This window comes from Vibrio sp. STUT-A16, assembly GCF_026000495.1.
GTDB classification, from domain to species: domain Bacteria; phylum Pseudomonadota; class Gammaproteobacteria; order Enterobacterales; family Vibrionaceae; genus Vibrio; species Vibrio diabolicus.
This window is the reverse complement of the sequence record NZ_AP026765.1, coordinates 3402470-3460140: the sequence shown is the minus strand read 5'-3', so window position 1 is coordinate 3460140 and position 57671 is coordinate 3402470. Positions and strand designations below refer to the sequence as shown.

General features: G+C 45.9%; 49 protein-coding genes and 5 tRNA genes (2 of these 54 running past the window's edge). 30 read left to right on the top strand and 24 right to left on the bottom strand.

Annotated features, from left to right (window positions below):
* Positions 1-434: the 3' end of a DNA helicase Rep gene (gene rep / locus OO778_RS16320; RefSeq protein WP_109168649.1), read on the top strand. Its footprint begins 1582 nt before the window's first position; the window shows 434 of its 2016 coding nt (coding positions 1583-2016); its start codon lies off the left edge, out of view; the stop codon is at positions 432-434.
* A gap of 73 nt (positions 435-507) precedes the next feature.
* Here the strand turns inward: rep and OO778_RS16315 are convergent, their stop codons facing one another.
* Entirely contained in the window at positions 508-921 is a 414-nt protein-coding gene (locus tag OO778_RS16315) for a cytochrome c5 family protein (protein ID WP_012841248.1), read from the bottom strand.
* 335 nt (positions 922-1256) lie between these two features.
* Between OO778_RS16315 and OO778_RS16310 the strand changes: the two genes are divergently transcribed.
* From OO778_RS16310 to OO778_RS16290, 5 genes are all read left to right on the top strand, one after another.
* Positions 1257-1333 (top strand) — tRNA-Arg (locus OO778_RS16310).
* 34 nt (positions 1334-1367) lie between these two features.
* Positions 1368-1443 (top strand) — tRNA-His (locus OO778_RS16305).
* Positions 1444-1512: 69 nt separating this feature from the next.
* Positions 1513-1589 (top strand) — tRNA-Pro (locus OO778_RS16300).
* A gap of 46 nt (positions 1590-1635) precedes the next feature.
* Positions 1636-1711: transfer RNA gene (locus tag OO778_RS16295), tRNA-His, on the top strand.
* Between the two features lie 24 nt (positions 1712-1735).
* Positions 1736-1812, top strand: a tRNA-Pro gene (locus OO778_RS16290).
* A gap of 197 nt (positions 1813-2009) precedes the next feature.
* Here the strand turns inward: OO778_RS16290 and OO778_RS16285 are convergent.
* A complete protein-coding gene (locus OO778_RS16285) occupies positions 2010-2735 on the bottom strand; it encodes an HAD family hydrolase (RefSeq protein ID WP_005394354.1) in 726 nt (241 codons plus the stop codon).
* A gap of 662 nt (positions 2736-3397) precedes the next feature.
* On the opposite strand from OO778_RS16285, the gene OO778_RS16280 reads away from it, so the two are divergent.
* From OO778_RS16280 to OO778_RS16260, 5 genes are all read left to right on the top strand, one after another.
* Positions 3398-5113 carry an ABC transporter ATP-binding protein gene (locus tag OO778_RS16280; protein WP_005379108.1) on the top strand — a complete coding sequence of 572 codons (1716 nt, stop codon included), beginning with the start codon at positions 3398-3400 and terminating at the stop codon, positions 5111-5113.
* Between the two features lie 92 nt (positions 5114-5205).
* Complete coding sequence (locus tag OO778_RS16275; protein WP_005394355.1) at positions 5206-6759, top strand: ABC transporter substrate-binding protein; 1554 nt, start codon at positions 5206-5208, stop codon at positions 6757-6759.
* Between the two features lie 145 nt (positions 6760-6904).
* The gene (locus OO778_RS16270) at positions 6905-7882 is read left to right on the top strand and encodes an ABC transporter permease (RefSeq protein WP_031780394.1); all 978 of its coding nucleotides are present in this window, start codon (positions 6905-6907) and stop codon (positions 7880-7882) included.
* A gap of 2 nt (positions 7883-7884) precedes the next feature.
* Complete coding sequence (locus OO778_RS16265; RefSeq protein WP_005394358.1) at positions 7885-8841, top strand: ABC transporter permease; 957 nt, start codon at positions 7885-7887, stop codon at positions 8839-8841.
* 157 nt (positions 8842-8998) lie between these two features.
* A complete protein-coding gene (locus tag OO778_RS16260) occupies positions 8999-10012 on the top strand; it encodes an SPOR domain-containing protein (RefSeq protein ID WP_074191865.1) in 1014 nt (337 codons plus the stop codon).
* Positions 10013-10171: 159 nt separating this feature from the next.
* On the opposite strand, the gene tnpA is transcribed toward OO778_RS16260, so the two are convergent.
* The 6 genes from tnpA to OO778_RS16230 form a co-directional block, all read right to left on the bottom strand.
* Positions 10172-10576, bottom strand: coding sequence for an IS200/IS605 family transposase (gene tnpA, locus OO778_RS16255; RefSeq protein ID WP_242657443.1), 405 nt, complete (start codon positions 10574-10576; stop codon positions 10172-10174).
* Positions 10577-10801: 225 nt separating this feature from the next.
* Entirely contained in the window at positions 10802-13021 is a 2220-nt protein-coding gene (locus OO778_RS16250) for a putative Ig domain-containing protein (RefSeq protein WP_074191866.1), read from the bottom strand.
* Between the two features lie 257 nt (positions 13022-13278).
* Positions 13279-14856 (bottom strand): hypothetical protein, encoded by a 1578-nt coding sequence (locus OO778_RS16245; RefSeq protein WP_074192069.1) that lies wholly within the window; start codon positions 14854-14856, stop codon positions 13279-13281.
* A 2-nt stretch (positions 14857-14858) separates the two neighbouring features.
* Positions 14859-15431, bottom strand: coding sequence for a sigma-70 family RNA polymerase sigma factor (locus tag OO778_RS16240; protein WP_005394366.1), 573 nt, complete (start codon positions 15429-15431; stop codon positions 14859-14861).
* 2 nt (positions 15432-15433) lie between these two features.
* Positions 15434-16906: a chromosome partitioning protein ParA gene (locus OO778_RS16235; RefSeq protein WP_074191867.1), complete on the bottom strand. Its 1473-nt coding sequence runs from the start codon at positions 16904-16906 to the stop codon at positions 15434-15436.
* A gap of 13 nt (positions 16907-16919) precedes the next feature.
* On the bottom strand, positions 16920-18272 hold the full coding sequence (locus OO778_RS16230) for a serine/threonine-protein kinase (RefSeq protein WP_053808533.1): 1353 nt from the start codon (positions 18270-18272) through the stop codon (positions 16920-16922).
* A gap of 219 nt (positions 18273-18491) precedes the next feature.
* Here OO778_RS16230 and OO778_RS16225 point away from each other — a divergent pair, with 219 nt between their 5' ends.
* The 4 genes from OO778_RS16225 to OO778_RS16210 all read left to right on the top strand — a co-directional run bounded on the left by OO778_RS16225 (position 18492) and on the right by OO778_RS16210 (position 21481).
* On the top strand, positions 18492-19499 hold the full coding sequence (locus OO778_RS16225) for a LacI family DNA-binding transcriptional regulator (RefSeq protein ID WP_167394128.1): 1008 nt from the start codon (positions 18492-18494) through the stop codon (positions 19497-19499).
* Positions 19500-19554: 55 nt separating this feature from the next.
* A complete protein-coding gene (locus OO778_RS16220) occupies positions 19555-20490 on the top strand; it encodes a LysR family transcriptional regulator (RefSeq protein WP_006741755.1) in 936 nt (311 codons plus the stop codon).
* A gap of 260 nt (positions 20491-20750) precedes the next feature.
* On the top strand, positions 20751-21155 hold the full coding sequence (locus tag OO778_RS16215) for an SMR family transporter (protein WP_170892880.1): 405 nt from the start codon (positions 20751-20753) through the stop codon (positions 21153-21155).
* Positions 21152-21481: an SMR family transporter gene (locus OO778_RS16210; protein ID WP_053807555.1), complete on the top strand. Its 330-nt coding sequence runs from the start codon at positions 21152-21154 to the stop codon at positions 21479-21481. Before OO778_RS16215 ends, OO778_RS16210 begins: the two co-directional genes overlap by 4 nt.
* Positions 21482-21839: 358 nt before the next feature.
* Here the strand turns inward: OO778_RS16210 and edd are convergent, their stop codons facing one another.
* Together edd and OO778_RS16200 are read right to left on the bottom strand one after the other, a co-directional pair.
* Entirely contained in the window at positions 21840-23636 is a 1797-nt protein-coding gene (gene edd / locus OO778_RS16205) for a phosphogluconate dehydratase (RefSeq protein WP_264910429.1), read from the bottom strand.
* Positions 23636-24160, bottom strand: coding sequence for a gluconokinase (locus tag OO778_RS16200; protein ID WP_193448313.1), 525 nt, complete (start codon positions 24158-24160; stop codon positions 23636-23638). The genes edd and OO778_RS16200 overlap by 1 nt, the downstream gene beginning before the upstream one ends.
* Positions 24161-24313: 153 nt before the next feature.
* On the opposite strand from OO778_RS16200, the gene OO778_RS16195 reads away from it, so the two are divergent.
* Both OO778_RS16195 and OO778_RS16190 read left to right on the top strand, forming a co-directional pair.
* Positions 24314-25690, top strand: coding sequence for a GntP family permease (locus tag OO778_RS16195; protein WP_012841240.1), 1377 nt, complete (start codon positions 24314-24316; stop codon positions 25688-25690).
* Positions 25691-25699: 9 nt separating this feature from the next.
* Positions 25700-26311, top strand: coding sequence for a bifunctional 4-hydroxy-2-oxoglutarate aldolase/2-dehydro-3-deoxy-phosphogluconate aldolase (locus tag OO778_RS16190; RefSeq protein WP_005394384.1), 612 nt, complete (start codon positions 25700-25702; stop codon positions 26309-26311).
* A gap of 105 nt (positions 26312-26416) precedes the next feature.
* On the opposite strand, the gene xapA is transcribed toward OO778_RS16190, so the two are convergent.
* Positions 26417-27241 carry a xanthosine phosphorylase gene (gene xapA, locus OO778_RS16185; protein WP_005394385.1) on the bottom strand — a complete coding sequence of 275 codons (825 nt, stop codon included), beginning with the start codon at positions 27239-27241 and terminating at the stop codon, positions 26417-26419.
* Between the two features lie 121 nt (positions 27242-27362).
* Here xapA and OO778_RS16180 point away from each other — a divergent pair, with 121 nt between their 5' ends.
* Positions 27363-28268 carry a LysR family transcriptional regulator gene (locus OO778_RS16180; RefSeq protein WP_005379156.1) on the top strand — a complete coding sequence of 302 codons (906 nt, stop codon included), beginning with the start codon at positions 27363-27365 and terminating at the stop codon, positions 28266-28268.
* A gap of 235 nt (positions 28269-28503) precedes the next feature.
* On the opposite strand, the gene OO778_RS16175 is transcribed toward OO778_RS16180, so the two are convergent.
* The 7 genes from OO778_RS16175 to OO778_RS16145 form a co-directional block, all read right to left on the bottom strand.
* Entirely contained in the window at positions 28504-31170 is a 2667-nt protein-coding gene (locus OO778_RS16175) for an AAA family ATPase (RefSeq protein WP_027696367.1), read from the bottom strand.
* Between the two features lie 138 nt (positions 31171-31308).
* Positions 31309-31767: a hypothetical protein gene (locus OO778_RS16170; RefSeq protein ID WP_027696368.1), complete on the bottom strand. Its 459-nt coding sequence runs from the start codon at positions 31765-31767 to the stop codon at positions 31309-31311.
* Positions 31764-33809, bottom strand: a complete 2046-nt coding sequence (locus OO778_RS16165; RefSeq protein WP_264910423.1) for a hypothetical protein — start codon at positions 33807-33809, stop codon at positions 31764-31766. Before OO778_RS16165 ends, OO778_RS16170 begins: the two co-directional genes overlap by 4 nt.
* The gene (locus OO778_RS16160) at positions 33809-35557 is read right to left on the bottom strand and encodes a hypothetical protein (protein WP_027696370.1); all 1749 of its coding nucleotides are present in this window, start codon (positions 35555-35557) and stop codon (positions 33809-33811) included. The genes OO778_RS16165 and OO778_RS16160 overlap by 1 nt, the downstream gene beginning before the upstream one ends.
* Positions 35550-36875, bottom strand: a complete 1326-nt coding sequence (locus tag OO778_RS16155) for a site-specific integrase (protein WP_027696371.1) — start codon at positions 36873-36875, stop codon at positions 35550-35552. Before OO778_RS16155 ends, OO778_RS16160 begins: the two co-directional genes overlap by 8 nt.
* Before the next feature lie 97 nt (positions 36876-36972).
* Entirely contained in the window at positions 36973-38331 is a 1359-nt protein-coding gene (gene gorA / locus OO778_RS16150) for a glutathione-disulfide reductase (RefSeq protein WP_021486844.1), read from the bottom strand.
* Positions 38332-38590: 259 nt separating this feature from the next.
* Positions 38591-39430 carry a 23S rRNA (adenine(2030)-N(6))-methyltransferase RlmJ gene (locus OO778_RS16145; protein WP_145533283.1) on the bottom strand — a complete coding sequence of 280 codons (840 nt, stop codon included), beginning with the start codon at positions 39428-39430 and terminating at the stop codon, positions 38591-38593.
* A 395-nt stretch (positions 39431-39825) separates the two neighbouring features.
* Between OO778_RS16145 and prlC the strand changes: the two genes are divergently transcribed.
* Complete coding sequence (gene prlC, locus OO778_RS16140) at positions 39826-41868, top strand: oligopeptidase A (RefSeq protein WP_114323020.1); 2043 nt, start codon at positions 39826-39828, stop codon at positions 41866-41868.
* A 73-nt stretch (positions 41869-41941) separates the two neighbouring features.
* On the opposite strand, the gene asnC is transcribed toward prlC, so the two are convergent.
* Complete coding sequence (gene asnC, locus OO778_RS16135) at positions 41942-42406, bottom strand: transcriptional regulator AsnC (RefSeq protein WP_005394393.1); 465 nt, start codon at positions 42404-42406, stop codon at positions 41942-41944.
* Positions 42407-42519: 113 nt separating this feature from the next.
* Between asnC and OO778_RS16130 the strand changes: the two genes are divergently transcribed.
* From OO778_RS16130 to OO778_RS16120, 3 genes are all read left to right on the top strand, one after another.
* Positions 42520-45645: an EAL domain-containing protein gene (locus OO778_RS16130; protein WP_264910417.1), complete on the top strand. Its 3126-nt coding sequence runs from the start codon at positions 42520-42522 to the stop codon at positions 45643-45645.
* A gap of 90 nt (positions 45646-45735) precedes the next feature.
* On the top strand, positions 45736-46515 hold the full coding sequence (locus OO778_RS16125; RefSeq protein ID WP_047009367.1) for a class I SAM-dependent methyltransferase: 780 nt from the start codon (positions 45736-45738) through the stop codon (positions 46513-46515).
* A 186-nt stretch (positions 46516-46701) separates the two neighbouring features.
* The gene (locus OO778_RS16120; protein ID WP_065645803.1) at positions 46702-47274 is read left to right on the top strand and encodes a hypothetical protein; all 573 of its coding nucleotides are present in this window, start codon (positions 46702-46704) and stop codon (positions 47272-47274) included.
* Between the two features lie 70 nt (positions 47275-47344).
* On the opposite strand, the gene OO778_RS16115 is transcribed toward OO778_RS16120, so the two are convergent.
* Together OO778_RS16115 and uspA are read right to left on the bottom strand one after the other, a co-directional pair.
* Positions 47345-48223 (bottom strand): carboxylate/amino acid/amine transporter, encoded by an 879-nt coding sequence (locus OO778_RS16115; protein ID WP_047009369.1) that lies wholly within the window; start codon positions 48221-48223, stop codon positions 47345-47347.
* A 64-nt stretch (positions 48224-48287) separates the two neighbouring features.
* The gene (gene uspA, locus OO778_RS16110; protein WP_005379165.1) at positions 48288-48713 is read right to left on the bottom strand and encodes a universal stress protein UspA; all 426 of its coding nucleotides are present in this window, start codon (positions 48711-48713) and stop codon (positions 48288-48290) included.
* Between the two features lie 281 nt (positions 48714-48994).
* Here uspA and ftnA point away from each other — a divergent pair, with 281 nt between their 5' ends.
* The 3 genes from ftnA (at position 48995) to OO778_RS16095 (ending at position 51311) form a co-directional block, all read left to right on the top strand.
* Positions 48995-49522: a non-heme ferritin gene (ftnA, locus tag OO778_RS16105; RefSeq protein WP_005379167.1), complete on the top strand. Its 528-nt coding sequence runs from the start codon at positions 48995-48997 to the stop codon at positions 49520-49522.
* A 91-nt stretch (positions 49523-49613) separates the two neighbouring features.
* Positions 49614-49937, top strand: coding sequence for a universal stress protein UspB (gene uspB, locus OO778_RS16100; RefSeq protein WP_005394407.1), 324 nt, complete (start codon positions 49614-49616; stop codon positions 49935-49937).
* A gap of 180 nt (positions 49938-50117) precedes the next feature.
* The gene (locus OO778_RS16095) at positions 50118-51311 is read left to right on the top strand and encodes an NAD(P)/FAD-dependent oxidoreductase (RefSeq protein WP_074191873.1); all 1194 of its coding nucleotides are present in this window, start codon (positions 50118-50120) and stop codon (positions 51309-51311) included.
* 96 nt (positions 51312-51407) lie between these two features.
* Here OO778_RS16095 and OO778_RS16090 read toward each other — a convergent pair whose 3' ends face one another.
* Positions 51408-52751: a sigma-54 dependent transcriptional regulator gene (locus OO778_RS16090; protein WP_074191874.1), complete on the bottom strand. Its 1344-nt coding sequence runs from the start codon at positions 52749-52751 to the stop codon at positions 51408-51410.
* Between the two features lie 435 nt (positions 52752-53186).
* Between OO778_RS16090 and OO778_RS16085 the strand changes: the two genes are divergently transcribed.
* The 5 genes from OO778_RS16085 to OO778_RS16065 all read left to right on the top strand — a co-directional run bounded on the left by OO778_RS16085 (position 53187) and on the right by OO778_RS16065 (position 56502).
* Positions 53187-53738 carry a BON domain-containing protein gene (locus OO778_RS16085; RefSeq protein ID WP_047009372.1) on the top strand — a complete coding sequence of 184 codons (552 nt, stop codon included), beginning with the start codon at positions 53187-53189 and terminating at the stop codon, positions 53736-53738.
* Between the two features lie 45 nt (positions 53739-53783).
* Positions 53784-53960 carry a DUF1328 family protein gene (locus OO778_RS16080; protein WP_012841233.1) on the top strand — a complete coding sequence of 59 codons (177 nt, stop codon included), beginning with the start codon at positions 53784-53786 and terminating at the stop codon, positions 53958-53960.
* Between the two features lie 8 nt (positions 53961-53968).
* On the top strand, positions 53969-54166 hold the full coding sequence (locus tag OO778_RS16075; RefSeq protein ID WP_048624594.1) for a hypothetical protein: 198 nt from the start codon (positions 53969-53971) through the stop codon (positions 54164-54166).
* A gap of 103 nt (positions 54167-54269) precedes the next feature.
* The gene (locus OO778_RS16070) at positions 54270-54701 is read left to right on the top strand and encodes a hemerythrin domain-containing protein (RefSeq protein ID WP_074191875.1); all 432 of its coding nucleotides are present in this window, start codon (positions 54270-54272) and stop codon (positions 54699-54701) included.
* Between the two features lie 142 nt (positions 54702-54843).
* On the top strand, positions 54844-56502 hold the full coding sequence (locus OO778_RS16065) for a diacylglycerol kinase family protein (protein ID WP_074191876.1): 1659 nt from the start codon (positions 54844-54846) through the stop codon (positions 56500-56502).
* A 204-nt stretch (positions 56503-56706) separates the two neighbouring features.
* Here OO778_RS16065 and OO778_RS16060 read toward each other — a convergent pair whose 3' ends face one another.
* Both OO778_RS16060 and OO778_RS16055 read right to left on the bottom strand, forming a co-directional pair.
* Positions 56707-57105 (bottom strand): hypothetical protein, encoded by a 399-nt coding sequence (locus OO778_RS16060; RefSeq protein WP_005379193.1) that lies wholly within the window; start codon positions 57103-57105, stop codon positions 56707-56709.
* A gap of 155 nt (positions 57106-57260) precedes the next feature.
* On the bottom strand, positions 57261-57671 hold the 3' portion of the coding sequence (locus tag OO778_RS16055; RefSeq protein WP_005394423.1) for a DUF2383 domain-containing protein. Its footprint extends 27 nt past the window's final position; 411 of the gene's 438 nt are visible here — the last part of the coding sequence; its start codon lies off the right edge, out of view; its stop codon occupies positions 57261-57263.

The following is a 57671-nucleotide window of genomic DNA, read 5'->3' as shown; positions in this document are numbered from 1 at the left end:
CGTTAAAAGAAGTCGTTCAGCGTTTGACCTTGCGTGACATGATGGAGCGCGGTGAAGAAGATGAAGACAGTGATGCAGTACAACTGATGACGCTGCACGCATCAAAAGGCCTTGAGTTCCCATATGTATACCTAATTGGGTCTGAAGAAGGTATTTTACCGCACCAAACCAGTATTGATGAAGACAACGTCGAAGAAGAGCGTCGTCTGATGTATGTTGGCATTACCCGAGCGCAGCGTGAACTGACTTTCACTATGTGCAAAGAGCGTCGACAGTTCGGCGAGTTGATAAAACCGACTCAAAGCCGATTTTTGGATGAGTTGCCATTTGATGACGTTGAATGGGAAGCCAATAAAAAGCCAGTATCAGCAGAAGAGCGTATGGCGAAAGGTCAGGCACACATTGCCAATATTCGAGCAATGTTTAAGAAATAGAGTAACCTTGTGCTCACTGACTAAAAACAAAAAGGCTTGCCAGTTGGCAAGCCTTTTTCGTTTATGTCTTTACTTATAGACCTTCAATCATGTGGTCGATTGCTGCGATGATTTCATCGTCAGAACAGTCCATACAGGTTCCTTTGGCAGGCATCGCATTGAAGCCTTCTAACGCGTGCTTCACTAACGTCTCTTTGCCTTGTGCAATACGCGGTGCCCAGTCATCGGCATTACCCGTTTTAGGTGCGCCGTTTACACCAGATGCGTGACAAGCAATACAAAAAGTACCATAAACTGTGGCGCCATCACGTGGACCGGTTGGTTCTTCTTTCACTGGCTCAGAACCCGCTAGATAAACATCACCGACAGGTTGGATGCGTTCTGCGATCGCATCGTATTCAGTTTGGCTGATGTCAGAAGCTAAAGCTGCCGTAGAAAACGTTAAGGCAGCGAACAAAACGCTAATCATTTGTCGAGACATATCCATTAAACCCACTTCACATTCCCGAGGTAAGTGACTTACCTATTTATATAGTTAGAGTATTAATGCCGAGCAGAGAAATCACTAAATTCCACTGAATGGCATAGAATGATTAGACAACTTGGTTGCAGCTGTTAAATCAATGTAAATAATGGGTGATTATATCCCGATAACTTGTTGCAATAAACAACAAGTTATCCATGACAGGGCGTGAATCACATCAAAAATTCAGTTTAAAGGAAGATAACTGTCGAAAAAGAGACCAAACGATAAAAAAAGTAAAAAAAGTACTAGACGGCATAGTGTGATATCCGTATTATTCCACTCCGCCGATAGGGCATGCGCCCGTAGCTCAGTTGGATAGAGCGTTGGCCTCCGGAGCCAAAGGTCGAAGGTTCGAATCCTTTCGGGCGTACCATTGCCTCGGAGGATACATCGGTAAAAAATCAGTGGTGGCTATAGCTCAGTTGGTAGAGCCCCGGATTGTGATTCCGGTTGTCGCGAGTTCAAGTCTCGTTAGCCACCCCATTCTTTCTTTTTTAGATTGAATGCGGTAGCATTGCTCCCAATCTTGATTAAATCAAGATAAAACATCGTCGGTGAATAGCGCAGTTTGGTAGCGCATCTGGTTTGGGACCAGAGGGTCGGGGGTTCGAATCCCTCTTCACCGACCACTATTTAGTTTATGGCTGAGATAGCGGTAAACATGACAATTTGATGGTGGCTATAGCTCAGTTGGTAGAGCCCCGGATTGTGATTCCGGTTGTCGCGAGTTCAAGTCTCGTTAGCCACCCCATTCTTTATTTAAAGAATATATGCTCGGTGAATAGCGCAGTTTGGTAGCGCATCTGGTTTGGGACCAGAGGGTCGGGGGTTCGAATCCCTCTTCACCGACCACTATTAGAAAGCCTGCTTTTTAGCAGGCTTTCGTCGTTTTAGAGTTTATGATCTCGCTTGGACTGTATTAGTCGGCAACGTATCAATGGATTTGAACCCAAGGGGTTCGCCTGAAGTTAGAATTCGGCTCTTCACCGACCGCTATTTAGAGCCCCAGTCGAAAGACTGGGGCTTTGTGTTTTTCTAATCCGCTACTTTTATTGGGCGAGTGTTTTAAGGATTTCTCTCAGCTCTACCGTTTCTTGGATTTCAAAATTTGGCGTTATATCTGTTGAGTTACTTGCGCCTGTCGCATTTACCCACACACTCAAAATGCCCATATTGTTAGCGCCTGCTATATCTGCTGGTAAAGAGTCGCCAATGTGTAGAGCTTCTTCTGGTTTTACTTCGACCAAGTCGAGCGCTTTTTGGAAAATGCTCGCAGCGGGCTTCTCTTCAGGCTCTTCTCCCCCCACAATAATATGGTCCACCCAGTCGCTCATCTGTGTCGCGCTGAGTTTTGGGTGTTGAGAAAAAATCGGGCCGTTAGTGATCACGACGAGTTTATAATGCTGACGAAGATCGCTGAGCATTTCTTTTACACCAGGGAAGAAAGTGAACGCGCCCATACGTGCAGAGTCAAAGTAGTCTTGAGCTTGTTGAGCCTCTTCGGCATTAATGCTGACTCCGTGCTCCGCCAATATGTTTTGGATCAGGCCACAACGGAACGCGTTTTCATCAGGTAGCAGAGCCACAAGGTGAGGGAATTCCGCATTCAGCTTCTTGTACACACCCTGTAAGTAGCGCTGTAAAAAAGCTTGTGGTTCGGTAACTTGCGGGTAGGTCTTATGAATCCAAGTCGTAAACTTTTGTCCTGCAACTTTATCGGCTTGTGACGTCGCACATAAAGTCTCGTCCATATCAAAAAAAATCGCTTTAAGCACAGGGGCTCCTTTCATTTACAGCTTGGCTCTAACATTGATTATCTATTATCCCACTCTCAATTGTGTCGTAAAGGGTTAAAATCGATGTGCTTCACCTACACTGGGAGAGTGATGGTAACCGCATTTTCTTTTGTTTAGTCAACAAACCGCTTAAGCGGCGCATAATCGTCGTCGACAAAGGATTTGTGTGGTTTTGCTGTTGTGTTCACGTTTTAGCCTATCCTTTCTCTTTCTAAGTTTGGCTTTTTATATTTGCCGACTATTTTATTAATAGTTTTTTATGTTGAAAAATTGCTTTTTGCATACGATATTGTTTGTTAAATGTTAATAATCACATATGAATAATGTGGGTAATGGTTCTGGTTGGCCCATGCTTATTTTTAGAGCATTTTTCTAGTTTTATTGGTGCATGGCGCACAAAAATAGTGTGATATGAAAATGGTTAAATACTTGTTAATGCATTTTTATTCGCTCATTGTGCGTTTATTTAATGTTTTCTCGGCGGAATATACTTTAATTGTTGCTTTTTTGTGTGATTTTTGCCAAATTGTTTCCGCATTAAGATTTCAGAGTATTATTCTGAATTTGAACGGATTCATTCAGGTGATGAATGGTGCCTTTGGCGCGATTCGATACCACAGACAAGGCAGTAGAGGTCTGAAATGTCACTATTAGAAGTGAAAAACCTTCGTATTGAATACCCATCCCGACACGGCGTTCACGCTGCCGTGAAGTCACTTTCTTTTCATATTGAACGTGGTGAAATCGTGGGTGTTGTTGGCGAATCAGGTGCGGGTAAATCCACCGTTGGTAACGCCGTTATTGATTTGCTTAGCCCTCCAGGTCGCGTTGCTAGCGGCGATGTTTTCTTGGATGGAGAAAAAATTTCTGGTTTATCACCAGAAGCGATGCGTAAGGTTCGCGGATCGAAGATTGGTTTTATTTTCCAAGATCCAATGACCTCACTTAACCCACTTTTTACGGTTGAGCAGCAGCTGAAAGAGACGATCCACGCCAACATGAAAGTCTCTGATGAAGAGGCGTATCAGCGTGCGCTTTCTCTGATGCAGCAAGTTGGCATCCCGCAGCCAGAAAACCGCTTAAAACAATACCCACACCAATTCTCTGGTGGTATGCGTCAGCGTGTCGTCATTGCGATTGCTTTGGCTGGTGAGCCAGATCTGATCATTGCGGACGAACCAACTACGGCGTTAGACGTTTCTATCCAAGACCAAATCCTCAACTTGATCCGAGAATTGTGTATCAAGAACAATGTCGGCTGTATGCTGGTTACTCACGATATGGGTGTGGTCTCCAACGTCACCGACCGCGTCGCGGTAATGTATCGTGGTGACTTGGTGGAGTTTGGACCAACAGCCAAAGTGTTGGGCGATCCTGATCACTCCTATACTCGCAGCCTAATTTCAGCCGTTCCACGTTCAGACAGAAAGCTAGATCGCTTCCCTTTGGTCAGCTACATCGAAGAAGCGGCAGAAATGGAGCCTCTCGACATTAAGAATCACTGGCTAGGACAAAGTCAGGATGAGCGCGAGTACACAGGCCCGCTTTTGGACGTGAAGAACGTTAATCTACGCTTTGTCACCAAAGACTCTTTATTTGAAAGCCGTCGCGAATACGTGCAGGCATCCAATAATGTGAGCTTTGAAGTGCATGAAGGCGAAACCTTTGGTTTGGTGGGTGAGTCTGGCTCTGGTAAATCAACCATTGCGCGAGTTATTGCTGGTTTATACCAACCTAACTCTGGTCAGGTGAAGTTTGAGGGTATTGACCTGACAGCTTTAACCTCTGAGAAAGAACGCCGCCCAATGCGTCGTCAGATGCAGATGGTGTTCCAAAACCCCTATACCTCAATGAACCCTCGTATGAAGGTATTCGATATTATTGCTGAGCCAATCCGTTTTCATAAACTGACGAAAAACGAGTCGGAAACTCGCCAAATCGTGAATGACCTATTGGATCATGTTGGTTTGGGTCGCATGGCTGGGCTTAAGTATCCTCATGAATTCTCCGGTGGTCAGCGTCAGCGTATTTCTATTGCGCGTGCGTTGGCGACTCGTCCTCGACTTTTGATTTGTGATGAACCGACATCGGCACTGGACGTATCGGTACAGGCACAAATTCTAAACTTGCTGAAAGATCTGCAAAGTGAGCTGAACTTGACTATGTTGTTTATCAGCCACGATTTACCTGTTATTCGTCAGATGTGTGACCGAGTAGGTGTGATGCAAATGGGTACACTTTTAGAAGTGGCACCAACAGAACAGTTATTTACGGCACCCCAACACGAATACAGCAAAAAATTGATTTCTCTGATGCCTGAATTTACAGGCTTGCGAGAAGAGATCGAGACGGCATAAACCAAGCACCTCGCTTGGCTAACCTTTAGTCATAACAAAGACGCAAACACAACAACAAGGGATCCGTATCCCCGCATGAAGGAGTTATGCAAATGAAAACCATGAAAAGCAAATTAGCAGTGGCGCTAATGGCGGCGGGCCTAAGCTTTAATGCACTGGCAGCAGATATCAAAGTTGGCTACGCAGCTGACCCAGTATCGCTTGACCCACATGAGCAGCTATCAGGTGGCACACTGCAAATGTCACACATGGTATTTGATCCGTTAGTTCGCTTTACTCAAAAAATGGATTTCGAACCTCGTCTAGCAGAGAGCTGGGAGCGCATTAACGACACTACCGTTCGTTTTAAATTGCGTGAAGGTGTGAAATTCCACTCTGGTAATACCCTAACGGCTGACGACGTTGTATGGACGTTTGAGCGTCTACAAAGTTCTCCTGATTTTAAAAACATTTTCGACCCGTACGAGAAAATCGTCAAAGTGGACGACAACACGTTCGATCTTGTAACCAAAGGTCCTTACCCACTAGTGCTGCAAACTGCAACGTACATTTTCCCTATGGACAGCAAGTTCTATACGGGTAAAACCGCAGACGGCAAAGACAAGTCTGAACTAGTGAAGCACGGTAACTCATTCGCATCGACTAACGTTTCTGGCACGGGTCCGTTCATCGTGACATCACGTGAGCAGGGCGTAAAAGTGGAATTTGAACGCTTTAAAGATTACTGGGACAAAGAGTCGAAAGGTAACGTTGATAAGCTAACGCTTGTTCCAATCAAAGAAGATGCGACTCGTGTAGCTGCGCTACTTTCTGGCGGCGTTGACATGATTCACCCGGTAGCACCAAACGATCACAAACGTGTGAAAGACGCAGACGGCATCGATCTAGTCACGCTACCAGGTACTCGTATCATCACGTTCCAACTAAACCAAAACAGCAACGAAGCACTGAAAGACGTTCGCGTTCGCCAAGCGATTGTTCACGCAATCAACAACGAAGGCATCGTTAAGAAAATCATGAAAGGCTTCGCTACTGCAGCTGGTCAGCAGAGTCCAACTGGTTACGTTGGTCACGATGACAAGCTAGTACCTCGCTACGATCTGAAGAAAGCAAAACAACTGATGAAAGAAGCGGGTTATGAGAACGGCCTGACGCTAACTATGATTGCGCCAAACAACCGCTACGTAAACGATGCGAAAGTAGCGCAAGCGGCAGCGGCAATGTTGTCTAAGATTGGCATCAAGGTTGATCTGAAAACCATGCCAAAAGCGCAATACTGGCCTGAGTTTGATAAGTGTGCGGCAGACATGCTGATGATCGGTTGGCACTCGGATACAGAGGACTCGGCAAACTTCAACGAGTTCCTAACTATGACTCGTAACGAAGAAACTGGTCGTGGTCAGTACAACTGTGGTCACTACTCAAACCCAGAAATGGACAAAGTGGTTGAAGCTGCAAACGTAGAGACGGACCCTGCGAAACGTGCAGCAATGCTGAAAGGTGTCGAAGCGACGCTATACAACGATGCTGCATTTGTACCGCTACACTGGCAAAGTGAAGCGTGGGGTGCGAAGTCTAACGTGAAAGCCGCAGACATCGTGAACCCAATGGTAATGCCTTACTTTGGCGACCTAGTTGTCGAGTAATCATACTTAGTCATGACAGAGAGGGGCGCCAGTCCTTCTCTGTTTTCGACACTTGGCTCGGTTTATTTCAGTCGGATTGAGCCAGTTTTACAGACTGAATTTTCTCTCTAAGTTTAGAGATCTATGGATAGTTAAGGGGCAAGGAATGTTTTCGTTTCTGGTCAAGCGCCTGTTTCAGGCACTGATAGTGATGTTTGTGATCAGTTTGGTGGCGTTTGCCATTCAGGACAACCTGGGTGATCCGCTGCGTGAGCTTGTAGGTCAGTCGGTTTCGGAGTCGGAGCGCCAAGCGCTACGTGACGAATTGGGCCTGAACGATCCCTTTATCACAAAGTACACGCGCTTTGTGGGTAATGCACTGCAAGGTGATTTGGGTACATCATACTTTTTCAAGCGACCTGCGGTTGAGGTGATCCTCGATAAGCTGGTGGCAACATTAGAGCTCGTGTTTGGTGCGACGCTCATCATTATCGTTTTCTCTATACCACTCGGGGTGTATTCCGCGATTCACCCGAAGAGTGTCTTTACCAAATTTGTTATGGCGATGAGTAGTGTCGGCATCTCGATTCCGGTGTTCCTAACCGCAATCATGCTGATGTACGTCTTCTCCATCGAACTCGGCTGGCTGCCTTCCTACGGGCGAGGTGAAACCGCTAACGTGCTCGGTTGGGAATCTGGCTTCTTTACCATTGATGGTATTAAGCACCTTATCCTGCCGTGTATTGCGCTAGCGTCTATCATGCTGCCGTTGTTCATCCGTCTGGTACGTTCAGAAATGCTGGAAGTACTGAGCTCGGAATACATTAAGTTCGCCAAAGCAAAAGGTTTGAACTTACAAAAAATTTACTACCAACATGCACTTAAGAACACCATGCTGCCAGTACTGACGGTAGGTGGCGTGCAGATTGGTACCATGGTGGCTTACACCATCCTAACCGAAACCGTATTCCAGTGGCCGGGTACAGGCTTTCTTTTCCTAGAGGCAATCAACCGTGTCGATACACCGTTGATTACAGCTTACGTTATCTTTGTTGGTCTGATTTTCGTGGTAACCAATACCATCGTTGATTTGCTGTACGGCATCATCAACCCAACTGTGAACTTAACTGGAAAAGGAGCTTAATCATGAGCCAATCAAATGTAACACCAGCTCCTGAAGCCGCTCCATCAGCATGGCAGCGTTTTAAAGAGTCGGACTTCTTGTATTACTTCAAGCGCGACAAAGTGGCGATGGCAAGTTTTACGGTCTTTATGATGTTCTTAGTGTTGGCATTAGCTGCGCCAATTCTAGCTCCGACTGACCCGTATGATCTGACGTCTATCGACATCATGGATTCAGAGCTACCACCGTCTTGGATGGAAGAGGGCGATGAGCGTTTTGTTCTTGGTACTGATGAGCAAGGCCGTGATATTTTATCGACCATTCTTTACGGTTCTCGTCTGTCTTTGACTATCGGCTTTTTAGCCGTCGGTCTTCAGTTGATTTTGGGTATCATCATTGGTTTGTCGGCGGGTTACTTCGGTGGTCGTATCGATAGCTTCTTGATGCGTTTTGCAGACGTACAGTTGTCATTCTCGACCATGATGGTCGCGATCATCGTGTCGGCCATTTTCAAAGCCAGCTTTGGCAGCGATTTTTACAGCCAATACGCGGTGGTGATGCTGGTGGTGATCATCGGTGTGGCTGAATGGCCGCAATACGCACGTACCATTCGTGCTTCAGTACTGGCTGAGAAGAAGAAAGAATACGTAGAAGCGGCACGCGTGATGGGCTTTAAAGCGCCACGCATCATGTTCCGTCACATCCTGCCGAACTGTCTATCACCAATCTTGGTTATCTCGACGGTACAGGTAGCGAATGCGATCATGTCGGAAGCGGCACTGTCATTCCTAGGTTTGGGTCTTCCTGTTGATCAGCCGTCACTAGGTGCGCTGATCAGCATCGGCTTTAACTACATCTTCTCAGGTGCGTGGTGGATTACTGCCTTCCCAGGCATCGTGTTGGTTACACTGGTTCTGGTTATCAACTTATTGGGTGACTGGTTACGAGATGTATTCAACCCGAAACTGTACAAAGGTTAAGAATTTTCCCGCCAAGCGTTGTAAATTCGCTTAATTCCTTCCTAAACTGAGAGCCGGATGCAAATTCCGGCTCTTTTTTTGCTAGTTATTCTTTGTTCACATTTTTTTGGCGCTTTGCCGCCATAATGACCTTACCCACTAATTTAGAGTGAAGTGTATGGAAATGAAGAAGGCACAACACCCATCTCGTATCTTCCGAGCAAGCCTAGCTTTCGGCTTGCTGCTGGTATGCGCCCAGTTTTCTAGCCCAGTATCGGCTGAGGAGTTCCTTTGCCAAGCTACTCAAGCCAGCGAGAAAGAACTGCCGATGCTTGAGAAAACGTGCCCAATTGGTAACGGAGTATGGGGAAAGAAAGTGCCGCAAGGAGGCAACTACCTCTACTGGATTCAATGCGGATTACTACCAAAGCCAATGTCACTCGCGAAAGCAAAGCCGCTTTACAGCAAGATTACGACCGACGTGTGGATGAAGCCGGAGTCCCAAGGTTATCGCTGTTTGATTGGGCCTTACAAAGATCTGTCTGATGCGAGGGGGGATTTGCGGGGAGTCAAAACCTTGTCGAATTACAAAGAGGCTTTCATCCGCGTGGTTGGAAAAGAGAATAAACAGTCTACGACACCATCTAAACCCGCTGTGCCGTCGAAATCAGTCGCATCTTCGGTTAAGCCAACACCGACGGTGACCCCGAAACCCGCGCCAGTTCCTGCCGTGCGAGCTGATACCGACGCCTTTACAGCGCCAGCAGAGAAGTCAAAGACCAAGGCAAAAAATACACGTGATAATTCTTCTTCCAAGCCTGTTGCTAAGACCAAAGCGAAGCCAGTTGTGAGCGGGAATGATGACATTGAAGTTCGGTTGAGAACCTCCTTACAAGGCAAAATGTACGTGGTGCCATATTTACTCGACCACCACAATCAGTTTTACATGGAATACGGCAAGCCGTGGAATCGTCTCAACTACGAAAACTCGCAAAAAGTATGTCAGCAACTGGGTATGAGCTTAGCCAGCCCTGCAGAATTCAAAGTGTTGAGGGCGTCTGGGGTGATGGAAAAAAATCAATGGCCACTGCAACTGCCGTATTGGGGCAAAGATAAGAAAGGTTTGTTCGCAGATCGTGAGCCAAACCAGCTCACCGGAACCTCACTATTGAACGTGGTGTGCGTGAAATAACCGTTATTCATCCTTAATACTTCAAGACATTTCAGGACGAAATACGATTTTCAAAAAGAAAAAAGTATCCGCCGGCATAGCTGGTGGTTTTTCATATACGCCTATAAGGTTCTCCTATCGGCAGCTCCCTAGCAGGCGCTTAGTGCCATTTGCATATGACTATTTCCGGCGACCCGTAAACGGGCTACCTGAATACGGGATCGACAATTGTTGCTCTCCCATTTTATCCTGCTCTAGTTGGTGCTTTATGTAACTTTGTATCTTGCCGGTGTTTTTTCCTACCGTATCTGCATAAGACCCTCGACACCAAAATTCTGATTCCTGTATTTGAACTTCAAATCGCTCATATAGCATCAGGTTACTTTTTCCTTTCAAATACCCTATAAATGATGAAAAACTCATCTTCGGTGGTATTTCTAAAAGCATATGAATATGATCTGCGCAGCATTCCGCTTCAACAATATTTACACTTTTCCATTCGCATAGTTTTCTAAGTATCTGGCCTACTGCCCTTCGTTTCTCACCATAGAGCACCTGCCTTTGGTACTTTGGTGCAAAAACCACATGATATTTACAATTCCATCACATGTGCGCTAAGCTCTTTTCGTCCCCCACTGGGACCTCCTTCAATTCTTAGTTAACTCTTGCAGTTGCCAGACCACAAGACGTTTTTATTAAATTGAAAGGGGTATATAACTGATTTATAGCTGTAAGCTTTATGGAATCCCCAGCCTAGCAGGGGGGCTCTGTACAATAAGAGAGCCCCGCGATACGGGGCTTTTTACAATGTTACTTCTTAAAGCTGAAGATCACTCGCTCACCTTCGTCAAGGCGTTTAGGTTTTGCTTCGATAGTGTAAAGCCCAGCAGGAATAGCTTCTTCTTGATTGAACGGAAGCATGTTCAAATAACAACCGTTGTCGATTTTGAACTCTCGGTTCACAAAGTGAGAGCCTGCTGCATCGTTGGAGCCCATTACACGAATTGTGTAATCGTTTTTCAGTACATCACACGCATGGGCATCCTCTGCGTACAGAGATGCTGCGGTGTAGGTATGAACTTGGCCGTCCGTACCTTCATAATCAAATTGCTGAACGATGCCGCTCACATCAAATTCTTGGACCTTACCATCAATCACAGTGTGTGTAAGACCAACCACCCATGGTGCATTATCCATTGAACGACCGATTGGTTGATAAATCTCTTTTTCAACTTCACGTTTGTCAGTGTAGTAACCGTAAACTTCAGTCACAGATTCAAGCTCTTCACTCTCATCGTCAATGTAGTTGAACTTGACGAGGTAATGGTTTGACATGTCATCATCATAAATCGAGCTTTCAACCAGTTCGAAACTAATGCCATCTTGAGCGAAGTTAGTTGATTTAATCAGACCATCTTCAATTGTGTAAGTGATCTCTGAAGTGAAGTTGTTTAAGTCCTCGTCGACACAAGACTGCTTGTTAGCGTCTGTTCGATTGCTCCAGTAGAGCTTGTTTGATGCTGAATCAAAGTAAATCGAGTCACACCAAGCATTTGTGTAGTTTGTGCCGTTGCTGCCCACTTCAACAAAGTGAAGGAATTTATTTTGTAGGTCGGCAACTGAAACGACAGGTGGCTCTGGTACAACAGGTGTGCCTTCGATGATCTCTGGCAGTGCAAATACTACTAGAGGCTCGTCAGCGTTAATGCTGTCTTTAGCATAAACATACAGGCTTTCTGTGCCAGCGGCTGCTTTGAACGGCAGTGGACCGTCAAATGAGATGTTGCCGTTGCCATCAACATGAACTTGGAAGCCTGTCTCTAAACCACCATTTTTGCTTATGGAGGTCTCTACTGTGTATGTCAGAAGGTCTGAGTCTGCATCGTCAAATAGCGTTGAGATGTTCAATGTATCAACAGGTTGCTCACCCTCGACCCAGTACCAAGCATCGACTTCGGCTTGTAGTTGAGCTTTTACATCTTCGTTGACCACTGGTGCTGTGTTTGGCGCTTCAACCGTTACTGTGAAGGTTAGTGGGTAAGAGCGCGCTTTATGCTCATCAGTCGCAAACACTTGGTAGGTAAATACGCCTGCAGATTCTGGAGTGCCGCTGATCGCGCCAGTTGTCGAGTTAATCGACAAACCATTTAGTCCATTCGCTAGTTTTAGCGCTTTTAGCTCGTATGTTAGCGTATCATCGTCAATATCGGTAAATGATGCAGTGAACGATGTGATAGCCTCACCTAGTACGACTTTGATTGGCTCGACCGCCTGAGAACTTGTTGGGCGATGGTTTTTCTCAACCACAATAGGGCTGTCATCTTTTGGTACAGTAATAACAGGTGCAAAATCGGTCATATCACCGTTGTTTTCGATAATATTGTTCGCTTCTTTCGCAACAAGATCGGCAACTTCAAGCTGCTTTTCAACATCGATATCAGCGTTATCAACCAGCGCTTCACCGATTGCATTTAGCGCTTGAGCTTCTTTCGATTCGTCTGCTTTTGCGATGTAGTCGCCAAAAATCATCGAAGCGTCTACGTTAAGGCCTGATTGAGTTAACTTGGCAACCACTTCTTCTTTTGCCGCTTTCTTCGCCGCTACAACGTCCAATGTTGGATCGCTGGCTAGCTGCTTAGCAACCTTGCTAACCACCATGTTGGTCATTGGGTTCACAACGCTTGAACCTGACGTAGACGCCAGCGAGAAGGTCTCTGTTACGATACCGCGAGTCGTATCTTCCGTTTGACCTGCGAAAGCTTGAATAAAGACCGTTTGCGATTTGTACTCTTCAGGAAGGGTAAACTTGCCGTATTCGTTGGTCACCACATCCAGTTTCGTATCTTCACCGGTGTCTAGAACCAAGTTCTCGTTGGTATCTACCCATACAGCGGCATTTTTCAAGTAACCATCAATGGCAGTGATCTCTAGGCCACTTTGTGCTGTTGATGTGTTGTCGCTACCTGAACCACCGCCACAACCAGTAAGTGCTATAGCCACTGACGCTGCTAGCAAACTCATTTTTTTCATTCTGAATGTTCCTTTTTCAAAGGTTAGTGATCTGTTGTTTTGAATCGCCAAAACTAAAGCGAAAGTTTAGTTATCTGATAAATGAGTCACTTTGTAGGACTTTAACGAGGAGAAAACAAGACACGAAAAACCGCATAAAACCCGTAAAATTTATTTGAGTTTTTTGTCGATGAGGAAGGAAATGAGACTTTGATCACGGTTCCACTTTTTGTTTTTAGTGATTTAATGGTCAAAATAACATTATGTATTTTAAGTGGTTATTTTTTGTTGCTTGAGCGTAACGGCTTTGGGCTGTGATAAATCATATTGATTTTAAATTCTTCAACGCGATCAGCCAGTTCAGGCTTTGGACGCAAAATGTAGCTGTACACCTCGCCATCAAGTAGTTCGTCGTAAGGCGAGTAGCTCAGATCAAATGCTAACGATTGTTGTCTGGTCGTGGGGTTACTAATGTATTCGTAGCAGTCTATTAGGTAAGTCGGATCGTAGGGGTTAGGATCGGAGATGATGTCGACCTGATAGTCTCCTTGACCAGCAATGACATGGCTGCCATACCAGATGGCGACATCAGCACAATACAAGTTTGGATTGTAAGTGCGTAAGTTGAGATCGGAATCGATGCTTTCACCATGAGGCCCAATGACTTGAGTTCCATGGTGATAAATATAATTGCCAATTTCAGCCACGAGATAATCGCCGTTTGGGCGAGGTAGCAAATAGTCAAAAAAGGATATCTGGTATAAATATCGTCCTGTCGGTGCGTTGATGCGTTTTTCCATCGATTGCTTGTTTTTTTGCATGGTGTAGCTTTCGAATTGTTTGCCATCAAACACGGTGGTGAAATAGTTCTGAGTCTCTTTATGAACCTGAGATGCGTATACCTTTTTAGTGGTCCAAATTTGGCGTACGCCGTGGACATAAACAATCAACGAGTCATCACTGATTTTGTACTCACCCACCTTTTTTAAGTCTCCCTTTTCAGGACACTGGTGTTTGTTGTTTGAGGCGGCATAACGTACCTCGTCATCCTCAAACTGAAACGCTTCGCAATACACCACTTCATACGCGTACGCGGTACCGCCAAGGTTTTGCGTCGTCTCCAAGCGATAGACAATGCCGCCAATTAACGGGTGTTCCGTGTCATTGTGACCTGGAGTGACAACAGGCAACTCAAAACGTGTTGTGACCCACGCATGGTCGCTGTCGCCGTGGTAATCATCACGCGCCGCTACCGCCAGGTATGTGGTGGTTTTAATGTTCTCTGGTGCACCTAGCACCATCATTTGTCCTTGGTTTAGCACCCTTAATCCATTGGCGTTTTCGAGCCAAATCCGAGTGGTGAGGAGATCACCATCCGGGTCTTCAAACAGTTGGTTAAGATTGAGCGAATAGCTAATCGGAGAGTTTTGGTTGAGCTCCCAAGCATAAATAATGGTTTGTAGCTGTTGTTCCACCGTGAGGTTGATGATGGGTTTATTGTTCTCTGATGGGTCCTCTTTTGAGCGGCTGTCTTCATAACCCACAGACGAGTCGTAAAAAGAGCCGTCTTCTGTAGTATGAAATGGGTTCGTAACTGGCCCTGGTTGTCCTAAAATGGCAGAGTTGAAGGCGTCATCACCGTCTTTTTTGTGGGCGTTCTCCAACGCAGAACCTGTCAACGCTTGCTTTACTTCAACTAAAGATGTGCGCTCATATTGACGATGTGTTCGCGTGGTTGATTGGCTCGTGCTGTCTGATGAGTCCGCCGCGGATGCTAAGCTGGATTCGTCTGACATGCAGTATACGCCGAGCAAACCGACGCAGATTGCGCCGATTATCCAAAACTTTTTGCTTATCATTACGCGTGCGCCATTCGTGATTGCAACCAACTGCGAGAGAATTTTAGGTCTTTCTCTATTAAGCTCGCGCTGCACTCGAGTAGTTCACTGATTTCTTGGTTTTTCATTCCCATTAAATACTTGAGTTTGAGTGCACTTGATTGGCGTGGGTAACGGCTACTAAAGTTATCCAGAGCTTTATCCATGATGATCAATTGTTCGAAGCGATCTTCTTCATCTCTCATCAACGTAATGTGTTGGCGCTTTTGCGCTTGGTGTGAGCGTGCGTTATCGATCAAGATTTGACGCATCACTTTGGCGGCCATCAAAAAGAAATCACGTTTTGTTTCAATTTCACTCATGTCGCAGTTGGACATCTTCAGGTAAGCATCATGAATTAATGCCGTGGTGCTGTTGACGCTATCGGCCAATACCTTGTTGTCGGTGCCGTACTTTTCCGCGTTTCGTTCACGCTCGTGTTGGGCGATCTTACGTAACTGCAAATACGCAAATTGGTAAAGCTCACTCTCGGCTTGTTTATCACCAGATTGCCATTGTTGAATGATTTGTGTCAGTGCTACTGCTGTTGCCATGGTTATACATCCTCGCTCACTTTGACAAATTCAGAAATGGTGTGGGTTTCAATGCGATCAGAGCCGTCTCGGTTGCGGAGAACATCTTGTTGATAGCGATATAAAATGCCTTGTTCCCAAGTTGCGCCAGCGGGCAGATATTCCCAAGTGGTGTAATTGATTTCGGCAGGGGTCGTTGACCAACGTACCATGACATTCATTTGCGCAAGCTCGGCTTTGGGTTCGTCATTGTTGACCCACCACATGTCCGCATACTCTTGGGTGACATCTTGGGTGTATAGGCTTGCGTCGGTTGGACAGGTGTCTGCATTGTGCGGCAGTCGCATGACTTGTTGGTGGCGCATCAATAGGCACGATTGTGTCATGGACTGCTGGTGGTATTGGGTCTGCTGCCATACCCCGAGGTAGTCGATGTCGTGTTCGTTCGTGTTGGGGTAGGTAAACCACAGCATTTCTGTACGATTGTGGTGGTGGATGTTTTTTTTACGCCCAAGGCCTTGTACTTTTTCCATCAGTAGCTCAGTACTTGGATCAAAGTTGAGTGCAACGGAGCGGTATTTCCAGTCGCCTTCATCATCAAAGTCTTCGAGAGAGAAACCATTCAAGTCGTTGCGGGTGCACCCAGTGATTGAGCAACCGACGATATTAAACCAATCCGCAAATTTGCTTATCGGCTCGACAATGTCTTCCGTGATAGGGCGCTTCATCGAGAGGAAGCAACCTTGAAAATGATCGCCAATGCTTGGATGCTCAATCAATGAATCTTTGGTGATGGTGAATCGAGTTTCACCAAACGGAGGGCGATATTTAGGATGATGTTGATAACGTAAGTCGTAAGCACAAGCTCGGCCTTGCCAATCTTTCTTTTTGATCACGATGTTTTTGAACGTCATGCCGCGAGGTTCAAAGATGATCTCATCTGAGGCAAAGTTTTTTTCAATGTACTGCTGGCTTTCGTTTAGGTGCTCGATTGCCTCATCGACAGATACCCAGTCGAGATTGAGGTGACGTTTGGCGTCATCCAGATAATTGAGGTCAAAGCCCTTGAGCTGGTTTTGAAAGCGAGCATCAGACAACACGCGGTTGGCTAAGACAATTTCCTTACGATTCTCAGGCGTGCTGTCGAGAGAGAGCAGCAGGCGCGTCATATTGATGCTACGACTGGGTTTGGTTGTTGCCATCGTCGGTGTAAGCACTTCTTGGCTCGATAAGGTTGTCAGCAGATAACCTTTATCATCGTTGCCAAGGAAGAAGCTAATCACATCACCAGGTTGGTAGTGAAATGCTCCTTGTTGGGTAACGCCAGTGATATTGGAACTGGTTTTGTAATACAAGCCAGTCACTGGCGCATCGATAAAGTAGCCTTGCCTCAAGGTTGAAGTGGGCGGGTGTGAAGTAGCAGCAGAAGTGTCTGCTGCTAACGTGGAGGTAGCCGTCAGTGCAGACAGCCAAAATACCACTGAACGTGTATACATCTTGTTTTAAGCCTTATTGGTTGGTGCTGTCCTCAGACGCACAATTTGGCTGACAACTCATTGGAGTAGTTAGGTGCTTCTTTGGCACCGGTGTCATCATCGCCAACAACATTTTTTGTTTTATGTGTTTGGGGATATCTGGATTAGAGAGTATCCGCCTTCGTGTTAACTCCATCATGGAGCTCACTGAGAGGTGTTCGACATTCTGCCCCTTCGCGTGGAAGATAAGGCGAGTCATTTCGTACATCATATCTTCTGCAATCTTCTTCTCTTGTTGCAGTTGGATATTCTTTTGCATCATGGCGCTGCCAAATAGCACACCTGATAGCACGATGATGCCTGACAATGCAGAAGCAAGAGGGCGCCGTTGCACCAAGCGAAAGGCGCTATACAAAGGCCAGTGTTTTTTCTGCTCGATAGGGCGACGTTCGATAATTCGCTCGATATCAATGCGTAGCGCTCGCACATCTGGGTATCGCACTTGGGTGGCTGGACGCGTCGCCCGTCTTATCACCCAATACACATCAGACCAAACCGCTGGTGACGGAAACATTAACGCGAGGATTTTGCCCAATGAATAAACATCGCTTTGTTCTGTCAGTACTTGTCCTGCCTGCTGCTCAGGGCTGGCAAAGTTTTGGCTAAACGCAATCAGTGCCGAGGGTGAGCCCTCTCGGGTGGAGTGCGCTTTTTGAGTTAAGTTGAAGTCGAGCAGTTTGGGTCGTTTGCTACGATCAATCAGTATATTTTCTGGTTTTAGATCGGCATGCAAAACATGATGCTGGTGGGCGTGCTCCATCGCCTGACAAATCTGCTTAAACAGCAGCAGTTTTTCTGTCTTTTCCAGCTTATTTTCTGACAGGTATTCATCTAAGGTTTGACCAAATACCCGCTCCATCACGATGTAAACCGAATCTTGATGAAGACCGCCATCAAACACTTTCGCTATGTACGGATGGTTTAGACGCGCGAGCAGTTGTGCCTCATCGAAGAGTGCACGTTGTCCCAGCACATTACTCAAATTGCTTTGAATAAACTTGATGGCCAGATCTTGTTCGAACGTTTCATCTGCACGTAGGGCGGCGTAAACGACACCCATGCCACCGCGACCCAACTCATGAGTTAGGCGATACTTACTGATGACTTCTCCGCTTAGATCGACGTCTCGGTTCGTAGCCTGGTGAGCACCAAAGTAAAGTAACTGCGTTAGTTGTTCTTCAGGTGTCTCGTGGGCTAAAAGAGGAACGAGTTGTTGATACAGCTCAGGTTGACTTTGTTGCAATGCTTGGAGGTATTGCTGCTTTTGGGAGTCGTCCAGATCAAGCAAGTGATAGTAAATCTGGGTTTCGCTAGAGCCTAACTGCACTGTGCCTAATGTCTTATTCTTTTAGGTACGGCATTTTATAAGAACTTTGATATAAATGTCATTTATTTATTCGGCTTTGACTCACAATGTATGAAACGCAATTTGGTGGCTAATAGAATAATAACGTCATGATTTTGCGAATTATTTTCACTGAGCTTGTCGGCAGAGAGTCTATTCGTCATAATGTTACTTGTAACATTACTGATAAATCACATATTTATGGCTCAACAGAATAAGAAAACTCGCACGACATTGCAGGATGTCGCAGACCAAGTTGGCGTCACGAAGATGACGGTTTCACGTTATATGCGTAACCCTGAATCGGTGGCAGAAAAGACTCGGGCCAAGATTGCGACTGCGATTGAAGAGATGGGATACATCGAAAACCGCGCCCCCGCTATGCTGTCAAAGTCGTCCAGTAAAGCCATTGGTATTTTACTGCCCTCATTATCCAACCAAATTTTTGCTTCCTTTGTTCAGGGCATCGAGATGGTAACCAAAGCCAATGGCTATGAGACGCTTTTAGCGCATTTTAGCTACGATGAGCTTGAAGAAGAACGCAAGATCGCGTCATTACTCTCTTATCAGGTCGATGGACTTATTCTAACTGAAAGCCATCACACGCCGCGTACATTGCAAATGATAAAAAATGCAGGGATCCCTGTGGTGGAAACCATGGAGCTGCCACCAAAGCCGATTGATATGGCGGTTGGGCTAGATCATGAAGATGCCTCGTACACGGCGGTTAAGCAGATGCTAGATACAGGTAAGCGCACAATCGTTTATTTTGGGGCGCGTTTGGATACGCGAACCAAGCTGCGTATGCAAGGTTATGATCGCGCGATGACGGAAGCAGGGCTAGAACCTAAGCACGTATTAACGGGTGATCACTCTAGCTTCTCTTTAGCGCATGATTTGCTTGAACGCGCGCTAGAAACTCACCCAACGCTTGATGGCGTATTCTGTACCAACGACGACATCGCGATAGGGACCATGCTGAGCGCGCAACAACGTGGCATTCAAGTTCCGCAGCAGTTGGCGGTTGTGGGCTATAACGCGCTGGATATTGGTCAAACCATCAGCCCGAAACTGACTAGCGTCGATACACCGCGTTTCAAAATCGGTGAAAAGAGCGCAGAGCTTTTGATCGCGCGTCTGAAAGGTGAAGCGCAAGAAGAAAAAGTGGTTGATATGGGGTATCAAATTACCTCAGGAGAGAGTGTTTAACTCGCAGTTAACCGCTCTCTGTATTCGCTCATCAATGGTATTGGCAGGTTAGGGTATGGCACATCAGCTGGATGCATTGGATCTCAACTTAATGCGTTTATTAAAGGCAGTGGTGGAAAACCGCAGCATCAAGCTGGCCGCGATGCAGCTGGGCATTTCTCAACCGAGCGCCAGTCGCGGCGTGATGAAGCTCAAACAAGTGTTTGATGACCCGCTGTTTGTGCGTAAAGCGCATGGGGTTGAGCCGTCACCGATGGCGATACGCCTCGCCGCCGAGTTCGACAACATGATTGCACCACTGGAAAAAGTGGTGCAAGAGTTTGAAGTGTTCGACCCACTGCAATACCAAGGGCAGATCGCGATTGTGACTGACCCTTATTTGATGGATGAGCAAGGGCAGCGATTGCTAACTGGCTGCCATCGAGCCTTTCCCAAAGCGCACTTTGCCTTTTCCAGTTGGAACAGTTACTCGCACGATGAAATGTTAGAGGGCGAGCACGATTACTGCATTCTCGACCAAGAGACCGAGCTGTCGAAAGACATTTATATGCGTCCGTTGTTTGTTGAAAAACGGGTGATTTTGGCACGTAAAAACCACCCGACTTTGTCGAAAGTCAGCAATGATTGGGACACGGTGTCCAAGCTGCCTCTGGTGTCTCTGCCTGCGCCCGCCTCGTATAAACCACTTTGTACCGTGGAGTCCGAATATCGTCGTATGGGCTATGAGCCTGTGGTGTTACTTAAATCCTATAATTTGCGTGTGGCGTGCCAAATGTTGCAAGAAACCGACGCGATTATGTATGCCAGCCAAAGCTCAGCAGTATTGATGCCGGAGCTGGACTCTTACGCGATGCCTTTGGTCAACCGTGAGTTTAGCCAGTTTGTCGTCTCTGGCGGTTTCTTACAAACCAATCGCAACCATCCTTTGCACCGACACTTACATAAAGTGGTACGCCAAACTCTGAAGATGCCATTAATTTTCGCACAGTGACGACGGATTATTGTCTCGCGTCACCGAGATTCTCTGCATAAGATAACCATGAAGAAAATGTGTGATTACATAGACAACTCGATCCTATAGATATTCAAAAATGAATATCTCAATTACCTGTCTCTTTTTCCTGCTCAGCGCTAACCTTAGCTCAAATAGTCAGGAGAAGTGGCTCATTTTTATCTTTTTAGTCGATACAGATGCGTGACATTCACCATTCTCCGTTATGCAGTTTTTTAATTTCTGATGGAGGATTCATCATGCTAGTTGCACGTCTATTTTTATTGCTCGCCATCGTTGCCGAAGTAGCAGGCACCAGCACCATGTCTTTTATCGGACAAGGTCATGGATGGTTGGGCTACATCGTGATGTACGTATTGATTGCGGTGTCGTACTACTTCCTCTCGATTGCAGCGAAAAAGATTTCTATCGGCGTGGCATACGCTGTTTGGGAAGGGTTGGGTATCTCATTGATCACGGTCGTTTCAATCGTGTTGTTTGATTCTGACTTAAATACCCAAGAGCTGCTTGGTTTGATGTTATCTGTCATCGGCATCGTTTGTGTGACTTTAGGGGAGTCACACGGTCAATCTAACACCAAGAAAAACGCCGATAAACTGGCAAAAGAACGTTCATTTTCTACAAGTGTAAGGTGTGAATCATGAGTCAATTTTTTACGATGTCATTTGGATTTGTCGTGATGGCTGCCTTGGTCGACATCGTGGCCAATATGGCGCTCACACGTTCTCACGGCTTTAAATACAAAGGCTGGGGCATTACCGCGATTGTGTTGGTACTGGCTGCGTTCACGCTATTGGCGCAAGCGGTGAAAGAGATCGACTTAGCCATTGCTTACGCCTCTTGGGGCGCGATCGGTATCTTAGGTACCGCAGTTGGTGGTGCCTTGCTGTTTAAACAGAAACTCAAGCCAATCGGCTGGTTTGGTATCTTTGTGGTGATTGCTGCAGTCGTGGTGATGAAAACCGCTTAATGCAATCCTCTGAACCCCAGATATCTTCATTCTGAACAGCGAGGGACGCGCGTGATTCAGAATCTACCGACAACAAAGTGCAGTGGCAGAGGGGGTTTCTCTGGCTTCACAACACGTTGATAGTAGATCCCTGATCTCGCCTAGGCTCGTCGGAATGACGGACTAATTCGTTTATTGAAAAAGAAAAATGACCAATCCCACATCTCGTCATTCTGAACAGCGAGGGACGAGCGTGATTCAGAATCTACCAACAAAAAAGTGCTGTGGCAGAGGTGTTTTCTCTGGCTTCACAGCACGTTGATATTAAATTCCTGATCTTGCTTAGGCTTGTCGAAATGACGAGGTTTTTCTTCTCGCCTTAAACAATGAAGCTTGCGCCTTCTTCTGCGCTAGAGACGTTTTGGCGGATCACGCTAAACAAGCCTCGTCCCCATGTTTGTTGGGTAGATTCGGTGTCGAAATGAATCAACTCGCGACCAGTGGTATCGCTTAAGTTGTTCAGTTCGCCCGTTTGGCAATCAAGGCGAATCAAATCACCGTTGCGCACCAAACCAATCGCGCCACCACGAATGGCTTCTGGAGAAACATGAATCGCAGACGGAATTTTACCTGACGCGCCAGATAAACGACCGTCAGTAACCAGCGCCACTTTAAAGCCCGCTTTTTGCACGTTACCTAAAATTGGCATCAGCTTGTGCAGTTCAGGCATGCCGTTTGCTGCTGGGCCGTTGTGTGTGACTACAACGATGCAATCTTTGTTCAGCTCACCACGTTTGTACGCGGCTTCCACTTCGTGTTGGCATTGGAATACGATCGCAGGTGCAACAATCACGCGTTGCTCTTCTTTCACCGCAGACACTTTCACCACGGCTTTGCCCAAGTTGCCAGTCAATACGCGAGTGCCGCCAGTATTTTGGAAAGTGGCGTCTGGTTTGGCGATCACGTCACCGTCTTGGCTGCCTTGGCACGGTGTCCAAGTCAGTTGTCCATCGACAAGGCTCGGCAGCGTCATTTGGCCTTCAAATTTACCAAACACGGGTTTCACATCGCGATGCAAAAGTTCGGATTCGTTCAAGCGGTGCAATAACGCTGGCACGCCACCCGCGTCTTGGAACGCGTTCATATCGGCTGGGCCGTTCGGGTAAACGCGAGCTAACAAAGGAACCACATCCGACAGATCGCTGATGTCTTGCCACGTGAGCAAGATGCCAGCAGCACGCGCCACGGCGATCATATGAATGGTGTGATTGGTGCTGCCGCCAGATGCAAGTAGAGCGATGATGCCGTTGACCAAGCTCTTTTCTGTGACCACCTCGGCCAGCGGACGGAAGTGTGCAGAACCCGCCGTCATTGAGGCGATTTTCAGAGCCGCGTGATCGGTTAACGCTTTACGCAGTTGGGTATGGGGATGAATGAATGCCGAACCTGGCAGCATCAAGCCCATGGCTTCGAACACCAACTGGTTGGTGTTGGCGGTGCCGTAAAACGTGCACGTACCGGCAGAGTGGTAAGCGCGACACTCCATATCCAGCAGAGCGTCTTTGCCGACTTCACCCGCTGCGTATTTTTGGCGCACGTCGACTTTCTCTTCGTTGCTGATGCCCGTTGCCATCAGACCCGCTGGTACAAACGCAGTCGGTAGATGCGCGTAAGACAGTGCGCCCATCAGTTGCCCCGGGGCGATCTTGTCACAGATGCCAAGCAGTAATGTGGCATCAAAGACATTGTGGCTCAAAGACAACGCCGTTGATTGCGCAATTAAGTCACGCGAAAACAGCGACATATCCATGCCTGCTTGACCTTGAGTCACCCCATCGCACATCGCTGGCACACAACCTGCGACTTGCGCTGTATGGCCGTAGTCCGCCAGCACTTGTTTGATTTGCGCTGGGTAGTCTTGGTACGGCTGGTGGGCGCTCAACATGTCGTTGTAGGCGCTGATCAGCGCGACATTGGCATGAGTAAAATCGAGAATATTTTTCTTTTCAGAAGAGCAAGAAGCGGCGACTGCATGGGCTAAGTTACCACAAGATAAACCAACACGGCCTTTGCCCGCTTCGGCTTGCACTTCGGTGCGAGCAAGAAACGCAGCGCGCGCTTCACGGCTGCGCTCGGTCAAACGTTGTGTGACCTCAAGAACAACAGAGTGAGTCATTACGCCACCTCGATCGCTTGCACTTTGATTAGCTCAGCGGCAGAGCGTTCCACCACGTCGCTGATGTCTCCGTCGATACTGACGATCAGAGTTTGAGGCTCGTTGTCTGGGCGCTCTAGCGTCTCGAATTGGCTCTTCACCATGTTTTCTTTCATGAAGTGGCCTTTGCGCATACGCATGCGATTAAGGATCAACTCCATATCGCCATCAAGGAACAGGAAGGTCACGTTGTCGTTGCCTTCGCGGATCTGATCGCGGTAAATCTTTTTCAGTGCTGAACAAACAATAATGCCGTGTTCGTTTTTGCTTTCTAGGCTGTACGCCGCATCACGAATGCGTTCTAGCCATGGCTTGCGATCATCATCGTTCAGAGGCTGGCCCGATGCCATTTTCTGAATGTTCGCTCGTGGATGAAGATCATCACCATCAATGAATTTACGCCCTAGCTTTTTCGCTAGATGCTCACCAATTGTGCTTTTACCACTAGCACAAACGCCCATAACGATGACACTACTACCAGCCATAACTTATCCTCATAACCAAATTTGCGCGTGATCTCAATTTTTGAATTCACTTTAAAATATGGGTTTATCTTATTCATGTTATCGGTAACATGTTACCGGTAACTGAAATAAATGTGAACCATAACACAAACAATAATTCTTAAAGGTGAACCTATGGAGCAATTAACCCAAGCCCCAGATCCTACGTTCCTACTGACGATTGCAGGCCTTGCCATTGCAGCGTTACTCGTTCTGATCATTAAACTGAAAGTCCATGCTTTTGCTTCCCTTACTATGGTGAGTTTAGGCACAGCAATAGCCACTGGCGTTCCTTCTGAGAAAGTCGTATCGACCATGATGGGCGGCTTCGGCGGCACACTGGCTTCCGTGGCATTACTGGTTGGTCTTGGTGCGATGATCGGTAAAATTCTTGAAGTGACTGGCGGTGCGAAAGTGCTGGCAGACACTTTGATTGGTCGCTTTGGTAAAGAGCGCGCACCATTTGCTTTGGGCGTCGCTTCATTACTGTTTGGCTTCCCAATCTTCTTTGATGCTGGCCTTGTAGTGATGATGCCAATCATCCTAAGTGTGGCGGCTCGTTTTGGTGGCTCACCAATTAAATACGCGTTGCCTGCTGCCGGTGCTTTTGCGGTTATGCACGCGTTTGTTCCACCACACCCAGGTCCGGTTGCAGCGGCAGAATTCCTTGGCGCAAACATCGGTCTGCTATTGGTGGTGGGTATTTTGGTTGCTATTCCCACTTGGTACCTTGGCGCTTACCTATTTGGCTTGTACGCGGGCAAAAAATTCGATATTCCACTATCTAAAGCCTTCTTTAATGGCGAAGCGATGGTGGATGAGCGCAACGCACCAAAATTTGGCACGGTTATGACCATCCTTGTGCTGCCAGTCCTGCTAATCTGTTTGGATACGGTATTGAACACACTGGCGGTTGCAGGTGTGATTGATGGCAAAACGGCACTGGTTGAGTTCCTACGTATGTTAGGTAAAACCCCAGTCGCGTTGCTGATTACTTTGATTGTCTGTCTGGCTGTGTTTGCCAAAGACTACGGCATGGCAAAACTAGAAAAATTGTGTGGTGAGTCATTGGCTCCTATCTGTGGTGTTATCCTAGTAACGGGTGCAGGTGGCATGTTTGGCGGCGTACTGCGTTCAAGCGGTATTGGTGATGCACTGGCTGACGTTCTTACAGACACAGGTATGCCTGTGATTGTGGCGGCGTTTGTGATTTCAACCTGTCTGCGTGTTGCTCAAGGCTCGGCAACCGTAGCGCTAACCACGACGGCGGCTCTTATCGCGCCAGTTGTGGCAGCATCAACAGGTTTGAGTGAACTAGACCTTTGCTTTATCGTAATCGCGATTGCGGGTGGTGCAACGGTACTGTCTCACTTCAATGACTCTGGTTTCTGGTTGGTCTCTCGTCTGCTTGAGATGGATGAGAAAACCACATTAAAAACTTGGACGGTAATGGAAACGTTACTTGGCGGTATCGCGTTTATTATCGTCGCAACATTAAGCTTTATTCTTTAGAGGTTCCCCATGACAACACTTGAACAACGATTAAGAGAAATCAAAATCGTCCCAGTTATCGCAATCAACGACGTAGCACACGCTCTGCCACTGGCAAAAGTGTTGGTAGAAAACGGTTTACCATGTGCGGAAGTGACATTCCGCACCGAAGCGGCGGCGGAGTCGATTCGCATCATGCGTGAAGCGTACCCAGAACTGTTGATTGGCGCGGGCACCGTTCTGACCACAGAACAAGTGGATATCGCCATCGAAGCGGGCGTGGACTTTATCGTTAGCCCAGGCTTCAACCCAACCACAGTGAAATACTGTCAGCAACGTGGCGTGACTATCGTACCGGGTGTAAACAACCCAAGCTTAGTTGAGCAAGCGATGGAAATGGGTCTGCGTACGTTGAAGTTCTTCCCCGCTGAGCCATCTGGCGGTGTAAATATGCTGAAAGCACTCACGGCGGTTTACCCAGTGGAATTCATGCCAACAGGTGGCGTAAGCCCATCCAATGTGGAAGATTACCTAGCGCTGAAATCGGTTGTAGCTTGTGGCGGTACGTGGATGGTGCCAACCGCAATGATGGACAATGGCGATTGGGAAGGTATTGCTGAATTGGTTCGCGCAGTTAAGTAAAACGCACAAACGGCTCCAAAATCCCCCCGAACGTTAGAAAACGTGATGCGAAAAAGGGTCATCAAGTTACTTGATGACCCTTTTGCTTTTTGGAATGAAACAGCTTTAGAAGTGATGCTTCATAAAGCGCTTAATAAAGTGAATGAAATCTGCTTCGGCTAGCTTCGCGCACTTCAATGTTTGGGCGTGAGACAATTCTACATCTCCCAAGCCTTCTGCCATGTTGGTGATCGCACACACTGCCAATACGGGTAAGCCGCAATGCGCCGCAGAAATCACTTCTGGCACGACCGACATGCCCACGACATCACCACCGATGATTTGCATCATGCGGATTTCGGCTGCGGTCTCAAAGTTGGGGCCTGTGTAAGAGACAAACACACCTTCATTCAGGTGAATGCCATTGGCTTTGCCGACTTCAAACGCTTCTGCGCGCAGGTCTTTGTCGTACGCATTGGCGAGGCTGAAGAACCTCGGGCCGTACTCTTCATCATTCGGACCGATCATTGGAGATTCAGGCATGGTATTGATGTGGTCATGAAATACCACCAGAGAACCGACATCGATGCGTTCAGGGCGAAGTGAGCCTGCCGCGTTGGTGACGAGCAAAAATTCACAGCCCAGCTTTTTAAACGTGCGTACTGGTGTTGTCATGACCTTCATTGAGCCGTGTTCGTAGTAGTGACCGCGACCTTTCATGCACACTACGTCTACGCCGCCCATGGTGCCAAGTACCAACTCACCAGAGTGGCCTTGCACGGTGCTAACCGGAAAGCCTTCGAGCTCTTCGTATGGAATGACCACTTTGTCTTGTAGCTCGTCTGCCAATACGCCTAAGCCAGAGCCTAAAATAAACGCCGCTTTAGGTTGGAAGTTTGGTTTGCGTTCGCGAATGGTTTGTAGCGCGCCGATTACTGGATCGTGATTCATGTTAGTCACCTTCTGGTTGTGTGTTGATTCCATTGTGTGACTTTCTGCGCTGGTTATCTTTGCTTTATTCGCTACTATCATCCTTAAAAAGAGGATAATGAAATTCGCTAGGACTCAATGCATGAAGTCAGAACCATTTGAGCGCGTGACGCTGAAGATGCTGCGTTACTTTTACGAGGTCGCACAAACCAAGCATTTCACTAAGGCGGCCGAGAATCTCAATATCACCAATTCGCCGTTGAGCAATCGCATCAAAGAGTTGGAAGAGGTGCTTAACGTCAAACTGTTTGAGCGTGATTCAAGAAACGTCATGCTGACGGAGGCCGGGCGATTGTTGGAGTCCAAATGCCAACTGATTTTTCAGACCTTGGATGTCTCGCTCAATCAAGTGCAGCAAGTGGGGTTGAACCAGAGAAATATCCTGCGAGTTGGTGTGGTAAGTAGCGCATTTTGGGGCGGATTTGATCGTCTGTTACAGCGTTTCCATGCTGAGCATGACACTTATCACGCCGACATTTTTGACCTCAACCCAGAGACGCAAAAGAAGCATCTGAGCGAGAAGAAAATTGATGTGGGCATTGTGCGTTTTGCCGATGCACTCAACATTTATCCGTATCAGTCGGTATCTTTGGGCAAAGATGTGTTTGTGGTGGCGGTGTCGGAGCAACATGAGTTAGCCAGCAAATCTTTGCTGCGGCTCCAAGATTTAAAGACGTGTGAGTTTGCGTTTATGAGTTTGGCGAATTCAGCCTCGGCAAACTTCATCATCAATGCCTGTCTGCAAGAAGGCTTTTCACCCCATATTGGCAAACAAGTGGTGGAGCCAAGCACCTTGATGGCGTATGTGGCAAACAGCAATACCGTGACGTTGGTGCCGTCGACGTTTTCTCAGCATCATTGGCATGGAATTCGTTTTATCAAGCTGAAAGAATCACTGCGTGCAGACTTATGTCTGATTCATGACGGTAAGCAGGAGAGTGCTATCAAAGCCGAGTTTATTCGCACGTTATTGGAGAATGCGAGTTAAGCATGGGCTAACAAAAAAAGGTCACCCTAAGGTGACCTTTTCAAATGATTCGCTGAAATCAGCAATGCGATTAGCGCGCAATTAACGCATCGTTACAAACTACTAACACAGGTTGGCTCTGTAAAAAATCTGGAAAGTTCTATGTGATAAGGTTTGGTGACCTTTTCCAGAAAAGTAGAGAAATATCTCCACTTTTCCTAAAATACTGAGCTGTAGTATACCACTTTCCAGAGTTTTATCTATTTGGCCTTAAGTCTAGCTGATCAATGCCTTCTAACGTTTGGACAACTTTTTCAACTTGTTCGCTATCAAAATCATCACGATCAGCTTCTTCATGCGTCCCTTTGTTAAGGTAAGTCCAAACTAAGTTATTTTCGGGAATGCCCAGAATATGCGTATAAGCTGTGATGAGAGGAGCTTTGTTTGGATGTTCGAATGTTCTGGCGTCTCTTAGGTTTTTGCATATGGCATTGCACAGATCTCTTAAAGAAGGCTCAGCTCCTGCGCCAACAATCATCAGCTTTAGTACACCATGACCATGACTTCCAAGCCATCTCCATACTTTTTCCGATATCATTTCTAAAGCTTGTCTTGACGCAGATAGAGCATCTCTATCATTTAAAACATCTTTTGCAGCTCTAGCCTTGGCAATGTAATTAGCGCTTGGGATATTACCTACAACTCTCGGCTGGTAGTTTCCATTGTGATGGCGGAGCACATAAACCTTACAGTCATTTCGTTTTTGGACGGGCAAGTGTTGTTGGATATCTTTAATAAACTCATTGCTATGGCAAGTAACAATCAATTGATGCTCTTCAAAATTATCACTTTCAAATATTGTTTCTCGAATCCCGCCTCTATGATCGTGATCTATTGCATTGATAGCATCATCAAACACAATTACAGGGCATCCTATGCTTTTGGCTTTCGCTAGCAAAATTGCTAGCCCTAAACAGCGAATATGTCCTTCACTAAGGACATGTAGAGCATCGACACTGTTCTCTAGATTACCTTTAAAACAAATTTCAATCTTTCCATTTCCGTCTATTGGGAGGTGTAATGCTGCAAGCTTATCTTCCTCACGATCACTACGATTAAAAGAGTTGTATAACTCCATAGTAGCTTCATTTAGTCCTTCCATTAACTGAGCTGGAAGCTCTGACCTGTACACCTTAAGTGCCTCAAGGAATTGGTCATAACAAGTTTTGTATGGGCGATCTCTTTCAATATTGGCTTTTTCTTGCTCAGCAAGAGCGATCAATTCAGCATTTGCTTCATCAAACTCTTCAATACGCCGTTTCGCGGCCTGTAATTCGTTTAAGAGTTGTTGTCGCTTAAGGTCTTGTGCTTGAACGCGAAGCTGATACTGGATTAATGTTTGGCGTTCCTCAATGTGTATTTGACGTTGTTGTTCAGCTAGCTGTGACTGTTCATCCTGCTGAGATATTAGTCCTACAATGCTATATAGTTGGCTTAGAAGGCTGTTATTTAGTCTGGCCTCCTCTGTTTTTGGGTAGATATCTAGCCACCATATATCTGTTGGTTCATCAGGAAGTTGTTCTAAATACTGCTTAAGTGGGGCAAAATCTTTACTTTCGCCGTTAAGGAATGAATGGATAGTTTTTAGTGTATTACGAAGCGTTCTAGAGGCTCGCTCTAGCGCAATTTGCTTTTCCTGCTTTTGCTCTTGCAGAACTGTCAACTCCCTTAATTGTTCTAGCCCACTAGTCGCTTTTTCAAATGGGTTTTCTCGTACACTTGATTCTCCTGTTAAAGGTGTATTGCAAGCAGGACATCGGTCACCAGTTATTTCTTGAAGCTCTAGAATAGAATTGTAGAGAGCTTTATAAGAAACTTGGTCGCTCATTGTGTGGAGGGCGGTCGTGATTTCATTAAGGCTATCACTTAGGGTCTGGACGCTATCTAGTGTTTCACTGATTTTTGGGAGTGTTAGTCCAATTTGCGCAGGAGGAATAGTTTCAATTAGTTGATTCAGTTCATGTATGCGACTAGGTTTTTCGTCTGAGCCAATCAGTAGCTTTAAAGATTCGTATGTAGTCTCATCACTATAGGTAAGTGCTAGTGCCTGTTCTTCATTTGTTAGGTTAGCAAGTGAAGCTGCCTCATTTGCAACAAGTGCTTGGTCAGCAGTAAGAGTAGCTTTACGAGCGGTGAGAGTCGTTTGGTGTTCATTGGTGAGTACGAGCTGCCCATCAATACTCTCGTTGAAATGGCTTACAAAATCGCTGAATTGATCCATTCCGAATAGAGTGGCTATCAACTCCGCACGCTGTCCGTTGGGGCGTGCTGCCATTCTAGAGAATGAGTCGATGCGATTTCTTTCAACAAAACAGAATCGGTAACTTTCAGGATTAGAAACGACGTTTACTTCCTCACCCTCATGATTGATGGCAGTTAGTTGCGGCACCTCGAATCTATTTTCAATGACATTCTTTAAATATGTATTTGCAGCAATACGTTTACTACCAGCCTCTTCCACTTCACCCAGTAAAGCATACTCAAGTCCTTCACAAAGGCTGGTTTTTCCACTTCCATTTGGGCCATAGAAAAGGGTTATCTGCTTCGATAAATCAAATGGTTCTGGAGTACGAAAACCTCGAAATGGCCCAAGTGTTAAATTATTTAATTTAGCCCATGACCATTCACTTTTTTCGTTCTCAAGGGTGATTACTGGTTCATTATCTTCAGCCGCTTCAAGTGCGCCGCGCATTAGCTCTACAAGATAGATAGATCGGCTACTTCGGTGTCGCGTAGTTTGAGATAGCTCGTCAAAATTACGAAGAACAAGATTTGCTAGCTTACGCACGCTGCTAGGTGTATTTTTGTCTGGTTGGTGAAGCCATCGAACAAATTGCTCGAAGTCTTGCTGACTAGATGCCATTGTGAATCCTATACTGAACGAATTTCATATTTCAGGTCAGTATAATTCTCCATCAATGGCATATATACCTGTTTTAATGGCTTTTGTGATAGTTGGCCTCATTTGACAATTGTTGTGACTCAACGAATATTGATATGTCTATTTGATAGATATCACCTGACTTCGTCTTAATGTTGCAAGCTGCTCTCGAAGATCCGCATTCTCATACTCCAACTCATCAATACGAGCCAATGCCTGCACTAGCTTGTCGTTCAAGTGATGCTGTGCCGCTGCAAAAAGAGCTAGCTTCTTGCGTTCTGCTTCGTACTTGGCCTTGTAGTTATCCTTGATGCGCTTTTGCTCTTTGAGCTTGGTGCGTACAGTCTGGATCTCTGGTTGGACTATTTCACCTTTGCCTGTCGCAATTTCAGCTTTGGTTTGCTTAACTTTTTCCACAAACTCAGGGTAATAATAGCCGCTGCCATTACCTAGGTTAGCTTCTTCCTCTACAGCTCTCACACTGAGCTTACGGTGAGTAGGGATACGCTTAGGCTTGCCTTGTTTAATTCGTTCTAGGGCAGCCTCTAATACTAGTCGTGTATTTTCGCTCTTACTCATAAATTCGCTACCTTCAAATCAGGTTCAAAAGGCGTGAAGGGCATATCAAAGTCAGCCATGACTTTTTCAGCAGCCCTTACTTGAGTTATGTAGTGGCTCTGTTCACTGACTGAAATATCTTCATCCGACTTCATGTAGGCCACTAAACGACGATGTTTTTTTTGCCACCACTTGGCTTGCTGTTCATCTATGATGCTGCTACCAGACCCACAGTCCACACAGAATTGGGGGGCGACCACACCGTTCATATCGCAGTCATAACCAGATTTGCAATAGCTATGCATTGAACCATGCAGTGTCAACTTACCATCCTTTACGGCTTTATAGATAACATCCCATGAGCTATAAATAGTCGGTACATCCCCTCGCATTTTCATGATCGCTTTGCCATAAGTGCCCGATAGTTTTTCATCTGAGTGCCATTGTTTAAAGATTTTATTTGTGGTGGTTTCAGCATTAATTTCATCGAGTGCCTTTTGCACTTGCTCGTCAACTTTCAGATCCCGTAGGCTCGCCAGCCTCCCACCATTGGTATACCACTCGGTCATCGCGAGGTATAAGTGCTTGAACTGTTGTTTGAGCGCTACTAATGTCCCTAGGCGGTTCTTAATGCAATAAAAGGCCAAAGTGCGCCTAAACTGATGAGTTGTTATGTGCCATGGATTTCCAACTGTTACGTCTTTTTTTACACGGTTGAATGCGTGAGGGTTTGACTCAAGGCATTCTGCAAAATCCTCTTCAGTTACAATGAAATTGAACTGCTTACAAAAACGCTGTAGTCGGTGATTCCAGCCTGTAATTAATGTGGGGGGCTTGGAGCGGTATGATTTATTTACCCAAATAGAGTCTTTGTATTTTTTATCTGGATAACTAACTTCCTTCCGCCATTCTTCAGTTAGTGTGGTCATTAACTCTATTGCAGTTTTAGAAGATGAAGCGGTAACCCATGTTTCTCTTTTATGCCCTAACTTAAAAGTATGAGATTGCAGCATGTGGAAGTCACGCCCTTCAAAGTTATCTTTGTAATAACTTTTAGGTGTTAGTTTATCGATTTCGGAATCTCGCATACCGCTAAAACCGCCACAGATAATATAGCAAGCATTGGTTAGTTGACCCCAGTAGCGTTTAAAGTCCATTCCATTTTTTAACTTGATACTTGGTATTTTAGTGGCTAATGGTTCGACAAGGTCTTTAACTTTGCGGGGTTGTAACTCTTGAGCTGCGGAAATGTATTTTCGTTTATCGAAGCTACCATCTTCACCCATGAAGGAATAACGGTTCCCTTGCTTTATTTTTTCTTCAAGATTACGCACCCCCTCGTCATAGTTATGCTGTAGAGACTTCTCAATATCTAAAATCAATTGTCTATGTGGGTGAGCACTATTGATCAGTTCTATAGCCTTTCCATAAATGGCATCACATAGACGTCCAGGTATAACAAGAGTTTGTTGTGCTTCATTTGAATTTATCCGTCTTGCTTCAATATTTGACTTTATTGGATTAAGGCCAAGCTCAAGTTTGTGCCATGACTCATCATTTATGGCGGTATTTATTGCCACGAAAGTAGACTCGATGGTTCCTTGGGCATAGCTACATTTTTGCAAGAAGCGCTCAAACTCAGCCCAAACAACAGGTGAGCCAAGATCTTTCAATGAATTATAGTTACTCTCCATCAAGAAACTATAAGCTACCTTTATACTACTTAGTCGAGTGCGAACACTTGAGAACTTTACTGCTTTTTTTTGTTTAGGGCTTTTATTGAATAACCAGCCAAAAGTCAGCAACTTAAGTTCTCGCTGTAATTTAGGAGCACATTCAAATTCCTTTGTGTTTAGATTGTTCTTATCTTTCTTTCGAGAGAAAGGAAAGCAATCCCAATTGTTTTGCCCAAAGGTAGCAGTAACGTTGCCCTTTTTGTCTTTGCAGATGACGACTGCATCTAACTCTTCAAATCGTCCCTCATGGCAGAGTGTAACTACGTCAACGTCTTCAACTTTATGTTGCTGTGGAAAATCGGGTAAATAGAGCTTAGATGTATCCACTATCCTACCTCGGCCATTGAGTTTGGAATTAACCCTAAAACGGAATCACTGTCATCCCAAGCGGGGTGGTAGCCATCATCGTCGAGCTTGGTTTCTGCCTGCCTCAATAACCGCTTATTGATGTTCGGCAGTATTTTTTGCTTAATGAACTGCACGATATCCTCAAAGTTTTTTCGGTAATGGCTGGCATCTAAATGAAGGTAAAGTGACTCCTCAATGCAGGCCTTGAATGAGAGAAGACACCAGATATCTGAGACCGACTGCACAATGATTTGGTCAGGGCAGCCAAAGCACCCCAGTAGGTCGGCACAGGCTAATCGCTCCCCCTTCTTGGTAAGCCCTTGCGCTTGAGCTTTCTTGGTATACTTTCGTGACTTTTCACCGAATGGGGCAGCGCAGCTACCACCATTCGAGGTACGACTCAAATTGGGATGGTTAATCTTGTTCTCTTCCTCTATGACCAGTACCTTAATATTGAGGTTTTCTTGTGCTTGCTGAGTACTAACCCCGCTCTTGATCTGCTCCTCCCGAATTAACAGCGTATCTTGCATCATGCCGTTATTTATCTGCTTATTTCCCTCGCTGTAGTGACGTCTGCGGGTGTTGGGCGTGTTGTTAAGCATGAGGTTATTAATCATTTCTCCTTGATGATATGAGGTTAATTGAGAGCCTGTCTCTCTAAAACGGCTAATGACAGGACGTAATCGTCGTCCTAGTTGGTCGGTAAAGCTAAAGTGTTTTTCAACCCAGATTTTTGTGAAGGCTTGTAGTGTTCTCGATGTTAAGGGTTTTGCTTTTTGGAAGGTCACTGTTTGGATCAGTGTGGCGTCGTTATTTGCATTTATTATTTTTGAAGCATTAATTAGCTTATCGAAAAAATCTAATGCATATTTGGGTACTTCCAACTCATGAGCTCCCATCTCAACTTGGATAGTTTTAAAAGCACGACGCTTGAATGCTGGCATGGTGTACCATGCTTCCCCCGTAGACATTGAAGCGTTATTTGGTTGTTTTAGTTGAAGTAAATTACTGGTGTTAGTATAGGTGTAATACGCCAAAAGATATGTAGCTGCACTCATCATTTTTGAAATACCGGCACACAAAGGATACACCTCGCCTTTCCACTCAAATGTCATCGTAGGAACGACTCTCCATGCATTAATATGTTTGTCAGGAGCTTCGATAAACTGCTTGTAAGTCTGTTTGAAGACTTGTCTTAAAAAGGGGAGAAGTTTGTTTAAATCACTGCGCGTATACGATTCAAAAGATTCAGTATCTCTGCTATCCATTATCACTACATTATCAAAGTAGCTATGTGGTAACTCTAGATACTGCGTAAAGAGTGCGTTCATTTTGCTATGCTTTATCTTATATGTACTGCTCTTTAGTACTCCCAACATGACGTTGTTTTGCAGTTTAGACATATACTGTTCAAGTGATTTTTGGGTAAATGCTGGCGAATTAATTGCGTCGCATAACTTGAGGTACCTAGAGGTTTCCAAGAATATGGAGTGGAGCCAACAACTGCTACTACCTTCTTCAATTTTTTCATCAAATCGGTCTTTTAGCTGAAAGATGAAACTTTTTCGACCAGCATCTTCAAACTGCTCTCCTCGTTGTAACCGCTCAGTTTTAGGAACCCCTTTGAAGAAAAAACGATTGAAATCGGCGAGACAATTTTCACCCATAATGCTTAGATTAATGCATAGCTCAGGCTTCCAATTACTTAGGTAAGTGAGGTTACTCATCGTCATCTCCTAGCGCTTCGTGCATGATGCTATCAAGGATGCCAAATTTCACCTTGAAGGCTTCTTTGCGTTTTAAGTAACGCAAGTATTTCCAAGTGGTACTTTCGTCTTTATGTCCCATCCAGCTCATTAGCAGCTCCATACACTCAGTTACGGGCAAATTCGCCGCTAACATATCATTGAGTCGATAAGTGCCATAAGTGGCACGTAAATCATGGAAGCGATGGGCAAATGATGGCTCTGCCCGTTTTATTTCTGCCCTGAACTCAATCCATCGAGCTTCAATGGATTTACCCGTAGCAGGATTACCTTGTTGGCTAACAAAAAGTGGTTCGTGACGATCACAACGCTCTAGTATTTCAATGGTCTTTTGGGTAAAGCTGACAGCATCGCTTTGTAATTGTTCGATTTTCTCGTTAAGCCTAGTAACACGCTTAAGGCGGCGTTCTGAAACTCGATACTCATTCAATGATTGGAGCAAGTCCGATGAAATCTCGACAGTCCGAGTTTTTAGGAACTTGGTTTGTACGCCTGTAGAGCGGGGGCATAACAGAATTTCAAAGCGATGTTGACTCTCAGCAAGTGGAGTTGCAGTATCTAACGCATCTAGTGTTAGGGTTGCTACTTCTTCAACCCGCATGCCTGTATCAGTCGCTAGCAAGGCTTGTAAGCGCAACTCTTCAGACGTTTGTGGAAGGTACTGCGTTAAAATACCAAGAGCATCACGGCTTAAGGGGGATAGTGGCCTGATGTTTCTACTATCTGCATCCCTCGGTACTTTTATGCGTAAATCACTGGTCTCAACAATGAAAGTTGGAGAGACGTGGGCAAGCATCCCACGATTCTGAACAGAGACGAACTCCATTTTGAATGGAGCTTCCTTCTCACTCTTTACGCGTAAGTAACCATCATGCATTAGCCACTTATAATAATTGACGATTTGGTTCATACGAACACTGGCAGTGCTGTATGCAAGCTCGCCTTGCTTTATTTGCTTGAGCAGGTGAGAGCGGTATAGGTAAGTCGGTTTGAGCCTCTTTACTGGTGGGAATCCATCCCAGCGAAGTTCCTTGTCCTCAAGAAATTGGTAATAGGCACGTAGAGCCTGTGCGCAAGGAGATAAATCTTCTGCTTTCTTTACAGCCTTGAGATAAAACAGGTAGCTATTGGCTTCGTGATTGAATACACCATCTTGCGAAAAGAGGGTTGGCAGCGAACCGATATTGTCATTGGAAGGGAGGCAATGGAATGTACCATTGTCCAGTTTTTGTAGCTCAGTTTCTTTGAAAACATCGCTGGAGTGTACAAGGTAAGTCATAAATCATCCTGAAAAATATCACTGCCCATGTATACAGTATGGACAGTGATTGATTATTTTCCAGATTTGTTTACGTGTGTAAGATGTTTTTCCTACACTAACCCCTCATGGTAACGAACTCTTCTGAGCCCGTTGGGTGGATAGCCACAACAGAGTCGAAGTCTGCTTTGGTTGCGCCCATCTTCATTGCTACGCCGAAGCCTTGGATCATTTCATCTACCGTGAAACCGATGCCGTGTAGACCAACAACCGTTTCTTCTTCACCCGCACATACAAGCTTCATCTTACATGGTTGACGGTGCTTAGTAACGGCGGTGTACATCGCCGTGAAGCCAGATGTGTAGACTTTGATGTTGTCTTTGCCGTACTTCTCTTCCGCTTCTTGCGTTGTAAGACCGATAGTGCCGATTGGTGGGTGGCTAAATACCACAGTTGGTACCAAATCGTAGTCCATCTTCGCGTTTGGTTTGTTGTTGAACAAACGCTCAGAAAGTTGACGACCCGCTTTCACTGCTACTGGTGTTAGCTCGATACCGCCTTCCATGATGTCACCCACACAGTAGATGCCTTTCACGTTGGTTTCTTGGTATTCGTCTACCTTAATGTAGCCTTTTTCGTTCGTTGCAACACCAGTTGACGCTAGGTTGATTGCGTCAGTTGCTGGGTGACGACCGATTGCCCAAATCAGTTGGTCAACGTTTTGGCTCTCACCGTTTTCTAGGTGCAGAGTTAGGCTGCCATCGGCTTCTTTTACCACTTCTTTTGGTACAGAATGGGTGTGCAGTGTTGGGCCTTCTGCTTCCATCACTTCAACCAACGTATCGATGATCATTGGGTCGAAGCTACGCAGTGGTGACTCTTTACGTACGAACAGGTGCGTTTCTGTACCTAGTGCGTGCAGTACGCCAGCAATTTCAACTGCGATGTAGCCAGCGCCGACAACCGCAACGCGTTTTGGTTGCTCTGCTAGGTCGAAGAAGCCGTTTGAATCGATGCCGTATTCAGCGCCTGGAATGTTTGGAATAGTAGGACGACCACCAACCGCGATCAGAATGTGATCCGCAGTATAATGTTCACCGTTTACTTCTACGGTTTTCTCGTCAACAAACTTAGCAAAGCCTTTAATTACGTTTACTTTGTTGTTGCCAAGAACGCGATCGTAAGATTGGTGAATACGACCAATGTACGCCTGACGGCTCTCAACCAGTTTGCTCCAGTCGAAACCTTTCACGTCGACATCAAAACCGTAATCTTCTGCGTACAGGTTCATTGCTTCTGCGATTTGTGCGCCGTGCCACATCACTTTCTTCGGTACACAACCTACGTTGACACAGGTACCGCCAAGGTCTTGAGCTTCGATTAGCGCAACTTTCGCGCCGTACATCGCCGCACGGTTTGCAGATGCGATGCCGCCACTGCCGCCACCGATACAGATATAGTCAAAATGAGTCGCCATTACTTTCTCCAAGAGCTTATAAATTTTATCTGGTACATAGATAGATTGGGATGACCTTGCCTGAACTCAATGCCACCGTTATCCCACTATCATAAATCGAATGTAACGAATTCCTAAATGGGAAAAAGCGACATTACTTATGACAAATAGCGATGAGAGGCACAAAAAGAAGAATAAGCGCGATGAGAGGGCAAAGTTGAGAGTATAAAAAAGCGCAACGAAAATGTCGTTGCGCTAGAAGGTTTCGGTGCAGATGAGCTTACTCTGGCACAATCCAGTCCACTTTCCAGTGGCCGGTGGCTGGTGCGATCGCGTCTTGCAGGAATGGCAGAATCTCTTTCATCTGGCTTTCCAGTTTCCACGGCGGGTTAATCACAATCATGCCGGATGCCGTCATGCCGCGCTCGTTGGTATCGGGTGCGACACCTAACTCGATTTGCAGAATTTTACGAATGCCCAGTGCTTCCAGGCCTTCGATCATATCTTCGATGTCGTGACGGTTTACCACTGGGTACCAAATCGCGTAGATACCGGTTGCCCAACGCTTATGGCTCTGATGAATCGCGCGCACTACATCGCGGTACTCTTTCGCGAGCTCGTATGGTGGGTCAATCAGCACCAAACCACGACGCTCTTGTGGTGGTAAGCTTGCTTTTAGACGCTGGAACCCGTCCTCTTTGAAGATGCTCACTTGGCGATCGCGATGGAATTCTTGCTCCAACAGCGGGTGATCGGCTGGGTGCAGCTCCGTCAGCACCATGCGATCTTGTGGGCGGATTTGCGCGCGCGCCACACGTGGTGAGCCTGGGTAGTAACGCAGTTTATCACCGTTGTTGAGCACTTTGATGGCATCGATGTAGCTTTTGATGTCTTCAGGAATGTTTGGGTTATCCCAAATACGCGCGATGCCTTGCTTGTATTCGCCCGTTTTTTCAGACCATTCGTGAGTCAGATCGTAACGGCCCACACCCGAGTGGGTATCGTGATAAACGAATGGTTTATCTTTTTGTTTCAGCGCATCAAGAATGAGGCTTTGAACGATGTGTTTGACCACGTCAGCATGGTTGCCGGCGTGGAAGCTGTGGCGGTAACTTAACAAATTAAACTCTCGAAACACTCTTTGGTTGAGTGTGGTCTGTGATTTTCACTCTATGGCGGTATTATACTCAAGTAACTTAAAGATGTAGAACTTCCAATCAAATCCGTTCCTCTAATAGGGGCTCACTATTGAAATTTCTTTAAGTCACCCACACTTACTATTGGTAATCGAATTGAACTAGGTGAGTTTCTCGTGCTCAAAGAGTGTGAAATCTCATTTAGGTATAACAAGACTCAAGGACAGAGTAGCGCTCGTTGACTATATGGTCATCGCAGCATAGAGAAAGGGAACGGAGCTCCCCCAATCCATGTTGCTGGCTCGTCTGTACATTGAGTTGGCCTATCTACACAAAATAGACAGGCAATCACAGAGTCAAAACACAAAAGGAATTATTCATGTCTAATCCTCTTCTGACGTTTACGGACTTACCTCCGTTTTCTCAAATTAAACCAGAACACATCAAGCCAGCCGTTGAACAAGCGATTGCTGACTGCCGAGCGAAAATCGATGAAGTTCTAAAAGATAATGCTCACCCAACTTGGGACAGTGTGATTGCGCCAATTGAAGAAGCGGATGACCGCTTAAGCCGCATTTGGTCGCCAGTGGGTCACATGAACTCCGTGGTGAACAGCGAAGATCTGCGTGAAGCGTACGAAAGTTGTTTGCCAATTTTGTCAGAGTACGGCACGTGGGTTGGTCAGCACAAAGGCCTGTACGAAGCGTACAAAGCGATTAAAGCCAGTGATGCATTCGCAACGCTGACTCGGGCTCAACAAAAAACCATCACCGATGCGCTACGAGACTTTGAGTTATCGGGTATTGGTTTGCCATCCGATGAGCAGCACCGTTACGGCGAGATCAGCAAACGCATGTCTGAGCTCAGCTCTAAATTCTCCAACAATGTGCTGGATGCCACCATGGGTTGGACCAAGCACATCACGGATGAGAAAGATCTCGCGGGCATGCCAGAATCGGCGCTGGCAGCAGCGAAAGCCGCGGCAGAAGCAAAAGAGCTAGATGGTTACCTCATTACGCTGGATATCCCATCTTACCTACCTGTCATGACGTACTGCGACAACCAAGAGTTGCGTAAAGAAGTGTACGAAGCGTATGTGACGCGCGCCTCTGATCGCGGTCCAAATGCTGGTAAGTGGGACAACTCAGAAATCATTACTGAGCAACTGAGACTGCGTCACGAAATTTCACGCATGTTGGGTTTCAATACTTACAGCGAGAAATCGTTAGCAACGAAAATGGCCGAAACGCCAGATCAAGTGTTGGGCTTCTTGAATGACCTAGCGACACGTGCGAAACCGCAAGGTGAACGTGAAGTCGAAGAGTTACGTCAGTTTGCGAAAAGTGAGTTTGGCGTTGAAGAATTGAATGTGTGGGATATCGCTTACTATAGCGAGAAACAAAAGCAGCACTTGTTCCAAATCTCGGATGAAGAACTGCGCCCGTACTTCCCTGAGTCTAAGGTTGTCAGTGGTCTGTTTGAAGTGCTAAACCGCGTGTTTGGCATGACAGTTACTGAGCGCGAAGGCGTGGACACTTGGCACGAATCTGTGCGTTTCTTCGATATCTTTGACGCTGAAGGCGCACTGCGTGGCAGTTTCTACTTAGATCTCTACGCACGTGAGCACAAACGTGGCGGCGCGTGGATGGATGACTGTCGTGGTCGTCGCGTTACGCTCTCTGGCGAACTGCAAACGCCGGTGGCTTACCTAACGTGTAACTTCAACCGTCCAGTGGGCGACAAGCCAGCACTGTTTACGCACGATGAAGTTGTGACACTTTTCCATGAATTTGGTCACGGCATCCACCACATGCTGACGCAAGTCGAAACTGGCGCGGTATCAGGCATAAATGGCGTACCTTGGGATGCGGTTGAATTGCCAAGTCAGTTCCTGGAAAACTGGTGTTGGGAAGAGGACGCACTGGCGTTCATTTCTGGTCACTATGAGACAGGCGAGCCGTTGCCAAAAGCGATGCTAGATAAGATGCTCGCGGCGAAGAACTTCCAGTCGGCGATGGGCATTTTGCGTCAGCTAGAATTCGGTTTGTTCGACTTTACTCTGCACACTGAATACGACCCAGAAGTGGGTGCACGCGTTTTAGAAACGCTGGCGAAAGTGAAAGAGAAAGTCGCGGTGGTTCCAGCCGTTGAGTGGGCGCGCTTCTCGCACAGCTTTGGTCACATCTTCGCTGGTGGTTACAGCGCGGGTTACTACAGCTATCTGTGGGCTGAAGTGCTGTCGTCAGACGCGTATTCTCGCTTTGAAGAAGAAGGTATCTTCAACAAAGAAACGGGTCAAAGCTTCCTGAATAACATCCTAGAAATGGGGGGCAGTGAAGAACCAATGGAGCTGTTTAAGCGCTTCCGTGGTCGTGAACCACAAATTGATGCGCTATTGCGCCATTCTGGTATTGCAGCGTAAGCGCACGCTGTCTTTCCAAAAATACTAAGGCCAACCATTCGTTGGCCTTTTTTATCCATTTTTTATAAAAAATTCACGGATTCACACTGCGGTTAATTGGGTTCTGCAGCGATATCAATGTCTCCGTAGACTGAACCTCATCAATGGCTTGCAGCTTATCAATCAGCACAAATTGCAGTTCTTCAATCGATTTGCACATCAATTTGACGAATATGTTATACGCGCCCGTGGTGTAGTAAGCTTCAACGACTTCGTCGAGCGCGTTGAGTTTTTCTAGCGCGGAATGGTAATCACGAGCTGCGTTTAGGTTAATACCAATGAAGCAGCACACATCGTAGCCGAGCTTTTTGGTATTTACGATCACCTCCGTTCCTTCGATGATGTCAGCCGATTTCATCTTCTCAATACGCACATGGATAGTGGCAGGGCTGACATCGAACTGCTTTGCCATTTCTGCGTAGGGCGTTCTGGCGTCAGCCATCAGTGTTTTTAATATTGCGCGGTCAAGGTCGTCGAGTTTCGGCAGGCTCGCATTCATACTATTATTTCCGTTAGGGATAGAGTTTTACCTCCCTTTTATACTCATAGCGGATAGGATTCACAAGGTTTGGCAGGAGTAACTGCGGGTTAACTCCGAGCTATGGAGATAATGTGCAGCGTTTTCTGGTTATTGTCGCGCTATGTTGGAGCGCGTTTGCCGCGGCCTCAGATCCGAAAGTTTTGGTCGTGCACTCCTATCATCAAGGTTTTTTCTGGACGGATTCCATACAGCGAGGTATCGAGCAGCAATTGGGTGATCGATCGCTGGATATGCGCGTGCTCTATTTAGACTCGAAACGTAACCAGAGTGAGCAGTTTTTCGCTCAGCTTGAATCCTTATATCGTACGAAATTAAGCACAGAACGATTCGATGCCATTTTAGTGAGCGACAACAACGCGCTTGAACTGATGCAGCGTTTGGCACTAATCATCAAAGACACCCCGGTTATATTTAACGGCATCAACAATTATCATCCTTCTTTGCACCAATCTCTGAACGCAACAGGAGTAACAGAAGATGTCGATTTGGAGGCAAATTTAGCCCTCATAGAGCGACTACACCCTGATTACACCCAAATTCTTATTGTCAGTGACCATTCCGTAACGGGAGAGGTATTACGCTATAAAATCGACGATTTTGTACATGAAAATCCGCAATATCGCGACAAAATCGTGCAAGTTATTCCCGACAGTATCATTGACTTAAAGCAACAAGTAGCGAAGCTGAATAAAGATAAAGTCGTCCTATTTTGGACCTATTACCGAGATAAACAAGGTGTGGTTGGCAGTGAGCGTGACTGGATTGGCGTCAACAGAGCCTCAAATGCGCCGCTGTTTATGGTGCACGATATTGGCTTAGGGCACGGTGCGGTTGGTGGCGTGATCCAAAGTGGTTATCGGCATGGCATTGAGAGCGCTGAGATACTTGAGTTTGTGTTGGATAACCCTGACCAAGCTCTGCCAGCCGTGAAGAAAAGTGATTCTGAAATCAAGCTCGATTATCAAGCTGTAGTGCGCTGGGGGCTGGGGGCTGAGCAAGAGGTCTCTGCGGTATTTTTTAATAAACCGATGAAGTTTTCTGAGCGTTTTGCCAAAGAAATTCGCTTGTTTGGTAGCCTGTTTGTGGTGATGTCGGTGGTCATTTTGTTGATGGGTTACTATTTACAGCGGATGCGTCGCAGCGAGAGTGCCGCGCGAGAAAGCCAAGCCATCTTAGAATCGATTTTTGATCAGAGCATGCAGTATATGGGCATTTTGGATGCCAACGGTGTACTTAAATCGGGCAACGATCACCTGCAATCTTTGCTGTATCACCAAGGGCTGCGTTTAGACCGACCACTTTGGTTTCATCCCAATTGGAGTGAGAAAGCACAAGCGTTGCTTGAGGCGTATTTCCACGCGCCTCACCATCAAGTGTCGACGTTTGAGGCTGAAATTTGGAGTAAAGAGCACGGTACATTGGTGTTGGAAATTTCACTCAAGCCTTTTTCTCAGCAAGTAGGAAACCAAAAGCAATACTTGTTTGAAGCGCGCGATATCACTAGTCGTAAGTTGATGGAAGATAAGCTCTATCAACGCGAATCAACCCTGCGTAACTATTATGAGCAACAGCCCGTCATGATGGTGACACTCGACAGCAACAATCGCATTCAAGAAGTGAATCGATTTGCTCAGCTACTCCTTGGCTACAAACCGATGGACATGCTCGGACACCGCCTAAGGGAGTTTTATTTTGATGACAAGGTACTGTTTCCTCGCCAAGTGCTATTGCAACCCAATCAACAGGTGCATGGGGTCTGGCGACGGGAAGTCGAGTATCGCCATGCAAACGGTCATCGTGTTTGGGTACGCGAGAACATTCGTCCACTGAGTGAATCTGATCAGCTATTGATTGTAGGTGAAGATATTACAGAAACCAAACAGCTTTCCGAGAAGTTGGAATATCAAGCGCGCTATGACTTACTGACAGGGACTTATAACCGAAACCACTTTGAACTAGAGCTCAAGACCGCACTGCGTGAGGTGGACAGCCATCGTCGCGTCCACGCCATGCTGTACCTCGACTTAGATCAGCTAAAAGTCCTCAATGATACGGTTGGGCATGATGCGGGTGACGCGGCGATTCAATTTTGTGCCAGCATGTTAGAGGAAGTGCTGCCATACAATTCCATCTTGGCTCGAATGGGAGGCGATGAGTTTGCGGTACTACTCAAAGATTGCGACGAATACGGCGCCATTAATATCGCCAAACTGATCATCTCGACGTTGAGTGAACATCTCTTTATTTGGGAAGATACACGCTTGTTCATCAGTTGTTCTATTGGTATTCGTATCATCGACCATACGGCAGAGACGCCGCAAATGGTGCACGCTCAAGCAGACTCTGCGTGTCATGCCGCCAAGGAGCAAGGCCGTAACCGCTACAATCTGTTCAGCTTAGATAACGAAGAGCTACAACGTCGCCAGATGGAAATGCAGAGCGTCAATTTGGTGCATGAGGCATTGTCGAATCAGCGTTTAGAGTTGTTTGCTCAACCGGTCAAAAGCTTACAACAGCACGATGCTCAGATGTATTTTGAGATTTTAGTGCGCATTCGCAATGGATATGGTGATTATGTTTCTCCTGCACTGTTTATTCCGGCTTCCGAGCGCTACAACATTGCGCATTGGATTGATAAACAGGTCATTACTCAAACGCTAGAATGGTTTGAGCAACGTCCAGAGGTGGTTGAAAAACTCGGCCGTTGCTCGATAAACCTTTCAGGTCAATCTATGGGGAATCAAGAGTTTATCGATTTCTTATTGGAGCGATTGGAACGTTCGTCCATGCCGTGTGAAAAAATCTGTCTAGAAATCACCGAGACAGCAGCGATGAGTAATCTTGAGCAAGCCATTGAGCTCTTCACCAAGCTCAAAGCGTTGGGTTGTATTATTGCATTGGATGATTTCGGCTCGGGCTTGTCTTCATTTGGTTACTTAAAGAAACTTCCCGTTGATATCGTGAAAATTGATGGCCTTTTCGTGCGAGATATCAACGTAAATGAAATGGACCGTGTGATGGTTCGCTCGATCAATGATCTGGCAAAACAGCTAGGCAAAGTGACGGTGGCGGAGTTTGTCGAAAACGAACAAGTCATGCAGCATTTGATCGATCTTGGTGTGGATTATGGCCAAGGCTACGGTATTGGGCATCCTCAACCGCTTTCTGAGTTAGTTGAGCGACTGACGGCTGAGTAGTCCTGTCATATCAAGCTCAACCTAGCATTGAGAGGTAACTTAGGTATACACTCAGCGCCAGTTACCGCGATTTTTTATTGGAGCCTCCTTTTGCAACTGCAATTGATCTGTGAAGACCCGTCTCAACAACCTCATCTGGATGAACTGGCTGCACGCTGGCAGCTTTCTCACACTGACGAGAGCGATTTTGCTTTGGTGCTGACCACCGAGCGTTTAGAGCTGCGTAAAGTGGATGAGCCAAAGTTGGGCGCTATTTTTGTCGATTTAATTGGTGGCGCAGTGGGACATCGCCGAAAATTTGGTGGTGGTAAGGGCCAAGCCATCGCAAAAGCCGCAGGTTTGAACAAAGGGGCAACGCCAACCGTTCTAGACGGCACGGCGGGGCTGGGACGTGACGCATTCGTTTTGGCTTCGCTCGGCTGTAAGGTACAGATGGTGGAGCGACACCCGGTAGTCGCAGCGTTGCTGGATGACGGCTTAGCGCGAGCGAAACAAGACCCTGAAATTGGAACTTGGGTATCAGAGCGTATGTCGCTGATCCATGCCTCCAGTCATGATGCATTGGAACAGCTGGCACAAGATGAAGACTTTGTTCAGCCAGATGTGGTGTATCTCGACCCTATGTATCCGCACCCAGAAAACAAGAAGAAATCGGCGCTCGTAAAAAAAGAGATGCGCGTTTTCCAATCGTTGGTTGGCGCCGATTTGGACGCCGATGGTTTGCTAGATCCTGCCATGGTGTTAGCCACAAAACGCGTGGTGGTGAAGCGCCCAGACTATGCAAACTGGCTGAACGAGCAAAAGCCGACTATGGCGATTGAAACCAAAAAAAATCGCTTTGATGTCTATGTTAAAGCCTCAATGGCATAACTTCCTGACCGCTCAACTTTTCTTGTCACAGTACGGTGTATCGTGCTGTGATCAAGCCTCTCTTTCTGAACCGTTACTGATAGTTTTCTCTTGCTAATTCTCCTCCCTGACTGTATATCTAACTAAGAATTATTATTATTTCACTTGTTGTGGTGCGGTCGATAATTGGGAAGCTGGAGTAGTAGAATGGCTAAACGCTTATGTAAAATGAGTCGTAAACAGATCGCGGCGGAGCTTGGCGACATCCATCGTTTAGTTGTCGCACCAAAGTTTGTTTGTCGCTCTTGCGCACGCTCTTCAGCGGCCAAAGATACCTTGTGTAAGCCAGCCGCTATTCCGCCGAAAAAGTGCCAAGACAAGCCATTGAACGAGCAACAATCATGTGGCTTATTGGCTGAAGCGCTGCCAGTACAACCGATTCCTGTGATAACAAAACAAAGCAACGAAAAAGCAGCGATTGTGAAGCGTGTTGTTGAGCGCGTGAAAGAGAAAAAACAAGCCGAAAAATCTCCGGAGCCAGTAAGAGCCGACGCATCAGTATGGTTTGATTTAGCGGATAAAAAATCGCTCAAGAAAGCGAAAAAAGCACTGAAAAATCACTATAAGCAGCAAAAGAAGTTGCTAAAAGTGGCGAAAAAACAACAAAAGTTACTTAAGCGTCAGCGTAAACTGGAAGCGCGTAATGCGAAACTAGAAGTGTTGCTGCCAACGCCACCTAATGCTTTGATGAACGCAATCTCACAAGCCAAAGTGCATTAATCAAATAAAAAAACGCTCTCCAGTCGGAGAGCGTTTTTTATTGTCGGTATGTGTGTTGGGAGCGATGGCTTTACTTATTGGCGTAGCTCATTTCGACGCGCTTTTTCACCCAGGTTTCGTTAATCCATAGGGATAGCATGATGATCGCACCGCCAATGGCGAGTCGCATGACATCAACATCGCGGTTCCAAATCACAATGTTTACAATCAAGCCCGCCGGAACCAATGCATTGTTCATTACAGCCAGTGCCCCTGCGTTCACCATGGTCGCGCCTTTGTTCCAAGCAAAGTAACCAAAACCAGAAGCAATAAAACCAAGGTATGTCAGAATGCCCCATTGTGTTGCAGTGGTAGGTAGTTTGTCGAGGTTACCCATGAGCGCGAAAGCCACGGTTGCTACACAAAGTGCACCTAAGTAGAAGTAGCCAAACACGGTGTGTTGTGGCAAATCGACGGGTTCACTCTCCATGATGTATTTGTAGCCTACCTGACCGATGGCAAAGCAGAGGTTTGCTCCTTGTACGACCAAAAAGCCCAGTAGGAAATCTTCATTAATGCCTGCAAACTTAATCCAGGCTGCGCCAAATACAGCAATCGCCGCGGTAACCAAATACCAAGGTGAAAAGCGACCTTTCAATAAGTCATAGATCAGAGTGACGTAAATGGGTGTGAATACGGTGAACAGCAATACTTCTGGCACGGAAAGGAGCAAAAAAGATTGGTAGTAGAAGCAGTACATCAGACCGAGCTGAAAGCCACCGACCGTCATCAGTTTCGCGATTAAGGATTTGCTAACACCGCGGAATTTTAAAAAGGGAATGAAAACCAGACTCGCCAGTGCCACGCGCATGAACACCGAGAACCAAGAATCAACCTGACCAGCGAGGTAAACGCCGATCAGGCTAAATGAGAATGCCCAAAGTAGGGTAACTGCGGATAGATAAGCCATGGATGAGAATCTTTGTCAACAACAAATGTGCTCGCAGTCTAACCAAGTTTTAACGTCGCGCCAATCAGTCTTTTAGCGGTACGACCAGCATATCGACTGGAGAGCAGTTAATCAGTTGTCGAGTCGAAGACAGAATCTTGCTCCAGAAATCTTGGTGATGACCACAAACCACCAAATCGATACTGTAATCTTGAATGGTATCGCACAGCTCATTACTCAAATCGCCACTACCGACCAAAGTATGGGCTATTGGGTATTGCGCATATTCTGCGAAATTCGCCAATTGTGTGCGCGACGCTTCCATTGCTTGATGTTGCGCTTCTGCCATATTGATGTCGATAAGCCCGGTGTAGAGCTCTGCGTAGTTCACGTCGATGTGAATAAAAGAGACTTTCGCATCCAGAGGTTTAGCCAGTGATACGGCTTTTTTAATCAACACTTTACTGTCGTCTGACAGGTCGACTGCCACAAGTATGTGTTTGTAACTCATATTGCTATCTCCTTGTAAGGTCATAGTTTTAGATTAGCACTAACCCCCAAAAAAATTTGCTGAAGTGATCTCATATCAGTGTCGTAGGTACAAAGTCTTGTCTCAGTAATCATGTTATAGTGGCGTTATACCCAAGTGACTTTGAGATGCGGAGTTCAGCGCTCCGTTACTGACTATAGTTCAAGTAAAACCTTGCCTCTGATGTAGAGCAAGTCAATCTCGCGGCGTCGTTTATTTCGAGGTTACTTGGGTATATTGCATGCACATTAATAGGAGTTAACATGCTGTCTCAAACTATGGTCGAACAATTGAATGAGCAAATTAACCTAGAATTTTTCTCATCCAATCTATACTTACAAATGAGTGCTTGGTGTGAAGACAAAGGTTTTGAAGGTGCGGCTGAATTTTTACGCGCTCACGCCGTAGAAGAAATGGAGCACATGCAACGCCTATTCACCTACGTAAGTGAAACTGGCTCAATGCCAATTTTGGGCGCTATTGATGCACCAAAGCATGATTTTGCAAGCTTAGGTGATGTTTTCCGCGAGACCTTTGAACATGAGCAAATGATCACGGAAAAAATCAATAAATTGGCGCATGTTGCATTTACTAGCCAAGACTACTCAACGTTTAACTTCCTACAGTGGTACGTGTCTGAACAGCACGAAGAAGAGAAGTTGTTTAAAGGGATTTTAGATAAGATCGAATTGGTAGGTGAAGATGGTAAAGCATTGTTCTTCATCGACAAAGATCTAGCACAAATGGCGAAAGAAGGTTCATCTTCAATCATGGATGCTCCAGCTGCGTAAACGCGTTTTTTGACGCTATAAGTAGCGGGTAAAGACGAAGCATTAATCGTCTTTTTCTCTTGAGCATTGTTGAAGATGTAGGGAGGAAAAGATGATCAGTGGAGACACAATCTTATTTGCGCTAATGGTGGTAACTGGAGTCAATATGATTCGGTATCTCACCGCTCTTCGTTCTCTGATTTACATCATGCGTGAAGCGCATCCGTTGTTATATCAGCAAGTTGATGGCAATGGCTTTTTTACCACCCATGGAAATGTCACTAAACAGGTGCGTTTGTTCCACTACATCAAAAGTAAAGAATATCACCATCACCACGATGAAATTTTTACTGGTAAGTGCGAAAGGGTGCGTGAGCTATTTGTTTTATCGACCGCTTTGCTCGGTGTTACCCTACTCGCGGCCTTCATTCTTTAAAGAATCAATAATCTAGCGAGTTAATCTCCTAGGATTGTACGGGCATGCATAGCGCTTACCGTTTAAGCGCTTTTCCCCTTCGAGATTTGTCGGTAGAATGTCGCGCCTAGAAAGCAAGGATGTGCAATGTGCACATCCTTTTTTATTTCGATTCGATACCAATCAGTCTAAGAGCTACCGATGAGTAAGAAATTTGATGTTGTTGTAATTGGCGCAGGCGCAGCGGGTTTGATGTGTGCTGCAGAAGCCGGCAAGCGAGGCCGCCGTGTTTTGGTGCTCGATCATGCTAAAAAGCCAGGACGTAAAATCCTTATCTCAGGCGGTGGCCGTTGTAATTTCACTAACTACGACGTCTCAGCCAGCAACTACCTATGCCAAAACCCGCATTTCGTTAAGTCGGCGCTTTCTCAATACACCAACTGGGATTTTATCTCGATGGTGTGTAAGCATGGTATTGAATTTGAAGAGCGCGATCACGGTCAGCTGTTTTGTGTCGATGCGTTTACGGCGAAAGACATCGTGAAGATGCTGTTGGCTGAGTGTGACATGCCGAATATCGAGCAGCGTTACCAATGCGATGTTCACTCAATTGAGAAAATCGATGAAGGTTTTCGTTTGCACGCGGGTATCGAGCCAGTCGAGTGTGAGTCTTTAGTTATCGCAACAGGTGGCTTGTCGATGCCAAAACTGGGGGCGACACCATTTGGTTATAAAGTCGCGGAACAATTTGGTCTTCGAGTTATCCCAACTACGGCAGGGCTGGTGCCATTTACGTTGCATAAAGAAGACAAAGAAGACTTTGCTGAATTATCTGGTATCGCGGTACCTGCGGAAATTACAGCTGAAGATGGCACCATGTTCAAAGAAGCCCTGTTGTTCACACATCGTGGTTTATCTGGCCCAGCCGTTTTACAGATTTCATCATTCTGGCGAGCGGGGCAAAAGGTGTCGATTAATCTGGTGCCAAACGATGATGTTGCCGAGTTATTAGAACGCAGCCGTGAAAAGCATCCGAATCAGTCGCTCAAAAATACGCTCGCTAAAGTGCTACCAAAGCGCTTGGTTGAAGTCTTGATTGAACGTAAAGAGCTGGTCGATAAACCGCTAAAGCAGTTCAATCAAAAGGAGCTTGCGGCGATTGTGGATCGTTTAGAGCATTGGGATATCGCCCCGAATGGCACTGAAGGCTACCGAACCGCGGAAGTGACACTAGGCGGTGTGGATACCGATCACTTATCTTCTAAAACCATGGAATGCAAAAACATCAAAGGGCTGTACTTCATTGGCGAAGTGATGGATGTGACTGGCTGGTTAGGGGGCTACAATTTTCAGTGGTGCTGGTCGAGCGGCTTTGTCGCGGGTCAGTGGGTGTAATCAAACGCTACACATCCGCATAAAAGATAAGATAAAAAAGAGCACTGAATCGTATTCCGTGCTCTTTTTATATTCTCATTGTATTCCCACAGCGAGTTACTCGTCTTGATACTTTTCGAGTTTGTTGTAGAGCGTTTTAACGCTAATGCCTAACTCCTGCGCTGATTCCGTTTTATTGCCTTGATTCTCTTCAAGGGTATTGAGAATAGCGGCTTTTTCTAGCTCTTCTAGCGAAACGCCCGCTGGAACAAGGTCTTCGATGCTGGTGCCTGTTTCCAATGGTGGCGTATCGAAGATCAGGTGTTCATCTCGGATGGTGTCATCAGCCAAAATAAACGCGCGCTCGATCGTGTGTTTGAGCTCACGGACATTACCTGGCCAATCGTGCACGGCGATTTTTTGGATGGCAGAATCAAGAATGGTTTTGGTTTTAGCCTCATTTGCGTTGCGGTGCGCGATAAAGTGCTTAGCCAGACCGACGATGTCACCGCCTCGCTCTCGCAGCGGCGGTATCGTTAATGGAAAGTGCGATAAACGGAAAAACAGATCTTCACGCAGGAACTGCTCTTCAATGGCGACTTTAGGATCACGGTTGGTGGCGGCAATGATGCGAGTGTTGGCGATATGCACCGTATTACTGCCCACTGGGCGATATTCTCCGGTTTCCAACACACGCAATAGCTTCACTTGATGCTCGATAGGCATCTCGGTGATTTCATCTAAAAACAGCGTGCCGCCTTCTGCCTGTTTAAATACACCTTGGTGAGTTTTATTCGCTCCGGTAAAGGCGCCTTTTTCATGGCCAAACAGTTCACTATCGACCAATTCTGGGCTAATCGCACCACAGTTAATCGCGATAAAGGGTTGTTGCTTGCGATCGCTAGCTAAATGAATGGTCTGTGCGACTAACTCTTTACCCGAGCCACTTTCTCCGACAATGAGGACGTTGGCTTCTGTTTTTGCGACGCGTCGGATCATGCGATAGAGCTGATGCATTGGTGATGAGGAACCCACCAAAAGGCCAAATTGGTCGAGATCGCTAGTGGACACTTTACGTCCTTGATCTTGTTTTTGCTGATAGTACTGGCTGACTTCGCTTAGGGTGTCCGTCAAAATGGCAATATCGACGGGTTTTCTGTAGTGAAAAATTGCACCTAAGTTCATTAGCTTATCCAAATTTTCGTTTGGAGCACCAGAGCTAATGATGATCAAGTCCATATCGTAGATGTCTTCGATATTAGAAAGGCGCTGGTAATCTGCGCTAGTAAAGTGGGCGACTTCAACAATCGCAACTTCCGGTTTGAGTTGTAGGAAATCTTCAATCCAACTATCAGCGGCATCGGTATTATGCAGACGAAATTTGTTCAGTTCCTGGCAAGAGGCAATAGCATCTTTAAGTGTCGGGTCTTGTATTCGTAGAAACAGGCTTGGCAACGACATAGAAATGTCCTCTTTACTATGACAGAAACAATGTACGTGGATTATTCTAAGTGCACAAGACAAAATATTGTCAGCATAGATTTAAGGGTCTGTAGGCTATTTTAATGTTGTTTAACCTATATTGGTATATATCAGTAATAATTCTGATAAATATTGCTTATTTATTAGGGTGTCTCACGTTTTAAATAATAATTCTGCGATTAAGTGAAGTCGAAGAAATAATGTCTCATCTTTTATTGGCGTATTATGTGATTGATTGCGAAATTATTAACGATTAAAAATTACATTTCTTCTGTGTAAATAATTCATACTTATATTTTCTTGTTTGTCTTATTTTTATCTCTTGTTTTTATTATTCCTTTAAAAACAGTTGGTTAAAAACTTGGCACATGGTTTGCTCCTATGGAAATACAACGTCAATAAAGGAGAATTACCATGAATAACATCGCAGCTAAAATTGTACTTACGTCAGTTCTTGCTACTTCATCTACAGCAGTCTTAGCGAGTGATAAATGGGAAAAAGAATCCATGGACGCTTGGCTAGATGGTAAAGCCGAAACTACGCTGCTGCTAAACAGTAACCTTAACTCTTTTGATATCAACACCGATGTTGAAAATCAGGTAGTTACCCTTTCTGGTTCGGTAAACAATGACCTTGAAAAATCGCTTGCCGAAGAGCTTGTAACAGGTCTTGATGGTGTGAAAGAAGTAAATAACGAATTGTCAGTGGTGAATGAAGGTAAGAAAGAAACCGATTCAGAGGCATTAGCCACACTGACCGACTCTAAAATCACGACTATAGTTAAAACTCGCCTACTGATGGATACCAATGTAAGTGGTACGGACATTGATGTAACGACGGAACGTAAAACGGTAACGTTGGCAGGTAAGGTTAATTCAGATGCGGAGCATGATCTTGCACTTTCAATTGCAAATAATACCAATGATGTAAATAAGGTGATTGATAAGCTAGAAGTGGTTCAATAATAACGAGCCGAGTGACCTAACCCAATTTTATTAGGAGGTAACACTATGGTTCGTTGGATGTTTATTTTTCTGGCTTTGGCACTGGTTTCTGCACTACTAGGTTTTACTGGTATTGCAGGGGCGGCGGCCTCTATCGCGCAAGTGATATTTTACCTATTCCTATTGTCATTAATTGTATCAATAGTGATTGTTCTGCTAGGAAGAAAAAACGTAAATAGATAGGAGATTTCATGCGACTTACGTCATTAATTTACCGTATCGCCGCAGTATTTGGTTTGGTGTTCGCACTGGCTGCTTGTAGTGAAGAAGGGCCAATGGAACAGGCAGGCAAGAAGATAGATGAAGCCGCCGAAGAAACTCAAAACGCGATTGAAGATGAGTGTGAAAATATTAAAGAGAACTTGAACGCAGAAGACCAAGATTGTTAGTCGAGTCAGGTCAGCTTTTTGTTCACAGCAATGTAAGAGAAGGGCGGTCAATCACCGCCCTTCCTTTTATCCCAAGTGTTTACAATCAGATAAGGAGTCAAAGATGAAAAACATATTTGATGTACTAAAAGAGAGTCATGAAAAGCAACGCCTTTTACTCGATGCTCTGATGGAAACGTCTGGAGATTCCCCTGCACGTGAAGAGTTTTACCACAATCTGAAGGGGGAACTCGAACAGCACGCCGCCGCAGAAGAGCGTTTTTTCTACGCGCCTTTAATCGAGAGCGATAAAACCATCGATCTTACTCGTCATGGCATCGCAGAGCACCACGAGATTGATAAAGTGATTGCGCAGCTTGATGCAACCGACATGAGCTCGCCAGCATGGCTCAACCTCATGAAAACTTTGCGTCACAAAGTATTGCACCACCTCGAAGAAGAAGAGCAGCGTTTTTTCCAATTGGCCGGTAAGGTGATGACCGATCAGCAGAAAATGAAACTAGCGGATAGCTACGTCGAAGAAATGGCTAGTTAGGTGGAGTATTGGTCCTTTTCGTGCCATTTCGGCACGGGAAGGGGCCCAATCAAAGCGTTTACCAAGCTAATTAGCCTAAACTAAAACCAGCTTATTCTCACTTTCACTAAAAAAGCGCACTCGCTGAAGGCAAGGAGAGCGAATGTTTATCATCAAATATTATATTCTTGGCGCTCTGATCAGTTTATTGGCCGCTATTTATATTCCCCAAATCATGGTTAGCCTGTTGTTCTTGTGGGTATCTCTTTCTTTAGCATTAGTCAGCGTAGCCTACGTTTTCGACATTCCCTCCATTTTTAGAAAAAACCAAGACGGCAAGATTGTCAGATGGATCCGCTGGGCATTCATCCCCTTCTTGCTGGGTGCTAGAGCGTATAATGCATGGGAAAGACGGCGCGATACCGTGCCTCCTATCCAAAAAGTCAGCGATAATTTATACCTCTCCCGTCGGCTATTTCAGAGTGACTTAGATTTTCTCGAATCCAATGACATCTCTTGTATTGTCGATGTCACCGCAGAATTTGCTGGGCTTGAAAGTGCGATGACCGACAAGCAGTTTCATTACCTTTCGATTCCGGTACTCGACCACAAAGCCCCAACGCTAGAGCGCCTTCGCCATGCGATTAACTGGATTGATACGCAAATCTCGTGCTCGCGAGCTGTGGTTGTGCATTGTGCGTTAGGGCGCGGTCGTTCGGTGTTTGTTGTTGCGGCGTATCTACTGAGCAAAGACCCGTCGCTGACGGTTGAATCTGTGATGAAAAAAATCAATGACGTGCGCAGTACCGCGAGATTGAATAAATTGCAGATCAAAACGTTACGAGCGATAAGTGAAAAAGGCGTACTGGATCTGGATCAATCCACTTGGATGGTGGTTAACCCTGTTGCAGGTGGCGGCAAATGGGAGGAAAACAAACAGCACTTGATTCGTGAACTAACCAAAAAATATCGCTTGAGTATTCATCAAACCACCACAAATCTCAGCGCCGAGCAGCTAACACAACAGGCAAAAGAAAGTGGGGCTAAGCAAATTATCGTAGCGGGTGGCGATGGCACAGTGACGGAAGTGGCGAGCCAGCTGGTAGGTACCGACATAAAACTCGGCATTGTTCCGCTCGGAACCGCCAATGCGTTGTGTCATGTGCTCTATGGAGTTGGCGCAAAATTCTCACCAGTCGAAAAAGCGTGTGAAGCATTGCTAGCAGGTCACTGCCAACGTATTGATACGGCGGAGTGTAATCAGAGGCTTATATTGTTAGTCCTAGGTATTGGCCTAGAGCAGAAAATGATCGAGCATGCGCAGCGAGAAGAGAAAAACACCTTTGGACAATTGGCCTACTTAACGGGCTTTTTTAACGCGGTGGTGGCGGAAGAGACGCAGACGTTGACTGTTGCGATGGATGCGCCATTTGAAGATGGAAACCGCGAAAATGGATCACAAACGCTAGAAGTTCATAGCTTTGTCGTTGCGAATATCGCTCCTTTTAGTACGTTGCTCGCGCAAGGTGGTGGTGCTCCGCAGCCTGACGATGGCAAGCTGCATATCACGTATTTAGATAACACCGAATCTTTAGGCGGACGCCTCATCGCATTGTCTGATCTGACATTAACCAGCGTAGGTGCGCAGGAGGAATCGACTCATTTTCAATACGCGACGGCTCAGAATGTCACTATTTCTGCGAACAAACCGATTGAGTATGTGATTGATGGTGAGCTTTATTCTGATGAGCAATTAGCGATCAAGCTTCGTCCAAAATCGTTGAACGTATTTGTCCCAAGCGGGAGAAGTAAATCGGCTTAGCTTTAAAACAGATAAGCAGTGGATAACGCGCGATTTGCCTAGTGCTTTATTGCGCGCCTTTGTTTACCGGTTTAGTCATAGTTTTGAGGGAACCAATAAGGTCGCTGCGTAGGTGCAGCGGCTTTTTTATATCGGCATTTTTTGTATCTGAGAGAGCGTCTATTTATCGTTCTCGAAGTGAAAGGAAGAAGGGGGTGAGTATGACTACTCACCCTGGGGTAAGTGCTTTTCAATTTCATCGTTTTCGACTTGTAAAGCAGCTAACCAGTAAGAAACAAGCGCCGTTAAGTTAGTGTCGTCAATGGCTCTGAGTAGCGCTTTTAAATCATCTAACAACAACTTGTTCATGAAATGCATTTCTTTGTAATTACCTAATTCGGCAACGCCGTATTCGGTGGCATTTTCTGCAATGAATTGTTCACCATCTTGGTCGAAGAACAACTTCGCCATCTTTTTGATCATCACTTTTTCTATTTTAACGAATCGATACGCCGCTCTTGCGAGTGTCATATGCGATTGCGGATTAACGAGAGGCAAACACGTTTGGCGATGGTGTGTCATTTTTACGAGTAGCTCCCTTACTCGATTATTATCCAATGTCATACTGACCTCTTTATTTATGACTACCGTGTTGATTACTCGGTTTAGTGTTTTCTAGTTTTGGTTGTATTGAGGTGCCTGTGGTCTTATCAGAAATGGCCAAAACGAGTTGGCCATTTTCTCTGCCAGCGCTTGATTGCAAAGGCGACCACTATGGATCAGCTGATAAGGCTGATGCTGCTGAGCTTTTCTTTACAGCTTTTGATATCACTGCGAACTTTCAGTAGAACCGAATTATCCGCTTGCTCTGGGTGGCTAGTAATTAGGTTTTCGATCTCTTTGAGCACCTTGCTTTCAACACCTTCGAGCTGTTCCAAATACATGGACTCTTTGTCAGAAGACACCTCCTTCATCACATCGCTGTATACCTCACGCGCTTTAATGGTGTAGGAAACCGGAGTGTCGTCGGCAGAGTCTTCCTGGTTATTTGCCAATGTGTAGGGAGTAAGCTCAAGCACCGCTCGCTCACGTACTCTAAGCAGTTCTACCAACACATTATTCAAAGAAGTGTTGTCAATGTTCTCAATGGCCTTGTTGTAAATGTCATTTCCGCTCTCGATAAGCTCAAT

Bases quoted from the DNA above. Each gene is read 5' to 3' on its own strand.
- OO778_RS16160 (WP_027696370.1), bottom strand. From the start codon at position 35,557: ATGAGTAACCTCACTTACCTAAGTAATTGGAAGCCTGAGCTATGCATT.
- OO778_RS16270 (WP_031780394.1), top strand. From the start codon at position 6,905: ATGTTTTCGTTTCTGGTCAAGCGCCTGTTTCAGGCACTGATAGTGATG.
- OO778_RS16215 (WP_170892880.1), top strand. From the start codon at position 20,751: ATGCTAGTTGCACGTCTATTTTTATTGCTCGCCATCGTTGCCGAAGTA.
- OO778_RS16075 (WP_048624594.1), top strand. From the start codon at position 53,969: ATGCGACTTACGTCATTAATTTACCGTATCGCCGCAGTATTTGGTTTG.
- uspA (WP_005379165.1), bottom strand. From the start codon at position 48,713: ATGAGTTACAAACACATACTTGTGGCAGTCGACCTGTCAGACGACAGT.
- OO778_RS16210 (WP_053807555.1), top strand. From the start codon at position 21,152: ATGAGTCAATTTTTTACGATGTCATTTGGATTTGTCGTGATGGCTGCC.
- OO778_RS16220 (WP_006741755.1), top strand. From the start codon at position 19,555: ATGGCACATCAGCTGGATGCATTGGATCTCAACTTAATGCGTTTATTA.
- OO778_RS16060 (WP_005379193.1), bottom strand. From the start codon at position 57,105: ATGACATTGGATAATAATCGAGTAAGGGAGCTACTCGTAAAAATGACA.
- asnC (WP_005394393.1), bottom strand. From the start codon at position 42,406: ATGAATGCGAGCCTGCCGAAACTCGACGACCTTGACCGCGCAATATTA.
- OO778_RS16315 (WP_012841248.1), bottom strand. From the start codon at position 921: ATGGATATGTCTCGACAAATGATTAGCGTTTTGTTCGCTGCCTTAACG.
- OO778_RS16260 (WP_074191865.1), top strand. From the start codon at position 8,999: ATGGAAATGAAGAAGGCACAACACCCATCTCGTATCTTCCGAGCAAGC.
- ftnA (WP_005379167.1), top strand. From the start codon at position 48,995: ATGCTGTCTCAAACTATGGTCGAACAATTGAATGAGCAAATTAACCTA.
- OO778_RS16085 (WP_047009372.1), top strand. From the start codon at position 53,187: ATGAATAACATCGCAGCTAAAATTGTACTTACGTCAGTTCTTGCTACT.
- OO778_RS16115 (WP_047009369.1), bottom strand. From the start codon at position 48,223: ATGGCTTATCTATCCGCAGTTACCCTACTTTGGGCATTCTCATTTAGC.
- OO778_RS16155 (WP_027696371.1), bottom strand. From the start codon at position 36,875: ATGACTTACCTTGTACACTCCAGCGATGTTTTCAAAGAAACTGAGCTA.
- prlC (WP_114323020.1), top strand. From the start codon at position 39,826: ATGTCTAATCCTCTTCTGACGTTTACGGACTTACCTCCGTTTTCTCAA.
- gorA (WP_021486844.1), bottom strand. From the start codon at position 38,331: ATGGCGACTCATTTTGACTATATCTGTATCGGTGGCGGCAGTGGCGGC.
- OO778_RS16120 (WP_065645803.1), top strand. From the start codon at position 46,702: ATGGCTAAACGCTTATGTAAAATGAGTCGTAAACAGATCGCGGCGGAG.
- OO778_RS16190 (WP_005394384.1), top strand. From the start codon at position 25,700: ATGACAACACTTGAACAACGATTAAGAGAAATCAAAATCGTCCCAGTT.
- OO778_RS16170 (WP_027696368.1), bottom strand. From the start codon at position 31,767: ATGAGTAAGAGCGAAAATACACGACTAGTATTAGAGGCTGCCCTAGAA.
- OO778_RS16250 (WP_074191866.1), bottom strand. From the start codon at position 13,021: ATGAAAAAAATGAGTTTGCTAGCAGCGTCAGTGGCTATAGCACTTACT.
- OO778_RS16175 (WP_027696367.1), bottom strand. From the start codon at position 31,170: ATGGCATCTAGTCAGCAAGACTTCGAGCAATTTGTTCGATGGCTTCAC.
- OO778_RS16070 (WP_074191875.1), top strand. From the start codon at position 54,270: ATGAAAAACATATTTGATGTACTAAAAGAGAGTCATGAAAAGCAACGC.
- OO778_RS16095 (WP_074191873.1), top strand. From the start codon at position 50,118: ATGAGTAAGAAATTTGATGTTGTTGTAATTGGCGCAGGCGCAGCGGGT.
- OO778_RS16235 (WP_074191867.1), bottom strand. From the start codon at position 16,906: ATGTATACACGTTCAGTGGTATTTTGGCTGTCTGCACTGACGGCTACC.
- OO778_RS16195 (WP_012841240.1), top strand. From the start codon at position 24,314: ATGGAGCAATTAACCCAAGCCCCAGATCCTACGTTCCTACTGACGATT.
- OO778_RS16240 (WP_005394366.1), bottom strand. From the start codon at position 15,431: ATGGCAACAGCAGTAGCACTGACACAAATCATTCAACAATGGCAATCT.
- OO778_RS16065 (WP_074191876.1), top strand. From the start codon at position 54,844: ATGTTTATCATCAAATATTATATTCTTGGCGCTCTGATCAGTTTATTG.
- OO778_RS16080 (WP_012841233.1), top strand. From the start codon at position 53,784: ATGGTTCGTTGGATGTTTATTTTTCTGGCTTTGGCACTGGTTTCTGCA.
- OO778_RS16090 (WP_074191874.1), bottom strand. From the start codon at position 52,751: ATGTCGTTGCCAAGCCTGTTTCTACGAATACAAGACCCGACACTTAAA.
- OO778_RS16225 (WP_167394128.1), top strand. From the start codon at position 18,492: ATGGCTCAACAGAATAAGAAAACTCGCACGACATTGCAGGATGTCGCA.
- uspB (WP_005394407.1), top strand. From the start codon at position 49,614: ATGATCAGTGGAGACACAATCTTATTTGCGCTAATGGTGGTAACTGGA.
- OO778_RS16200 (WP_193448313.1), bottom strand. From the start codon at position 24,160: ATGGCTGGTAGTAGTGTCATCGTTATGGGCGTTTGTGCTAGTGGTAAA.
- OO778_RS16275 (WP_005394355.1), top strand. From the start codon at position 5,206: ATGAAAACCATGAAAAGCAAATTAGCAGTGGCGCTAATGGCGGCGGGC.
- OO778_RS16265 (WP_005394358.1), top strand. From the start codon at position 7,885: ATGAGCCAATCAAATGTAACACCAGCTCCTGAAGCCGCTCCATCAGCA.
- edd (WP_264910429.1), bottom strand. From the start codon at position 23,636: ATGACTCACTCTGTTGTTCTTGAGGTCACACAACGTTTGACCGAGCGC.
- xapA (WP_005394385.1), bottom strand. From the start codon at position 27,241: ATGAATCACGATCCAGTAATCGGCGCGCTACAAACCATTCGCGAACGC.
- OO778_RS16180 (WP_005379156.1), top strand. From the start codon at position 27,363: ATGAAGTCAGAACCATTTGAGCGCGTGACGCTGAAGATGCTGCGTTAC.
- OO778_RS16280 (WP_005379108.1), top strand. From the start codon at position 3,398: ATGTCACTATTAGAAGTGAAAAACCTTCGTATTGAATACCCATCCCGA.